This is a genomic window from Sporolactobacillus kofuensis, assembly GCF_024125425.1.
In the GTDB taxonomy this organism is placed as follows: Bacteria; Bacillota; Bacilli; order Bacillales; family Sporolactobacillaceae; genus Sporolactobacillus; species Sporolactobacillus kofuensis.
This window is the reverse complement of the sequence record NZ_JAMXWN010000009.1, coordinates 1-57671: the sequence shown is the minus strand read 5'-3', so window position 1 is coordinate 57671 and position 57671 is coordinate 1. Positions and strand designations below refer to the sequence as shown.

The window sequence follows — 57671 nt, the reverse complement described above, 5'->3', positions numbered from 1 at the left end:
TACAGGGTATCCTTAATTCAGAAAAGAAACTGATTTCAGTCATCAAAAAGGAATTAAATGAAGTTAGAAAGAAATACGCAGATGCAAGACGGACAACTATTGAAGCAGAAATTCAGGAGATCAAAATTGATCTAGAAGTTATGGTTGCTTCGGAAGAAGTCATGGTTTCCTTAACAAAACACGGTTATGTAAAACGATCAAGCTTACGCTCGTATGCTGCAAGCAGTAATGATTCAGTAGCAATGAAGGAAACCGATCATTCACTATTCCAAAAGCAGATGAATACAACTGATACGTTGCTTGTATTTACGAACATGGGACGATACCTCTATCTCCCTGTACATGAAATACAAGATCGGCGCTGGAAGGAGCTGGGGCAACACGTCGCAAGTCTCGTTCCCATTGAACCTGATGAGGAAGTCATTGCAGCAATCCCTGTAACAGACTTTGAAGCGAATCATCAATACATGACTTTCTTGACTAAACTCGGGATGGTTAAGCGAACCAAGTTAAGCGAATACCAAGCTCAACGCCGTTCAAAACCTTTAACCGCATTGAAGCTAAAAAATGGCGATGAATGTATTGCGGCTTTTCTAACTGATGGATTCAGTGATCTCATTCTTGGCACATACAATGGCTATGGCTTGCGATTTGCAGAAGAAGAAGCTGGCGAAGTTGGTGTACGAGCTGCGGGAGTTAAGGCCGTTCAATTAAAAGAAGGAGACTACCTAGCCGGCGCAGTAGCGTTCACTAAGGGATCAGATCGTGATTTGTTTATTGCCACAGATCGGGGTTCTGTAAAGAAAATGGCTATTGAAGGACAAATTGAACAGACCGGTCGTCCGAGACGAGGTGTACAAATCTTACGTGAACTGAAAACGCGTCCGCATCATATCGCTGGTTTTTCCCTTGTCGATCAACAGGATCAAATACTAATCAGTACAGACAAAGGAAAAGTTTTCACGGTCTCTTCTTCAGACATTCGAAAATCGGATCGTTACAATAACGGATCTTTTATTCTTGATCAGGACGAAGATGGTTCGGTAACAGAAATTTGGTTGGCAATTAACCAAGAGGAACGTCAGGACGGATAACCTATTCCTCTTGGTTATGGATGTAGCTATAATAATAGATCATCGTTACCGTAAGTACGAGAAGATAGATTGGTAATGAGAAGAACATTTGGTATCCATTCTGATAGCGGTAAACACCGGCATGCCATGCCAATGCCTCAGCGAATAGCGCAACAATCGCCCAGACCACTATATAAATAAAATACGTTGCTCGATTTTTCTTTAATATCGAGTAAATGTAGACAAACAAGTAAGCAAAGGGTCCGAACATGAGGTAGGACATTAGGTCCCAAAAGCCGGGGATTGATGTATTATTCACATAATAAAAATTGAACGGATGGACGCACAGAGTATTATCAAAAAGAGCACTTAAGTAGATGCTAATAAGAAGCATGATGATTGTTTGTTGTCTTGTAAATTGCTTGGGTAACCGTAACATCACTATATATGCAAGTGCTCCGGTGATGATAATAAACACTTCATTTGAGTGGAACAATAGATCGTTGTCTATCATAGTCATCGCCTCCAATTCATGGGTCCTCTAAAGGGTGTAACAGGCGGAACCCTCTTAACAAAAGGATTATGAACACATAATAACCGACAAAATAAAGGAGTAACTGTCCGGCCCCGATTGAAGATATCGTGGTATATTTTGGCTCAAGTAGGCAATAGATCAGAAAGATAAATAATGACGTACTTCCTGTAAGTACTTGTATCCAAAATTTTCGAAGAAGGATCAAGTTTACTGATACCAATGTGAGCACCGGAAATACAATTGTTCGATTGGTTAGAAATGCAAGTGTGGTCTGAATCGTGTCCTTGAAATCTGGGTCACCGATATACAAGTGTTTCGCAGGTAAAATGAGAGACAGTATAATGGTCAGGGAACTGACTAGGAAAAGAAACAAGTGCTCATCTTTTGTTAATGACTTAGGAATGATAATCAGAAGGTTTACTGAAATCCAAGCGAAACAGAGTGTTACGGCGAAAAACATTCATTAACCTCCTCATGAATTACAGCAATTGAATCTAGGAGTCATAAGTCCGATGTCTGTTTTAGCGAACGTTTTTACCATTCTTTTTGACTCAATGATTATCATGAGCGAATCACTAATAAATCATTCAAGATCTTCGAACATTTTATGAATATCATTTTTGTAACAGATAGAATCAAACGAATAGCTTTGAGAATGGAAAACATTTAGAATATAAAATGTGAAGTAGCTTGATCAGGGTTATTGGAGGGATTGTTTTGTCGAAGGATCAGGAAATTTTTGATATAACGATAATCGGTGGCGGTCCAACAGGATTATTCACTGCTTTTTATGCCGGGATGCGGCAAATGAAGGTGAAGATTATTGAAAGTCTTCCTCAATTAGGTGGTCAGCTGGGTACACTCTATCCGGAAAAAGAAATTTATGATGTGGCAGGATTCCCAAGAATTAAAGCAAAAGATTTGGTTAGAAATTTACAAGAACAAGCGGAACAATTTCATCCAAATATTTTTCTCGATGAAAAAATTGAAACGATGAACCGTCGTGAGGATGGAGTGATTGAACTGACCTCGGTCACAGGCGTTACACATTTCTCGCGTACAGTTGTGATTACTGCAGGAGTCGGTGCTTTTGCACCACGGCCGCTTAAAGTTGAACAAGCAGTTGATGGTTTCAAAAATATTCATTACTATGTCCAAGATATTACAGTATTCAAAGATAAACGTGTTGTGATTCTTGGTGGCGGTGACTCAGCTGTTGACTGGGCAAACACACTCGCACCGATTGCGAAGGAGGTCACTATTGTACATCGTCGTGATCAATTCCGTGCTCATGAGACAAGTGTTGAAGAGATGAAAAAAGCATCGGTACGTATAAAAACACCATTTACTGCAAAATCAGTTTCGGGTACAGATCATTCTGTTGACCAGCTCGTCATTCAACAAGTGAAAGGCGATGCCGAAGAAACATTGCTGCTCGATGATTTGATTGTAAACTATGGTTTTGTCTCGGCACTTGGTCCGATTAAAGATTGGGGACTTGAATTGGAGAAAAACTCAATCTTGGTTAATAGCAAAATGGAAACCAACATTCCCGGAGTATATGCTGCAGGCGATATTGCCGCATATCCTGGCAAAGTTAAACTGATCGCTACCGGACTGGGAGAAGCACCAACTGCGGTTAATAATGCTAAGCATTATATTGATCCTAATTCCAGGGCACAACCGGTACATAGCTCTAGTGCAGGAGAATTATTCACTAAGTAATGGACCTTTTTAATAGAGAAGCCTGATCTACTCAGGTTTCTTTGTGCGTCAATAGGGCATTAATATCGAAAGTGATTGGAGCAAAGCCATGATTATTAAAGCTGTGCATTCTTTGAATGCAGAGGTAAAACAGGAGATCCGAGCGCTTGAGAATGAGTGTGCTCAAGCAGATGGTTGCCTATATCTCACGGATTTGGACGATTCGATAAACAGACACAAAACCATGAATCATACGTTTCTCTGCTATGAAAAGCATCGATTAATTGCTTTTTTGCATTTGTTTGCACCAACTTCGTCTGAGGCAGAGCTTTCAGCGTTCACACTTCCAGAATATAGACGAAATGGCTATTTTAGTGCATTGCTTCTTAGAACTCTTGAAGAACTGAATGACTATCACATTCCTGATCTTCTCTTTGTGTCACAACCAAAGTATCCGGAAAATAGGATAATTCGTCATTACGGGGCAATACATGATTTTTCTGAGTATGTGATGTCTCTAGAGTTGAAAAACGATACAAAACAACATCAATCAAAATCAGGCTTGGAAATAAAAGAACAAAGAATCGACGATTTGCAACAGCTGATTGATGTCAATGTATCGGCATTTGAAGATGGCAGAGAAGAGGCTCAACACCTCATTGAGATGACTTTGCTTTCGTCAAACAGGCAAGGATATTCGGCAACCATGAACGGTGAGATTATCGGCGTTTGTAATGTACGTTTCGATGGCATTGAAGCTTTTTTGTTTGGGTTAGGAATCCATAAGGACTGGCAAGGTAAAGGTGTTGGTTTTTCATTCCTAGGCATGATCTTAGAACAATTGCTTTCAAGTCACGCAAAAATTGTTAAGTTAGAAGTGGAGTCACGAAATGAAGCAGCATTCCATCTCTACCAAAAATTCGGTTTTACACCGAACGAAACGATTAATTATGATCGCGTTCATGTAAAAGATCTGAAGGAGTTTATCAATGAATAAAGAATGTTTCGATGAAGAAACTTGGCAAAAAACGATTTTCGATGTATGGCATCTTCTGGAAAGAGAGCATATATCGGCAACACTGGAAGGTGAATCCGCTGTTCAGTTACAAGGGTGTTCAGTGGATCGAACCCCCTCGATCCGTTTTTCGATTCAATGGGACGCACTTGAATCGTTTCGAGCGAAGCTCATTGAAAATACCATCAGTGAAGTGAATACAACTCAACGAACGCATTCGTTCACGTTCACGATGAATGGATTTTTCATTGAAATTGTGGGCTACCTAGGTACTGTTGTTCGTACAGATCCTGATCGATTAATTATCTCGGTCGCTTCAGAGGAACTCGCAGTAAAGTCTTTAAATTATTACCTTCGTACTTTAGAAAAATCGAATCCGATTCGATTAGCAATAAAACGCTATTATTATAATTTGCAGGTGACTGACGCCGATCAAAATGGCCAAGCATGGAATGATGATGCATATCAAGCATGGATCAATCGTTTTGGTACACCAGATCAAGCAGCTCAAAAAATCAAGCAAGACCCAATCGGGAGACTTGGTTCGCTATCTTATTATTTAAAAGATGTGCGCGGGCAAAAAATTATGAATTTGCTTGGTTCACATGCAGGAAAAGCACTTGCGCTTGCACTAATGGGTGCGGAGGTGACTGTTGTTGATATCTCAGCTGAGAATGCGGCTTATGCAAAACATGTTGCAAACGCACTTGATGTGCCACTTAATTATGTTATTTCAGATGTATTGCAACTCCCAGTCGATCAATATAAGGAAAAGTATGATCAAGTTTTCATGGAACTTGGAATTCTACATTATTTTATTGACTTGGAACCAATCGCTGACCTTGTTTTCAATTTATTAAAACCAGGGGGTCAATTTGTCATTCAAGAATTTCATCCGATCTCAACAAAACTTGTGACAACGAAAGGGAAACGACAAATTGTCTTTGGCAATTATTTTGATCAGTCACTTCATACCCGATCCGTTGCGTTTGCAAAACATCTTGATTCTCATCATCAATCTGCAGAAGAAGGATCACGGAAAGTTTATCTGAGAGAATGGACGCTTGGCGAGATTGTAACAACATTTGCACAATCAGGTTTAACTGTGCGCCGATTAGACGAACAACCGAACATGAAGATTAATGATATCGGTCTGCCCAAGTTATTTACACTCGTCTGTGCGAAACCCAACTAACTTTTTTACATAAAATTATGTGAATGAAATGGAGAAGCAGATTTTAGTTTAAAACAAAAGAAAGCAGCAAAAGCTGCCCTCTTTTAAGAGACTGTTTATTTATTTACGGTTACATTTTGGTTTTCTGTGACAGTCTTGTGGCCCTTATTTCGAAAATACAGTTCTAATTCTTCTAGAGATTTGCCTCTTGTTTCGGGCAAAGCAAACTTGACGAAGGCAAATGCGGCAATACCACATAGAAAAAAAAGAAAGAACGTTACTGAAAAACCGACAAATTCCAAGATGATTGGAAATAGTAAACTGATTAAGAAGTTCGTCAGCCAGAGACAAAATACAGATATGCCCATACCCAGTCCGCGAACACGCTGTGGGAAAATTTCTGATAGCATTAACCAAGTGACTGGGGCAATTGCAGATTGTTGAAATGCTAGAAACATGACCGTCATACTAAGTACTAAATAGGGTAATAGTGCTGTTCCACTTAATGTCATGGAAAAAATACTGATCATAAGCAATGCGGACGAGGTTCCAGCAAAACCAATCATAAGCATAGGACGATGATTCACCTTATCAAGCAGCCAAATTCCTATAAAAACGGCAAGTACAGAAATGATCCCATTCGCAACATTTGCGATTAACGCTACATTTGTACTTAATCCAGCATTTTGAAGAATTTGCGTCCCGTAGTACATAATTGAATTGACACCAGTTACTTGCTGTATGATTGCTAAACCGATTCCCAGAAAAACAATTTTTCTGACCCAAGGGATCGTTAAGTCTCTGATCGAAACTTGGTTCATTTTTTGTTGTTCGTTTTGGACAGTAGTTTTAATGGACTTCAGTTCTCGTCTCGCACGTTTCGGGTGACGAATTCTGTTTAAAACGCGCCACGCACTTTTAAATTTTCCCTTAGAGGCATACCATCTGGGGCTTTCTGGAACAAAGAACATTCCAATCCAAAGGGTAATGGATGGCAAGGTTGCCAGAACAAGCATGTACCGCCATACATGAGATGCGCCACTTGAATAATTTGCGATCACTGCATTGAACGTGTAAGCAAGAAGTTGTCCAGTGACAATCATTAATTCGTTTTGGGTCACCATTCTTCCGCGGAACTCGACTGGAGATACTTCGGCAAGAAAAGTGGGTACGGCTACTGATGCTCCGCCAACTGCCAATCCGAGAAAGAAGCGAAAGAAGACCATCATTAGCGCATTTTGAGCGACTGAACAACCAAGAGTCGTAACCAGAAAAACAAGGGCAAGATACATAATAACCCTTTTTCTTCCTTTGCTGTCCGCCAATTTACCGGTAAAAACAGCACCAAACGCGGCACCAAGAATCAAAGAACTCGCAACAAGTCCTTCTGAGAATGCATTTAGATTTAACTGATCCGGTCTAGCCATGTAGGGAAGCGCACCATTGATCACTCCGGTATCGTATCCGAAGAGCAGCCCACCGAATGAAGCGATGAGGGCGATCACTTTTACATACCTTTTTGGATTTCTTAAATGGATACTCTGTTGGTAATCTTTTAACTCCAGGGTATCGTTGGACGATTCTAACGGTTTATTCATAGGAATAACAAATCTCCTCCTTGCAATAATGAAACAAAAAGTCTGCATTGCACAATTATGCATGCAGATCAATGGATGATAGGATCAATCCACAAGCTGAACGAAAATAAAAACAGTTGAAAAAGAAGTACCTTGCCTTTGACAAACAAAGAAAGTAAATCCAACTGTTTCGCTCGGTGTATTCTTGAATGTATCTTAAGTTTAGCATTAAACTGATATTAAGTCAAAAAAGGTGAAATAAATTGAAAATAAGGACAACAAATAATATGATGAAAAATCTTTCGGAAACCGCAATCCAGCTCTGGTTTCAGCTGTCTCGATCCTATCATGTACAGTTAAAATACTATGATCAATTTCTAAAAGAATGGAATTTTACGATATCTCAATTTGAACTGATTGTGAAAGTTGGTGAAAATGAGCACATTTCCCAAAAAGAACTTGCCGAGAAAATGTTTTTTACAAAAGGGAATATTACTCAACTGATCATCAAGATGGAAAAAGAAGGCTATATAAGTAGGGAGCAAAACTGGAAGACTAAATACATTAAGTTAACCGACAAGGGCGAAGCGATATTTGAACAAGTACTCCCGAAACAAAGACAATTCTTTTTGCAGCAATTCAAAGGACTATCCATAAAAGAACAGAAACAGCTCATCCGCTTATTAACCAAACTAAATAAATCTTAACAAAAACGAATAGGAGATGTGGTCGATCGATCGGAGAGATTAAATAAACGTTTGTTTAATTCATCTGTTCCTTAAAGGAGAAGGTGAAAATTCTTCCTCAGAAGTCCGTTTGCGACAAACTTAAATTTTTACCCTCAATCATCGAGTACTTTAAAGAACGACCGGTTGCGCCGGGGCTTTTCGTCTCCTCCGTAGGCATCTACGCCTCGGTGACGGAAACTGATTATTTTTAAAATCAGGGTTCAATTCGTGCTGGGTAAACCGATTTCTTTTACTACGTCCATCATCATTGTTCGCATTTTATTTATTTGGGACAAGTGACATGTTGCGCATTCCGCTGCAATTGATTAATAAGCAGACTGTTGAAAAGAAGTGGTTACATATTAGCACGAAATCGTTCTTAAAGCAGTTTGATCCGCAAAAATGGATGACACGTTTACTATACGTAAATTATACATAGACTGTACATCAAAATATATGTATAGAAAACGTATATATTGCTTTTCATATACGTATAAACAGTGTATATTTATATGTATAAAATGCGTAGAGATCATTTTTAAAAGGAGATCACCATGCCAAATAAAACCATTTATGTTCCTGATTCCGATTTGCAGGTCTTCGATCAAGCTCAAGACGTTTCTGGTAAAAATCTGTCCGCAACCATTGTCCAGGCGTTACGCTTTTTTATTAAAATTGGTGAAGGTAAGGGTTTTGAACATATTGAGGTTTCAGAAGGTGAAGATGGTTTTTACAAGCGGAAACGATTTATTGGTCGAGAATTAGCTTCAGCAAGCGTTCACGACGAAGATCGTGCACTGCATACGACGTTTGTGGTCTATGAGACGACACATGGACGATATGCCGTTCTTATTCGAGAACAGAAGAGGATTCCTTTGGAACAATCAATTGAAAATGAACTTAAGCGAAGAATAATGGAAAAAATCGTTGGAGAGGCAAACAATCAAATTCCGTATCCCAATGATACCGACGAGATACGCCCGGATCGTCGAAAGCTTGAGGTATATAATTCTATCGATGCACTCAATGGTCACATCCCCAGTGATTTGTTTCGTGCGTTGCATGAAATTAAGGATGGGGAATTCCTAGATATTTAATCATTTGAGCAATCAATAAAGGAGTTTTTCAACTCATGATACGTATTATTGCGAATCAAAATGAAAAAGAATTAGTGACCAAATCAGACATTCAAGCTTTGGAACAGCTTGGCTCAAAAAGTTACTGGATTGATTTAAGCGAACCTGATGCGCAGGAATTGAACCAGCTTAAGCATTTTTTCCCGTCGTTTCATCGTCAGCCAAAGGAAAGTGGACAACATGCTCATCGGCCGCAACTTAAATTGTTCAAAGACTTTTATTATGTCTCGTTGCACGTGATTAGTCCGAATACATTAAAGCCCCATGAAATGCAATTATATGTAGGAAAAACATCACTGATCACTTATCACGCGGACAATTTGAAGGCTGTGAATGATATTTGGCATGAATGCCGTTCCGACGATGCTTTCTCTGTCAAAGACATTCCTGATGAAATCTTGCGCAGGCTAATGAGCCGCATGATCGATCAATATATAATGGCTGCTAATGACCTCGAGGATAAAATCGATGACTTGGATTTAAATGCAAAAAGTGAACCGATTCATACCCTCAATCGACGTGTATTCCATTTACGTAGTGAATTGCTGAGCTTTCGACGTGTCATCACACCAATGATGGATATCATTAACAGAATGATTAGTTCGTCCTCAATTGAAACCAGTCAAGAACATGAACTTTTTTTGCGTAACCTCAATGAAAATCTCACACGTCTCACACATATGATTGAATCAAATCTCGAAATTACTTCAGACATCCGCGACAGCTACCTGTCGCTGACTACATACCGAACAAATAGAATTATGCAGGTGTTGACGGTCATTACGACCATTTTTATGCCCTTAACTTTTATTGTTGGCATTTATGGTATGAATTTCACCTTTATGCCCGAGCTCCAATGGCATTATGGTTATTTTATCTGTCTTGTTGTCATGCTGTTCATCGCATTAATTATGTACTACTGGTTCCGCAAAAAAGGTTGGTTTGATAAGTGACTATGAGATCAATTTTTATTCGTATAGAACGCCAATGCATTGTATACTTTTTAGTGAAAGGTTCATATTCGTGAAAAAGAAAGGAAGATTCAAAGCGTCATGAAGGAATTAAAAAAGCGAATTCTTGAGGATGGGGTTGTGCTCAACTCTACTATTCTAAAGGTTGATCGATTCTTAAATCATCAAATTGATCCCATGTTAATGCACCAAATTGGCGAGGCATTTGCGAAGGCATTTGCTAATGAAGGTATAACTAAAGTGTTGACACTTGAATCTTCCGGTATTGCCCCAGCTGTACTGACTGGTCTCGCGTTAGAGGTACCGGTTATTTTTGTGAGGAAAAAGAAACCCATTACGCTTAATACAAGTTTGTTAACGACAGAGATTTATTCTTATACCAAGAACGTACATAATACCGTGTACTTGGAAAAAGACATAATCCAAGAACAGGACAAGTGCTTAATCATTGATGATTTTCTAGCAAATGGTGAAGCAGCGCTTGGTTTAACACGACTTATCGAGCAGTCACGTGCGACTGTTTCAGGAATAGGTATTGTGATCGAGAAATCCTTTCAAGAAGGACGTGCAAAGTTGGATCGGGCAGGCTATTCAGTTTTCGCACTTGCACGTATTTCATCTTTAACAGACAATAAGGTGCATTTTCTTGATGAATAACTACTGGACTAGGGAGGGGTGCACAGATGAATCACTATAAATCGTTGTTTTTTGATGTTGATGATACGTTACTTGATTTTGGAGCAACTGAGGATTTGGCACTTCGTCTTCTCTTTCAAAATCAAGGACTAACCATGACGCCTGATATCATAAGCTATTATAAAAAGATGAATAAAGGGATGTGGAAAGACTTTGAAGTTGGAAAACTAACGCGTGACGAACTTGTGAACACACGTTTTTCAAAGTTATTTACAGCCTTCGGCAAAACCGTTGATGGCGTTGCACTGGAAAAAAGTTACCGCAATTTTCTTTCCGAAGGGCATCAACTTGTAGAAAATGCTTACCCGCTGATTGAAACATTGTCCGATCATTTTGATCTGTATATTGTGACCAATGGCGTTGCTGATACACAGAAGAAAAGACTCTCTGCTTCCGGTCTAGCTCCTTTTTTCAAAAAAATCTTCGTATCTGAGGATACCGGCTACCATAAACCGGATCGACAGTTCTTTGACTATGTCTTTGAACGAGTTCCTCATCTTGATGAAAAAGAAGGACTGATCATTGGTGATTCATTAATTTCAGACATTCATGGAGGAAACCAAGCAGGGCTTGACACATGCTGGTTCAATGCCAAGAACCAGACCAATGACCTCGGTGAGCAACCGACTTATGAAATCCATCAACTGAATGAGCTCTATTCAATTCTAAATGTTCCCATTCCTAAATAAACAACCTTGGATAAGGTTTGTCAGATACCGATTCCTACTTTTATAAAGCCCTCGAAACTTGCCTTGAGCAAGTTTCGAGGGCTTATTTATGAACACTAAATTATTTATGTAAACTCATCTTGTTCCTTTTCATCTCCTTTTTCAAAATGGTCATCCATATGATCGACAGCTACCTTTAGTTCATCATTGGAAAGATGAGTGTAGATCATTGTTGTCTGAATTGCTGAATGGCCGAGTTGGCGTCGCAGTTTGGGAATATCATTATTTTCTGCCTGATAACGGGTAGCGAAGGAGTGCCGCAATTTATGAACCGAGAGGGCAGGTTTCCCAAATGCTTTCGCATATTTTTTCACCAGGTTTTCGATCGCACGTGGGCTGAGCCGGCGTGTAGTACCTTTTGGTCCCATCGGTGCCGATACAAAAAGCGCCTGATTTGTAGCAGGAAGCTTGTATTTTTTGTTACGAACTGAGAGGTAATCTTCAAGATCAAGACCTGCTTGCTCACTGAAGAATACATATTGTTCTTTGTTTCCTTTACGAATAACCCGAACCATCCGTTTCTGAAAATCAACATCTTTGATATCCAATCCGACAACTTCAGAGAGACGCAAACCGGATCCAAGAATTAATGAAATAATTGCGGTGTCACGCTCCGTGTTTTGCGTGTGGAAATTGAGCAGCTTTTGGTTCTCTTTAACACTTTCTCGATAACCTTCAGCAACAAATTGTCGAAAAGCTTCATACTCATCATCCCATAGGATTTTACCTGCCATTTTCTGAGCAACGGTTTCCTGATCTTCTTTTATTTTATTAAAAGCAATCTTCGCCATTACGTTGCGTACGATATAAGGTTTCAAATCTTCGGTCTCAGCAACATTCTGCAAATAATTGAACAGAGATTTTAAGGAGGACAACTTACGATTGATCGTAAATTTGTCATTTTGCAGCCGGAATTGGAGATATGAGAGAAAATTTTCAACTGTCTGTGGTGTCAGTTTTTCCAAGCAACCAAGCGGTACGTCGGTTCGTTTGCCTTGATAATAGCCTTCAGCGAGTAGCCAATCAAAGAAAATAAGGTAATCATGGCAATAATTAAGTAGCGATCTTGGCGACATCACACGCATTTTCTTATTCACATATTCCGTAACATACCAAGGGAGCTGGGCCGTTTTCTCATCAATGCGATCATAGAGATGGGGGGTACGTTCATCAGCCATAAAATGACCTCCTGCTAATTAATGTAAATTTATGGTATTCCTATTAAATTTTAATACATAGAGGGGGTGCAGTCAATGTTTTACGCAGTAATCTAGGTTGAAGTTAAGCGTTCCAATAGAGGTCAGCTTTATTTGTTCATATTTCTAATAATAGTGAGAACCTTGGTTGGGTCGGTGCGTTCTTTATAATCTGAACTGACATGGGCGAAAATAATGGTTCCTTTTTGATCGAGCACAAAGGTCGCTGGTTTTGGCAATTCCCATTTTTGATTACCGTTACTTTTTTCGAGATCGAATCCTGCCTGTCTGTAAAGATCAATAAGATAGTCTTGCAGTTTGAAAATCAATTGATAGTGATTTGCTACTTCTCCATCTTTATCACTGAGTACAGGAAATTCAAGCGCGTCTTTTTCTTGCGTAGTTAGGGATGCATCAGGAGTCTGTGGACTAATCGCAATAATCTGTGCGCCGAGCTCATGTATTTCCGGAAGGGCGCGTTGATAAGCTCTGAGTTCCAGGTTGCAATAAGGACACCATCCGCCACGATAGAAATTGAGAATGACAGGTCCCTTGGTTAGTTCGTCTGAAAGGTTTACGATCTTTCCAGATGGATTAGGGAGGCTAAAATTAGGCGCTTTATCGCCAATCTTAAGCCCTTGAGCGACTCCAGATTCCTCAAGTTCTTTAATCGCTTGCGCGTATAGACGCTGTTTCTCTTGTGATGCTTTTTTCTTAAAAGAAGCTATAGTCGCATTGATTTCTTCATGTAGCGAAGTCATGATCGTCGAACCTCCAAATAGGTATTGTCTCTATAATACTATTGCGAGTCATGTTTTTCTAATTATTGACTTAGAAACAAAAAGCTGGATAATAATTACATACTAAACGTATCGTGCATGGGGGTTCGATTATGGCATCTGCAGAATATTCCATATCAATAAAGAAACCGGTTCATGAGATTTTTGATTTTATACGAAATGGTGATAATAATAAACTTTGGCGGCCATCAGTCATTAAAGTAAACAAAGAAACGAAAGGGGAGATAGGTGTTGGAACAAAGTATTCTCAAACAATGAAAGGACCTTTTGGAAAGAACATAAGTGGTGATTATGAGATCACCCATTATGACTTGGATCGCAAGCTTTCATTTAAAGTGATTTCCGGTCCTGCACGGCCGATAGGAGATTACGTTTTTGAAGACAAAGGAGGGGAGACAAAAGTTACCTTCAGTTTATCGTATACACCACATGGACTGGGCAAAATTATGGAGCCTATGATCAACAAACAGATGCAAAAGGAAACAGCTCTGCTCTTGAATATCAAAAAGTATCTTGAACGTTGATGTCAAGATGTGATGAATCAGGCAATATAATGAAATTGTTTTATTTAGTGCAGTAAAGGCATTAGTTTTACGCAGTAATCCTTTCACAATATGATGACAGTGCATAGATTCGTTAAAGTACCTATTGGCGTATCACATAACTATTTCGAGCAGCGAAATTACGGTTGCTCGATTAAATTTTTGCTCATAGAAAAGATTTGAATGTGTCTAAACCATCAGTTGTTGATGATTACATAATCATGATTTAAGTAACTTTGACTAAACCTAATAGCACGCATAATCAACAGCAGCAAATGTTGCACGGATAAATCGGAATGAAATGATGTGGATCGGAATTGACTATTGAATGAAAGGGTTTATTTATTTTACAAAAATTGCTGATTCATGAATTTAACTAAACAGGTAAAAAAACAGCTAATAAGAGACCGTTCCTGCAAAACTTTGACATTACTTCGTCAAAATTATATTTTACGTAGTAATTAATAAATGTGAATTTACCACTTTCCCTAAAATATTTTTAATAATTTACTGGCATTTACACTTTACACAATCCATTGCATTAATCATTTTGGCCTCTTATTTCCGATCCGCACTATTTTGCTATCCAAAATAATCACTCAACTAGATTCAACTGATAATTTAATGCATAGGCAACACCATTGTTATCATTGGTTTCCGTGATCAATGAACTTATTTCTTTAAGTTCAGACACAGCGTTTCCCATGGCTATTTTTGTTCCCGCTCTATGAAACATGGAAAAATCGTTATAGCTGTCACCAATGGTTACAATATCCTCAGGTTTAATCTGGTATTTTTCAGCGAGTTGTAGCACTCCGGTCCCTTTATTCGTATTTTTGTGAATAAATTCAATCATATTAGATGATGAAGCGGTATAATCTACCTTTGGATGATCTGCAAAATGAACTCTGAATTGCTTTAATTTCTCTTTATTAAACGAAAATGTAGAAATTTTATACACGGGTAAATCTGCAGTTAATACCTTATGAAAGTCATCAACCGGCGCCCAGCCAAATTGGGAAAATTGAGATTGCGACATTTTCCAAAGTTTTCGTTCGTCACACGACGGTACGTCTTCCTTGAGTCTCTTTAATTCTAAATCGAATAGGTTTCTGCCATTTCTAGTGGCGAGGATCTGATTTGTTGTAGCGATTTCGATGTACATATGCGCTTCCAACAAACACTCGATTATTTCACGTACAGTATCGAAATCAATAGGTGCTGCACTTAATAATCGATCCGATTCATCATAAATTGCTGCCCCGTTAGTCGAGATGATTGGGATTGAGATCCTGCCCTTTAATAAATGACGGACATCAAAGCACGTTCTCCCCGTTGCAATCGAGACAATATGATGATTCGCCACCACCTTTTTCATCGCTGTGATATTTTCCGAACTGATTTCTCCATTGCTGTTCAATAAAGTTCCATCCACATCAATCGCAACAAGTTTCATGAATACCCCTCCCTGTTCATACACATGTCTATCGTATATCATGTAAAAAATATTTGGCTAAATGATAACAATTATTAATGCAATGAATTAGATCGAACTTTTCTAGAACTCCATACTAAAAATGCTATGATTCATTACATCCCAACTTATTATAATCGCCCCTTATAGTCCTGCACTCGTTTCTTTATGGCGTCTAAAGACGATCAGAACTAGGAGACATCCAATGAACGCAAACAAAGCATTGATTAAAAATGCATTTTGTACGCCTTTTTCCGCGGCAAAACTTACAAGGAACGGAATGAGAAAATAGGCAATGGCTTCTGATATGTTATACAGACTGGTTAACGTCCCCTTCCCTTTTCTAGACACTGAAGCGAGCAAAATTAAGCCTAATTGGAGAAGACCGCCACATGAGAAGTAGCCAAGCAAGATGGAACCGATGATCGTTACTGTTGGCGAATGAAAAAGCCAGAGAATTAAAGAGAGCACAGTGGTTGCAAATGTGTAAGTGATCACAATCTTACTCGTACTTACCCTTCTTTTGCTTAAGTAAAAAGTAAACAGCACACAAATAATGGCACCAATACTAGCGTAACTGACCAGTTTGCGACCTAGATCACTGCTGAAATGAATCACTTCAGTTCCGTACACAGCGAGCCAGTTATTCAGATTATAGAGAAGAATTTGCGCTATAGCACCAAACAAGATCAACCAAACTTCATCTGATGTGAATGAGAATCGTGGACTCGATTTACTGTTGTTTGTGATTGGTTGATTGACCTGTATCGGTGGAAATGGACACGCTAAAATCAAAATCAAGTTAAGCACCAACAAGATGGCAACAGCTACGAAGCTATAACCGAACCAAAATTGATGTGCGATCAGAAAACCGATGAAAAACGGCAAGATGAACTGGCCAATTTGCATAAATGCTTTTACAAGAATATTCGCAGAAGCAGCTGATTTTGGAAAAGCCTCCATTAAGGCAGGATAAGTGCCGGTATCTAAATAAGAATTTGCTGCTCCACCAAGAAAGCCTAATACATAGGCAATTTGCGCATTAGGACTAAGTAAAATACCTATGAAAAAGCATAAATAAAGTACCATTCCGATACTAATGGATTGCTTTCTCCCCCATAGATCAGACATTTTTCCGGATACGGTTACTGCAATTAACTTGCCGATCCCTAAAGAGGAGACAACCATGGCTACAGCGAGCGTATTGGTATGCCACTGCTTGGCCAGAAACTCCATATTCTGCGCAAGAATAATGAGCCCGACGCCATGTATCAAATAATTTAAATAGAGACTGAATGCGGTGAGGGAATAACTGTTCTTCATGATTAACTTCTCCCATCTTGTTGTCATCGTTCATCTCTTTTACTGCAATTACCATTCACGTAATGGATCCATTTTACTCAATATCGTTTTACAAATCAGTTGCTTCTCTTCAAAGGAAGGTTATCGATAAAACGATTTGAATAGACATAAATAAAGGGTTCTCAAAAAATAATAAATGAATCGAAGAGAAGCTACTAAAGATTATAACGAACTCTCTCATTTTTGAATAGTTTGATCTGTTTCTTCAGGTACCTTTCATTGTTCTCTTTCGACGAACTGTTGAATTGGATGACTATGGTACAATGTGCAGTAGATATTTTAAGGAGGGATCGCAATTCTATGCGAATTTCAGAAATAAAACAGAATGCACGAACATTACTACAAGGGTATTCAAGGAAAAGTGGCGTGCTGGTCCTTGTGTTATTCCTCATTTCCACACTTCCCCCCTATTTGGTCGATGTAGCATTATCCGGTGGCTTTCAGAATTGGGCAAATCAAACGGACTCATCACCGCTCTCGTACTTCTTTCAAATGATCTATGCAATGCTCTTATTTCCAATGAATATAGCCTCAATGTGGTTCTTTCTGGAACTGATTCGTGAACAAGATCCGAAAATTTCCATTTTATTTACGATCTACAATAATGGAAAACGGGTACTTAAGCTGATCTGGGTTAATATTTTTATGGCTATTTTACTTTTTTTGTGGTTCCTTCTCTTGATCATTCCTGGAATCATCAAGGCGTTTTCTTATTCACAAGTTTTCTATATTCTTTACGACCATCCAGAGTATTCCGCAAGTAAAGCGATTAAGGAAAGTAAAAAATTGATGAACGGCCATAAGTGGAAACTGTTTCTGCTTGGGTTAAGTTTTATTGGTTGGTGTTTGTTAACAAGTGTTCCGGTAATTGCCGGAATCATCGTGTTTGCCATTTTTTATGCGATCGGAATTAAAATCCTAGCTTTTCTTTTTCTTGCTGTAGGTAGTGTGGGGAGCATTTGGATGTATTTATGGCTGATTCCCTATATCAGCACGTCAATGGCAACATTCTATGAATGGCTGATCAGGAACAATCAAACAGGAATCAACGATGCTGAATAAAGAAATAAACCCGCCATCAACTGGCGGGTTTATTTCTTACATGTTGAATAGTCTAAACATAATTTAAAGAGCAAGTTCAAATTGAATTCCAGACGGATCCTTTGTAAACCATTGAGTACCTCTGTTTTCAGCGCTCGAACCGAACTGTTCGATACGCTTAATCGCTTCGCTTCTTGCGTTGTCGCTAGGAAAGAGAAGTCTGTAATAGTTCAAGCCGACATGCTTCCCTTCTTGCACCGGAATTCCTCTACTGTTCCAGACATTTAGTCCGAAATGATGATGATAACCCCCAGTAGAAACGAAATCTGCGAGATCACCATATTTTGCAACCACATTAAAGCCAAGAGCTTCCACATAAAATTTCTCAGTTTCCTGCAAATTTGCTACTTGCAAATGTAAATGCCCCATTTTTGTTCCAGAAGGAAGTCCAGTCCACGGTTCACCATTTAATTCACTTAAAATGTGTTCATCCATCGCTTCCGTCGGCATAAATACTGTCCCATTTTGCCATTTCCATTGATCCGAAGGACGGTCACGATAAATTTCAATACCATTGCCATCAGGGTCTTCAAGGTAAAGTGCTTCACTCACAGCATGATCCGAAGCACCAACAAGTGGGTATTCCTCCTTCAATAAGTGTTGAATTACCGCTGCTAAGTCCTTCCGAGTCGGAACCAGCATTGCAAAATGGTACAAGCCTGCACTTCTCCTTAACTGTGGAAGTACATCTTCAGGACGCTCCACCGTAATCAATGGATCCGTTCCATTTGCTGAAAATGTGACCGTACGTTCTTCTTCCTTTAGAACGTGTAGACCGAGCATCCCTGAATAAAAATCCTTCGATCGATCGAGATTATTTACATACAAGAATACTTGATCCACATAGGTATTTGGTGCTTGATGAAAGTTCATGAAAATCCCTCCAGAGTCATTTATGGTCAATTAATTTTTTATAGTTGATAAACAAATCATTAATTACTTTATGTAAGTAAGTATATATAGATTAGTTTTTGCTGTCCACTTATTTTTCTCCGTAATCATAAAAAGCAATGGTTTACTAATCCAGGACTTTGGTTTGAAAATAGTTTCTTATGGTAAAATAATGGAAGTAATTATGAATCGAGGGATGAACATGGATCAACGTTTAACTAGAAATCAGGTTCCAATTGAAACGACTTGGAAATTGGAAGACATCTTCCCGTCACGTGAAGCATTTCTTATAGAATTGAATGCGCTAACCAAAAGTGCCAAAGAATTAGCATTACGTCAGGGAAAACTGTTCGTGAGTGCCTCTTCTCTTCTGAGTAATTTGGAAGACTATTTTGACTTCTCGGCCAGATTATGGCGTCTAACTGCATACGTGAGTTTGAAACAAGCAGCGGATAGCAGCGATCCTGAAAATCAGGCGGACGCTGCACGCGCAGATGCTGCAAATGCACAAATGGAAGCGACGCTCTCTTTCTTTGAAGATGAATTAATGGATCTCGATGATTCACACCTCCATGCTTTGATACAAGAAGTACCTGAACTCGAAGAATATCAACCTTATTTTCGGAAATTATTCAACAAAAAGCCTTTCAGACTCCATCCGGAAGCGGAAAAAACAATTAAAGCACTTGCTGAAGTTCTCGAAGCACCCTATACCATCTATTCTCGAAGCAAACTTGCTGATATGCAGTTCGAATCGGTGAAAGACAGCGATGGGAACACCGTACCAATGTCTTTCACACTTTATGAGAACAGTTATGCTTCAACTCGAGATACTGTACTGAGAAGAAATGCCTATGATTCATTCACAAAGACGCTCGATCAGTATAAAAATACATTTGCTTCCGTCTATGCTGCTGAAGTGAACAAAACAGTTGCTGTTGCAAAGTTGAGGGGTTATAAGACAGCGACTGACTACCTGCTCCAACAACAGCAAGTCAGTGAAACCATGTACGATAATCAACTTGATATTATTTATCAAGAACTTGCACCGCATATGCAGAAGTTTGCAGAACTAAAGCGCCTGGCACTTGGACTTGACACGATTACCTATGCGGATCTGCTCGCACCGATAGATACGACGAGTCCGCAAACAACATTTGAGGAAAGTAAGCAAGCCCTTCTCGATGCCCTGAAGATTATGGGACCCGAATATCATGCAATTATTGAAGAAGGATTAACTAACCGCTGGGTTGATTATAGTGATAATGTGGGCAAATCAACAGGTGGATTTTGCGAGTCTCCATACGGTGTTCATTCGTACATCTTGATGACATGGACCGGTGATATTTGAAACATATTAACCCTGGCTCATGAATTTGGCCACGCGGGTCATTTTATGCTCGCACAAAAAAAACAGAAACTTGCGAACTATGATCCTTCTCTATTCTTTGTCGAGGCACCATCAACAATGAATGAACTCATTCTTGCACACTATTTGAAGAAAAATGCAACGAATGATGCAATGAAACGTTCGGTTACTGAACGATTATTGAGTACGTATTATCACAATTTTGTTACACACTTACTTGAAGGGGTTTATCAGCGTAAAGTATTCCGTATTGCCGAATCTGGAGAAGCGCTGACCGCCTCTCGATTGACCGATCTCTTCAATGAAACCCTCAAAGGTTTCTGGGGTGATGCCATACAACTTGAAGCGAGTGATGGATTAACGTGGATGCGGCAACCGCATTATTATTCAGGATTGTATTCCTACACTTACTCTGCGGGCCTTACGGTAGCAACCGCTGTTGCTGAACAAATTGTTCACGAAGGACAACCCGCTATTGATCGCTGGCTGTCTGTGCTCAAAGAAGGCGGTCGCCTAACACCGCAGAAACTGATTGAAAAAGCTCATGTAGACATTCTTAACCCTGAAACCATCCGTCAAGCAGTTGCTTATGTAGGAACACTTGTCGATCAGATGAAGACTCCCTCTATTACAAATGACTAAATAACGAGAGTGTCATAAAAAGTCTGCGGAATATTAGAAGTTCCAGATATTTACATCTGCAATTGTTTGACTGTCAAATTCATGCTTTGAAAAAAAGACGTTCCGAAATAGGAACGTCTTTTTATCTTTAAGATAATCTTTAACATCGTACTTAGAGCTTAAATTGTTTGATTAACTGTTCAAATCGAATCGATGTATCGTCCAGAACTTGAGCTTCGTTAAGTAGCGTACTCATCGTTGTTCCAACCCGCTTCATCAGAACCGCCGGAACGAATTCACTTTGGAATAAATTAAAAGTTCGAGCATCATCCGTCATGATTTGATTAAACCATTTCTTTTGTGCTTCCGTCTTCATTGCAGGTTGAAGTTGCTTCTCGGCTTGCGTTAGCTGCTGTTGATCCTGAGAATAGAGTTTTACTGAGGCATCACCGGGATCTAAAAGATAATCGATGACGCGTGCATCTTTTGCGCGAAATAGAGAACCGACTTCAGTAATCTGTGCTGCATGTTCACCTGCCCGACTTGCCTCCTTTGCCCGCTCAAGTGTTTGGTAAAGCATAAAAGTCGATATGATGGCAGTAATAAGCATCATTCCCAACACGATTAATAAACTGATTGCGAATTTCATGCTTATCTTCAAATGGCGCCACCCTGTTATCTCTGTAATTAAGTTTCTCATACTCAACCCTCCGAATAAATAAATTTCCAAATGCACCGCCTTTTTAAGTATTAAGGGAACCGAATGAGAGAAAAAGACAATTTACGTAAAACTTTAGTAAAAGTTTAGTTACATAATGGTTTGTTTCTGAGAATCTGAAGAAATAGAAAAAATAAGTCTATCTTTCCCCTTCTCTCTCATAGATTAGTAGAGCAGCATTGCAACATAATGAGGAGGGACAATCTTGCGGAAAATCACTCCACCAAAATTCACACACAAATCAACGACTCCCCTTATCTTAAAATATCTCATTGTCCTGATTCTCATCTATGGACTGGCTATTCTGATTTCATTAAGTCAGGTTAAGATCAGTTCTATTCAGGATGTGCTTCAAAAAGCAAATTGGCCGGCGAAAACTCTCTTAATAGAAACATTTGGAAACGAAAATGTGCTCTTCAATTATGCGATTAAGAAGCAAGAGCGACCAAAGACGATGAACCATCTTATATTTGAAGCGATGACTGAGTTGCATTTTGATGATATTCGCAGTCTATTTGGATCTGAATTACCAGGCTTTACAATCTATAACACAAAAATTTTCATCGCTGGTAAGGGATTGAATTATACAAATTTACCACAAGACAATCCACCATCCCCAGAAATTCATATTGAAACGCCTAAAAAACAGACACCTGAAGAGAACACGAAAGACCAATCTTCGCAAAAATTGAAGAAACGTGTGTTAATCTACCATACGCACCCATGGGAAGCCTATAAACCTATGAATGACGGTAAGGACTCTACTTATACTGATCTTCAAAAAGGGGTCATTAAAGACGGAGAGATTGTCGGGCAAACACTTAACAAAGATGGAGTCGGTTATGTTCATCGAATTAAGCAAGGCTGGGGATACAATGAAGCCTATCAGAAATCGAGGCTTGTTGTGCTGGACGCGTTGAAGAAAAACCCAACACTCAGTTATTTAATCGATATTCACCGTGATTCTTCAGGAAGAAACAACACGACAATGGAGATTGGCACGTCGTCCTATGCGCGGATTAGCATCATTATCGGGGAAGCGAATCCAAATTATTCCGCAAACCTATTCTTCGCTAAAAAAGTGAAAAATCAACTCGATAAGAACTATCCGGACCTTGTTCGTGGCATTGTTGGTAAAACAAAACTTGAAGGAAATGGCATATATAATCAAGACATTTCAAAAAACGCAATTCTCGTTGAAATTGGAGGCGTTGATAATACTTTGGCTGAAATAACGCGAAGTTCTCAAGCATTTGGCGAAGCGCTTGCTCAAATCATCAAACAAACTAAATAAATAGTTGTAATATTTAGCACCAGGTATTAATATTAACTTATAGTCACTGTTGCTTACTTTAAAAATACTGATAATCTTTTGGGGAGTGGAACACAACCTATGGAACTTACAGAGCTTATTGCACCACAGAAGTACAATCTAACAAATGAAATTGATCGTTTTGATTCCGACCGAGTTGCATTATTCTGGGAGAATGAAAATGGTGATAAACGAAGCTTCACTTACCATGAACTGATTGAAAAAGGAAAACGTTTTGCTAATGTCCTGAACAATTTGGGGATTAAGAAAGGTGACGTTGTCATGACGATCGTGCCAAGAATCGTTGATGCCTACGTTATCTATCTTGGCGCACTTCGGGCAGGAATTGCTGTAATCCCGGGTTCTGAGATGCTGCGACCGGGTGACATTAGTTATCGAATTAATCAAGGAAAGGCGAAAGCGATCATTACTTTCCACGACTATACCGAACAAGTCGATCACATTGAGGAAAACATGCCCTCCCTGCAGCACAAGATTTCCGTTGCTGGTGAAACTGATGGTTGGCTATCCATGGATCAGATCATGAGTGAAGCTTCCAATTCTTATACCACCGTTGACACAGATAAAGATGATATGGCGTTTTTGACATACACATCAGGAACTTCAGGAGCGCCTAAAGGTGTGGTACATACGCATGCTTGGGCCTATGCGCACCTTCGTATCGCACCTCAACGTTGGCTTGATATACAAGAAGGAGACATTTTTTGGGCTACAGCTGCTCCTGGATGGCAAAAATGGATTTGGAGTCCATTCCTTTCTGTGCTTGGAAAAGGCGTGACCGGTTTGGCATACGACGGACGCTTCCGCCCTGAGAAGCAATTGCAGTTGCTTCAAGATTATAAAGTCAATGTGTTGTGCTGTACGCCAACGGAATATCGACTGATGTCTAAGGTGGATCACCTGGAAAAATTTGATCTCTCCAACCTTCGTAATGCATGTTCCGCGGGCGAAGCGCTAAACCGAGGTGTTATTGACATTTTTAAGCAAACATTCGATATCCAGCTTAAAGACGGTTATGGACAAACAGAAAGTACACTACTAGTTGGAACATTGGTGGGTCACGCTATTCGCATCGGTTCAATGGGGCAACCGATCCTTGATGAATTTATCACGATTATTGACGAAGATGGAAACGAAGTCCCGGATGGTGTGGTTGGAAATATCGCCGTACGCCGCGACTTTCCTGCATTATTCAAGACGTATTACGAGCAGCCGGATCGTTATCAAGCAGCTGTGATTGGTAACTATTTTTTGACAGGCGACCGTGCATCACATGATCAGGATAACTACTTCTGGTTCCAAGGTCGCCGGGATGATGTCATCATCAGTTCGGGTTATACCATTGGACCAGCAGAAGTTGAAGATGCACTACTTAAGCATGAATCAGTAAAGGATTGCGCTGTTGTTGCAAGCCCTGATCCGATTCGCGGCAATATTGTTAAAGCCTTTGTCATCTTAAAAGACGGTTATGCACCGGATGAATCACGAATTCCAGAGCTTCAAAAATTTGTGAAGAATCAAACAGCTCCGTACAAATACCCAAGAGCGATTGAATTTGTGTCGGATCTTCCGAAGACGGTCTCAGGAAAAATTATGCGTGCTAAGTTACGTGAATTAGAGAAGCGTCGCGCAAGTGAACGTCATTCATAAGCAAATAGAAAACAAGCCCGGAAATGATTTATCATTTCCGGGCTTGTTTATTGATCAATTGTCAACTTTTCTTCGTCACGAATCGAACCGCTTTTGCGCCCCAACTTCTTGGTAATAATTTGGCTGCAATTGCGCCGGCATGGTTCAGTGCACCGGAAATCACCACGCTCTTCCCTTTCATCATTGCCTGATAACCAATCTTTGCCACACGATTGGCGTCCATCGTCTTGCTGAACATTTTAATATCTTCCGCATGCGCGACTACCCCAAAATTGGTCGATGTCGGTCCGGGACATAGTGTGGTCACCGTCACACCGCTCCCCTTTAATTCTTCAGCAAGCGCTTCTGATAAGGATAGAACAAATGCTTTTGTTGCAAAATAGACAGCCATAAATGGACCCGGTTGGAACGCAGCGGTACTAGCAACATTGAGTATTCTTCCTTTGTTTCGCTTCAACTGTGGCATAAAATAGGCTGTTAGCTCCGTCAAAGCAAGAACATTTAGCTGAATCATCTGCGTTTGCTGCTCTATGGGCACAGTGTCAAAAGTGCCAATCAAGCCAAAACCGGCGTTGTTAATAAGGACATCAATAGATAAACCAGCTGATTCAACCGATTGAAAAACATCCTTTGCAGCACTTTGTTCACTTAAATCTTTCTTTATTACCATTACGGAGTGATCTGGCAATGCTGCTTTAATCTCAAGCATTTTCTCCTCATTTCGCGCAACCAAAATGAGATCATATCCATTTGCTGCAAGAAGTTCGGTCAGTTGATACCCTATACCGCTTGTTGCTCCAGTGATTAATGCAGTCTTCTTCGTCATTGTCCCCGCCTCCATTCATCTTTCTCTAAAGTACACTGCTTACGATGCTTGGTCAATGATCAAGCACATTTGTAAACGGAGTTAAGGGAAATGAGTTGGCGCAAAGGAAACTCATGGCAACAGTGCACACGATGATGAGTACAAAAACCAGATCATTCCTACTCCACCCAATCTGGTAATAAAAAGTACGTGATTCTTTCATTGAGAAACGTTTTGCTTCCATGGCAATGGCCGTTCTTTGAGCACGTCGAATTGATTGGGCAAGCATTGTGAGCAAATAATGGTTCAGGCGCGCGTAATAGGCTTTGATACCCTTTTGTTTCGTCATACCACGAACGATCATCGCCTGACGAATATGCGTGAGTTCCTCAGCCATCATCGGTATCATGCGGAATGCCGCCAGACACCCATAAGCAAAACGAACAGGAACCTTTAACTGCTGCATCAGTGAATAAAAAAAGGGCACGGGCAACGTTGTTGTCGCAAACAGCATACCAACTAAGCTAAACGTAAACGTGCGCAAGCCAAGCAAAATTCCTCTCGCCAGACTTTCTTGTGTAATCATAATGAGGTATTGATGATAAAGAACATGACTTCCTTTACCAAAAAGGATCATTGCCGAAGCACTGAATAAAGAAACGACTAATGTAAAGAGTACAAATCCAAATGACCATTTTCCTGAAAGCCCGGTCACACTGGAATAAAGAATGAGAAAGAATAGCGAAGCCCAGATCATCGTATTCAAATTATGGACAAATAGATAAACGAGAAATAAAGAAGAAATCATGACAAATTTAAGACTGGGATTTATTTTAAAAAATAATTTGTTCGTTCTGATCCAAGTGGTCTCCACTGCTCTTCACCCTCATTCCACTTGTAGCATCATTTTCGATGACCCGCCCATCTTTAATAGTAATGATTCGCGTTGCAAAGCGCCGTACGATTTCCATTTCATGCGTCACCATAATAAGCGTTGTTCCGTTCTGTCTTAATTGCTGAAATAGGTCAAGCAAAGCAAATGTATTTCGTGCATCCTGTCCAAATGTTGGTTCATCAAGGATCAGAACATCCGGATGTGAGATCAACGCAGAAGCGACACTGAGCCGTCTTTTTTGTCCGATCGATAATTGAAAGGGATGTTGATGCTGCTGATCGATCAATGCAAAGCGGCTTAATGCTTCATCCACACGTCTTTTGATTTCTTCATCATTTATTTTATTCAATTTTAGACTAAACCCGAGTTCATCTCGAACGGAATCCGTAACAAATTGATATTCGGGATTTTGAAAAACGAATTGAGTGTGCGCTTCCGAATGAGTAAAGGACCAGTTTATTTTGCCTTTTGTTTTCAACAATTGCATGATGCCTTCAATCAGTGTACTCTTCCCTGCTCCATTTTCACCGATGACAGCGACCCAATCGCCACGGTAAATGGTCATGCGCTCGGTTTGAAACTTAATTTTCTTTTGACGCATGACTTTAAAGTGATCAAGTATAAGTATCGGTTTTTCCGATACCAGTTGAACGCTTGTTTGCTGTTTTTCATAAGTTGCCCATATTCCAGGATGCCAGATCCCGTATTCATCAAGTTTGTCTTGAAATCGTTCGAGCGTTTCTTTCTTTGGTCCATCAGCAAAGATTTCACCTTTCTCATTGAATAGGACTACCCGATCAATAAAATCAAGAACATGATCAATCTTGTGTTCAACAATGACCAGTGTGCGTTCTTTGCCAATTTGGCGTACAGTTTGCCAAAGCTTTTCGGTGCCTTCCGGATCGAGTAATGCCGTTGGTTCATCAAGAAACAGAACTTCTGGTTCCAATGCGAGAATGCTGGCAATAGCGAGACGTTGCTTCATCCCTCCTGACAGCTTACGAATCAATTGGTGAGTATTCTGCAGTTGAAGTCCCACTTGGTCTAAATAATATTGGATCAATCGAGGCATTTCATCACGCTGAATCTTACGGTTCTCAAGTACAAAAGCAATTTCTTCATCGATATAGGGCATGCAAAACTGTGTATCCGGGTCCTGAAAAATAAAGCCACAGCTCTTCGGAATACTTTGATTCTCCGCACGCATCGGGTAGGTAATACTACTTGGGATCAGTCCTGAGAGTACTTGAAGAAGTGTTGATTTTCCACAACCGGACGGGCCAAGCATTAGAATTTTTTCGCCTTTTTCATAGCGAAAATTTAGGTCCTTAAAAAGCATCTTATCCTGCTTAGGAAAAGCAAGTCGAAGATTCGTGACTCCCCACTGTTTCTGATTATTTAAGCACATCGTAGTCTTCCTTAGTTACTGGCCGTAACGATTGGGTCACTCCTGTTTTTTCCAGGCTCTTCACCAGAACGAATGGGAGTAGACCGGATAAAAGAATTGCACCAAGTACCCGGAAGACAAGATAGAGTGTTAAATTCCAGCCGGCAAGTAACGGTAAATAGCTGTATACGGCGTCAATCGCAATTGAAGCGACCATTGCTGCAAAAGCAGATAAAGAAGCAACACCGAGTGAAAATCGTTTATAGCGCCATGCAGCGAATATCCCTTCGGATAATAAGCCTTGAGCAACACCATAATAAAGATTAATAACGCCGCCGCTGCCTGCAAAGAGCATTTCCGCAAGTGCTGCCGCTGTTTCAGCCAGAAATGCCACACCAGGTTTTTGGATCAAAAGTGCCGCAAATGGTGCCGCAATGAACCAAATACCATAGAGTAATGCGTCAAGATGTAGACCAAGCGGTTGGACCAAGTCGTATACCGGTCCCATGAGACGAAAAACTAAACCAAATACGAGTGCAATCACAATCGTGACCAAAATATCGGTCAGATTCAGTTTCAAACTTTTCTTGCGTTCATTCATTTCAATTCCCCCTATTCTTTTGTTGTGAACAATTATCCAAAATGATCGGATATAGCCAGTCGTGTAATTAAACAAAAAACCGCTTTCTTGTTTTGGCAAGAAAGCGGTGAATCTCGTTACATTAACCACTTTCCTACGCTGGTATTATCCAGATCAGGTCTAAGGGTCGGGATTATTCCCTCTCAGCTTGCGCACCCCTAGTGGACATTCCTTATTCAATTAACACATTAAACGATACTACATTCATAATTATTGAGCAAGTCAAATGACCATGAATCTAACCTTAAAACAACCTATTTATTAGGAATAAAAGTTTTTACATTGCGCTATCCTATGACAAAAAAAGTTGGCGAATTTATGATACACAAGACATTTCTTGGTATTTGGTTTTTTTTAATTTTCCTTATTTTGTATATGATTCTTCCTTACATACACGTTGATGCTCAGCCCATCATTCTAAACAAGATCATTATGTCTGAGCGCCCAGTTGATCGCACACAATTAATTAAGAATTCCGATCTCATCGTCTTTGCACATATCGGTGAGCATATTAACAAATGGGAGATCGGTCAGGAGCTTCCATCCGGTGCGAAACTCGTCAATGCCTCTCAGATACTCCAGATCCGCCGCGTGATTGTGGGCGAACCGCCTTCACCAAGTGTTTTGCTTACGACAGGCGTTGAGCCTTTACCCGATCCCAAGGATCCCCTTAATAATTTGTATACAGGGCCACTTGCCGATGGGGATTACCTATTATTTCTTAAACGACTCAATGCTACGCAGTATGTTCGTTTAAGTGGTGGTTTTAGCAGTGTTTATCCGGTAGTATCAGGAAAAACGATTGCGCTCGATGAACGTTTTCAAACATTTTCCGGGAAAAGTATCGATGAAATAATGCAAATGCTCCATAGACATTGAAAAATATCTCCTCCGGTCTCTCAAAATGATCATATTTCTATGAGACAAGCCATATAGTCTGATAGAAAGTAATCAAACGGGAGGAAATGAATATGGAAAAAGGAAACGCAACATTTCTATCGTCAAAAAAACAAATACGTCTCGAAGAAAAAGTGCGGCAAATGAGTGACAAAATTGAACACTTAACTGCGGAAGAATGCTTCGAATGGATCACAAAGATCATGTATCGCGCAATTCTATTCCTAGGCATTCCCTATTTCCTCTTTATTCTCTTTTCATTTATTCGAATGACAAGTTGAATTTATTTATTGTCTTTCTCACACTGTATTAATATGTTTTCGAGCACATAATCAATCGATTTTATTGTCTCAAGAAATCGTCTTCTTCTCGTATCTTTTTGGAATGCAGTGACACAAACAATCGCTAAATTATCATAGGTATCTTTAATTTGAATGGGAAATACGTATTTAGGTTTCCTAACGCTTACCCATTGGTCAGCAAGTGGCCGCCAAATATCAAGATAGTGCTGCATATTATCTGCAAATGGCTTTACTTCGCCATAGAAATCGGTTTGATAATCTGCAGCTTGTGATCGATCGGTGAATTGATCGTGTGCAATCTTATTTAATTTTCTTAATTCAAGCGTTACTTCTTTTAATTCTTTATCTTGTGCGGTACGCACATGCCTCACTCCATCAAACCTGTTTGCTATTAGTGTAACACGATTTCGGGGCGAAGATGCAGTACATGCCTTTCGGTCACGAGACTTTATCGATGATGATCGGCTTTCATTAGCCCAATTTTCGTGAGGGTTGTAATTCCCAGGATTGATCCTTGACTTGCTCTTCTTTATATTCTTTAAAAAATGCAAGTTCTAGCTGATGTGCAAAGAGCCCATCCGTACCCCGTGCCGCAGTTTTCATCAAATGGTTAATGACTTGAAGATGGTCTTCTGCACGTGCAAGTTTCGACTGGCAAATGAGCAGTTGCTCATTTATCTGATCTTCATTCGCTCTAACTATTTTATTGTCGATCTGTTCCAAGCGCATAGTAAGATAATCGAGGTTAAAATCGAGTTCAATTGCGGACATTGCTTCGTTTTTTGACATCTTCATTTCACGACCTTCTCTCGTTTTTTCAAGAGTTTCTCGATTTATTTGAGATCTCCTACATGATCGACAAAACTAGTGGTGTTCATCCAAAACTAGCGAAATATTGCAGTGAAATCGGTCCTAAACCATGAAAGAATGTGAAGTAGACTAACCTCTTTAATGCTGATTTTGGTATACTGTGGTAGTAATCTTGTAATTAGGGAGCAAACATCTCCTGCATACAAGAAAGGGGCGTTTTTTGATAATGACGGTTTTCTACCCAAATGGTCAACCCTTTAAAGCAACACCAAGATCCGTGAATAATAATTCTGACTCAGATGTCGTCTACGGGCATCGAGGCATGACATTAGAAGAAGATCTGAATGTGACGAACCGCTATTACTTAGAAGTGGATCAAGCGGTTATTTATAAAAAACCGACGCCGATTCAGATTGTGAAAGTCGATTATCCAAAACGTAGTGCGGCAAAAATAACGGAAGCCTACTTTCGTAAAGCATCAACGACGGATTATAACGGTGTCTATAGAGGAAAATACATAGATTTCGAGGCAAAGGAAACGACTCATGCCCAGTATATTCCCTTAAAGAACTTCCACGCCCATCAAGTTGAGCACATGAAGAAAATTAAGCATCATGGGGGGATCGGCTTCATTATTGTTAAGTTTTCACAAACGGGCGAAACATTTTTGCTTGATGCCGATTATTTAGCATACTACTGGAGTGAAGCCAAGCGCGGCGGCAGAAAATCAATACCAAAACAGTTGTTTCTGGAAAAAGGTCATGCCATTCCCCAGAATTATTTGCCTCGGATTGATTACCTTCGTGTCGTAAATAAGGTATACTTTTAAGCTGGACACAATCTTTGGGAACAATCGAATACTATGACACGTATTAGTAGAATGAGATTTATGCACTCAAAGAAATATTATGTATACATGTTTCAGAAGCAAAAATAGGCTTAAACGAACAGTGTTCATCGCTTAGGCGCAACATCGCATTGTATGATCGTTTTGTTTGTTTCATTGACTTGCTTATCGGCGAGTCTTCTCGAGAAAGGTAGGATTAGTCATGGTTGAATACCATACGCGAATGGAAAAACGGCGTGCAGCCGAACTTGAAAAACAAAAACAAAAAAATGCAAATAATCATGCTCCGAAAAAGGGGTCATCAACGCGTAAGAAAAAGCATTGGTTTAAGCGCGTAATGATTATTCTGACGCTTATTCTGTTGTTCTTGTTTTTAGCTGGAACCATTTTTGTACTTGCTGTTGTTAGGAGTGCACCGCCATTAAATGCAAATGCCCTGCATAACGAAGTTTCATCGGTCATCTATGATGAGAATAGCAAGAAAGCAACAACAGTCGATTCCGGTCAACACCGAATGTACACCACTATTAACGACATCCCCTTAAGTGTTCAAGACGCATTCATATCTACTGAGGATGTTCGTTTCTACAAACATTTTGGCATCGACCCGATTCGTATTTTAGGTGCCGGAGTTGCTCAGTTTACAAGAGGATATAAATCCGAAGGCGGTAGTACCATTGATCAGCAGGTTGTCCGAAATGCAATGCTGACGCAAAACAAGACTTTTACACGTAAAATACAGGAAATGTATCTAGCGATTCAGCTTGATAAGAAGTACACAAAAAAACAGATTCTCGAAATGTATTTAAACCAGATCTATTTAGGTGGAGGCCCAACTTATGGTGTTGCGGCAGCTTCTGAACGCTACTTTGGTAAGAACATTAAGAACGTAAATCTTGAACAAGCGGCGATGCTCGCTGCGATGACACGAAATCCAGGGTACTATGATCCGATCCATCATCCTGCAGAAGCAAAGGCCCGCAGAGATCTTGTTCTTGACCTTATGGTGAAAAATGGAGCCATTACAGCTGATGATGCCGCAAAGGCTAAAGCGGTATCCATGAAACAAATGACGAAAGGCCATCGCAATATTCCGGTGAGCAACCGAAAATACGGTGCTTTCTTGGATTATGTGAAGCATGAACTGGTTGACGTCAAAAAAGTGATTACCGATCAAGAATTTAATTCCGGTGGTTTAAAAATATACACAACTCTTGATCCATCCATTCAGAGCCAAACTCAAGAAGTACTGAATAACAAAAACAACTATCCCAATGTCCAAAAGAATTTTCAAGCGGCGGTTTCTGTCATTGATACACAAACGGGAGCGGTTCGAGCACTTGGTGGCGGACGAAACTATAAATACTTGGATTTGAATTATGCCTATACATCGAAGGGCCAAGTTGGTTCAACAGCGAAACCAATCATGGATTACGGTCCTGCAATTGAGTATTTAAAGTGGCCGACCGATTACCAAGTCGATGATTCCAAGGGTGCCGCCTACAGTAATGGTGGACCTGAAATTGGTGACTGGGATGGCAAATACCTTGGTAAAATGACCATGCGCAAGGCCTTGTATCTTTCACGTAATATTCCCGCATTGCGGACCATGCAGGAAGTAAAATCAGCACTTGGCGGTTCAAATGACATCCGCAATTTTGCGAAAAAGCTTGGATTTTCGCAAGCCATGCTGAAGAATTTCGATGAATCCTACTCCATCGGCAGTTTCACATCAAATCCACTACAAATGGCAGGTGCCTATGCAGCATTTGGCAACAATGGTATCTATAACCAACCTTATGCTGTCCGAAAAATTGTGAAACCGGATGGTGAAGTCATTCAGCTTGATCACACCCGTCGCGTCGCCATGCATGATTACACGGCATACATGATCTCTGATATGTTGAAAGATGTGATGACGAAAGGAACCGGTGTACAAGGTAATATTCCGGGTGCTAATCTCGCAGGAAAAACAGGAACGCAAAATATTCCACCTGACTATGCCGCTCAATTCAATATTCCAAAATATGCGATGGATCACGGCGCTCTGGATGCTTGGTTTGTGGGTTATAATACACGATTGACCACTGCGGTGTGGACAGGGTACAATGCTAATAAAAATCAAGCGGGAAATAAGAATTATGGTTCTTATCTTGGCCCGAATGAACAACATTTCGCATTGGCAATCTTTAAAAATATTATGGCACAGTACATGATTGGTGCATCTGACTTCACTCGCCCGAACTCAGTAACTGATCTCAGTAATGGTGAACTTGCAGTGAGAAACTCAAGCATTACCAACCATTTTCAAGCGAAGAAACCAAGTGATTCAAGCAGTGCAGATTCTAGTAGCTCAGAGAGCAGCAGTTCACAACCGGAGAGCAGTAGCAGTTCTTCAAGCATGCCACCAGCAAGCAGTTCTAGTTCTGCTCCGCCGGCTTCATCATCATCAACTGCTCCGCCTGCATCGTCTTCAGCAGCACCACCTGCAAGCAGTGGACAAGGAAATAATGGCCAGGGGAACCAAGGGAATAATGGTCAAGGGAACTCAGGATCAAATCAATAATTGAGTCAAAACTAAAAGCGCTCATCGTGTTTCATAACGATGAGCGCTTTTTAATATATCATTTGATTATCTTCCTGATTCATTTTCTATTTTTTGTTTTCTACGGTATATCGCTAATTTCTTTACCAACTCTTGTTCTAATTCATCCAATTGGATAAAAGACAGATAACGGTCCGGTTGTTTTAGCAAATAGTTTACGCGTTCTTTGCTATTTAATGGAGCAAATGGTAAAGTGCTGAGATCTGTCAGAATTACGTCATGAACTAATGAGCGTACCGGTTTCCCAGCCGACCAATACATTTGATCAATGAATGCGGCAATGGATTGCAACATCGGTTGCCGCACAGCCTTAAGATTCCGATCATGAAAACTGGTACGCAGCTCTTCTTTTTTCTGTTCCCAGAAAATGTGAAAATAATTCTCTCTAGTTTGCCATGGCCAAAGGGAATATGCATCTTTTTGCTGACAATAGAGCATGTCATAGAAAAAAGGATACTCAAACGAAAAATGGGATGGCATTGCTTTCACATCAAGCAATCGACAATTTTGATAAAAAGGCTTAACGTGAAAAGAATCCGTCAACTCAATGCTTATGCACGGTTGTTCCAAGCAACACTTCCCCCTTTCTCATGCGTTTTTGCCCCTCACGACAGACATCAAGTACTGGACATTCCGGGCAATTTGGGTGTTGCGCTTTACAATGATAGCGACCAAAAAAAATCAATCGATGATGAGTAACCGACCATTTCTCGCGTGGCAGGCGTTTCGTCAATGTTTTCTCAACTTCCAGAACACTGTCTTTCCAGCGACATATTCCGAGTCTTTTTGTCACACGCTCTACATGCGTGTCGACAGCAAGTGCTGGCTCCCCAAAAGCTACAGAAACAATCACATTTGCTGTTTTACGTCCAATTCCGGGGAGTTTTAACAGATCATCATGATTTTTCGGTAACACGCCGTCATAGCAGTCAATCAACATCTGACACATTTGGCGGATATGCTTTGCTTTATTACGGTAAAGACCAATCGATCGAATGTCCCGTTGGAGTTCTTCTAATGGTACTGCTAAATAGTCTTCAGGTACATGATATTTAGCAAAAAGTGCTGGCGTCACGCGATTGACTAGAGCATCGGTACATTGTGCAGACAGCATAACGGCGATCGAAAGCTCGAAAGGATTACTGTGATTCAATTCGCAATGTGCGTCAGGAAACATTGCCGCAATCTTGTCCATAATGAATTCGAATTGTTTCTGATTCAGTGCGACTCTCCTCCTCTATTATTTGTCCAGCCAGTTATATGAAGGCATTTCCGAAATATTCTGCTGCTTGTGGCTACTGGTGCTTGTACGTGGTTGATGATTTCTAATTTTGTCACCATGCTGCTTCGCCTGATCAAGTGTTTTAATGCCATTCTTCTTCCATTCAAACAAGATACGATCGATATAACGGAAATTCAGCTTTCCAGAAATCACCGCTTCCCGCAGCGCACCTTTAATCAATTTCGGTGAATGTCGATCTTGGTCTATCCACATGGCGAGTGTCTCGCACTCAATTGGCGACAGTGGCCGTCCAAATTCAGTCTCAAATAATGTATAGAGCGCCTCGTCATTCGATTTTGACGAGGATTCAACAACTTGACTATAGGAGGTTCTAAGTAACTTTTCCCAAAGCGGTTGCAGCGAATAGGCTTCAGAGTATATATTATTATCATTTTTTTGTATGATCGATAGATAACCACGTTGAATCAGGCGTCTCAAAAGCTCAGCACATTCAGTCTCATCCAAAGTCATTCGCGCAGCTAGATTATCGAATGTAGGAAAATCATCGCCTTTACTGAGAAAAGCATGCACGTGGATCAGCATCATGCATTCCTGTTCATTTAATCCAAGCTGATTATAGTAATCAAGCAGTATAGATGGAACACTAATACTACCACTTTCGATAAGATTGATTAAAAATTTCATTTCCATAGTTTTGACACCTCATCGTCCATTATAGCATGGATCCTTCCATCCTGATGAGAGGTTCGCTCATCCTATTAATACTCATAAAAAGACAAGACCCAGAGTTCTCTCTGGATCTTGTCTGAACTTTATTCTCCATAATCTGCCATTACGGGTAAATACGGTTCAATAATCTTGGGAATGGAATGGTTTCACGAATGTGGTCGAGTCCGCAAATCCAGGCAACCGCGCGTTCTAATCCGAGTCCGAATCCTGAATGAGGGACACTGCCATACTGACGAAGTTCAAGGTACCATTTATAGGACGGATCAGTGAGATGGAATTGTTCATAACGTTTTTTCATCAGTTCAAGATCATCAATACGCTGGCTACCACCAATAATTTCACCATAACCTTCGGGAGCTAAAAGGTCAGCGCAAAGCACTACGTCTTCGCGACCTGGAACTGGCTTCATATAGAAGGCCTTCACTTTCGTCGGATACTCAGTAACAAAAACCGGAACATCAAAATGTTCAGCAATCGCTGTTTCATGTGGCGATCCGAAATCATCGCCCCATTCAATATCGTCAAACCCTTCACTCTTCAAGAACTTGATCGCATCATCATAGGACATACGTGGGAATGGAGCCTTAATCTTCTCAAGTTTGCTCGTATCACGTCCGATTGTTTCCAGTTCAGTTTTGCAATTTTTCAATACTTCCTGAACAAGATAAGAAACATAATTTTCTTGAATCTTAAGGCTATCTTCATGATCGCAGAATGCCATTTCCGGTTCAATCATCCAAAATTCAATCAAATGGCGTCGCGTTTTCGACTTTTCTGCACGAAATGCTGGCCCGAATGAGAATACTTTTCCGAGAGCCATTGCTGCTGCTTCCATATAGAGTTGGCCACTCTGAGACAGATACGCATCGCGATCAAAATATTTGGTATGGAAAAGATCGGTTGTTCCTTCTGCTGAGCTTCCTGTCAAAATCGGCGGATCAACTTTAATAAAGTTATTATCGTGGAAAAAGTCATAGGTAGCTTTAATGACTTCATCGCGGATCCGTAATATAGCATGCTGTCTGCTTGAACGAAGCCATAAATGGCGGTGATCCATCAAGAATTCAACACCATGTTCTTTTGGTGTAATTGGATAATCGTGAGCAATTTGAATTGTCTTTAGGGATGTAACGGTTAACTCAAAGCCGCTTGGTGCACGTTTATCCTCGCGAACCGTACCGTTTACATAGAGTGAGCTTTCTTGAGTTAATTCTTTTGCTTGTTCCCAGCTTTCTTCGCTTACTTCATTTTTTAATACGACACCTTGAATAAAGCCGGTACCATCCCGTAATTCAAGAAATTGAATTTTACCGCTGGATCGTTTATTTGCCAGCCAGGCACCGATGGTAACTTCGGAACCGACATGATTTTTGACTTCGGAAATTGTTGCTTTCATTTTTATTCGTGACCCCCTGAATTGATGAACCTGTTCAATTATTGCATATGGTTGGTAATAAAATGCTCAATGCGATCGAGCGCATGGTTTAAGTTTTCTAATGATGTAGCATAGGATAAGCGAATGTATTCTGGCATGCCAAATCCTGCGCCGGGAACAACAGCCACTTTTTCTTCATCAAGTAATGCTGCTACCCAATCGGTGACTTGAGAAAAGCCGCATGCATCACTTGTTTTCTGGATGTTGGGAAACAAGTAGAACGCACCCTGAGGCTTCACGCAAGTGACACCAGGTAGCGCTGTGAGGCGTGGGTAGACTTCGTTTAACCGTTTCTCGAATGCCTGCCGCATCTTCTCAATGCTCTCTTGAGGGCCATTGTAAGCGGCAATCGTTGCATACTGAGAGACAGAGGCGGGATTTGATGTGCTATGACTAGCAACATTTGTCATTGCTTTCACGAGCTGAGCATCCGCTGCTGCATATCCAATCCGCCAACCGGTCATCGAATGCGATTTTGAGACACCATTTATCACAACGGTCTGAGCTTTAACGTTTTCAGAAAGTTGAGCTATGGAATAAAACTGATTGCCATTATAGACCAATTTCTCATAAATTTCATCTGAAATAATGAGAATGTCGTGTTTAAGGCAATAGTCAGCAATCGGTTCGAGCTCTTCTTTAGAATAAATCATTCCAGTCGGGTTGCTTGGTGAATTCAAAATTAATGCCTTCGTCCTAGATGTCGTCGCGCCCTCAAGATCTTCCACCGAAATTTTGAAATGATTCAATTCAGTTGTGGTGATTTCGACAGGAACCCCGCCGGCTAGTTTCACTTGTTCCGGATAACTCACCCAAAATGGTGCAGGAATGATCACTTCATCCCCAGGATTAAGCAGTGCTTGAAACAAGAGATAGAGAACATGTTTGGCGCCATTTCCAACAATAATTTGTGATTTGTCATAGGTAAAGCCCTGGTCACGTTTCAATTTCCCAATAATTGCTTCCTTTAGTTCCGGAAGTCCGGCAGTCGGCGTATATTTTGTGTGACCCGCCTTCACAGCTTCCATTGCGGCATCAATGATATAATCCGGTGTATTAAAATCAGGCTGACCAGCGCCAAGTCCGATGACGTCATAGCCTTGAGCTTTCAGTTCCCCAGCTTTGGCTGTAATCGCCAAGGTACTTGATGGGGTTATAGTTTCCACTCGCTTTGCAAGCTGCATCATTGTTCCTCCTCAAACTGCTTTTTCCATTTAGAATAGTGCTTTAAATTACACGTTTAAGATGCGTTGTGCTTCTTTGCCATTATCAAAAGAGATCGAAACATAATTATACTTGTGCTTTGAATTCAGAAAAGTAATTTCCCAAACCGGGTTACCCTGAATTGCACCAAGACGTACAGAGATAATTTTTTGTACGTCCAGCCCTTTGCCACTTAATTTTTGAAGTGCTTGTTCTTTAGTTAGCCCTTTATTCGCAGCTCGTTCAAAATAAGGCGCTTTTTTTAAACGATCAGGAATCCAGAAATACATGGTCTTCCTACCCTGCTTTGCTTTTATGACCTGGTAATCATCGCTACCATGATATGCAGTCACTGATAACACTTGATTAAAGGAATACCACTTCTTTGCTTTTTTTATAGCGCTTTGGGCAGATTGATTCTGGAAATTGGTGTTGTTTGTGTACAACGACCAGGAACCAATAACAATAAGGACTATGACGGTAATGAACACCGTAAAAAACCACGTTTTAACTGTTCTCAAAACATCACCTGAATCAATTTATGTATGCTGCAGAAACAGTATCGGTGCTGTTTCCTCTAACAAATACTGGAGGGAATGGATTCCGCTCTTCTGCTAAAACTAGGAGTATCCCAAAAGGGAAAAAGGCTCCTGACCCGACCTAATTATCGAAAAAACCCATTTTTCGGGTTTTTTCGTGTTGTACGAGCAAATTAATCGTATCGATTCTCTGAGCGAAATGCAAGAATAAAATCAAGGGTAGATTTATTTTGGAAAATCATGCTCAAAGCAGATGCCTAACGTTATACTTAATCATCTTTGTTCAGTACAGCTTTTGAAGAAATACAGCCTAAAGTAAGTATGGATCAATCGAGCATAACTATTAGAGCAAACTCTTTAGTATTGCCTTTACTTTCTTGTTAAGGTTCCCACTCAATATCTGCGGAATACACCCGAGTTATCGAACCATCGCCCTTTTCAAGCAACAATACCCCATCATCATTGATTCCTCGTGCAACGCCTTCAAGAATACGTCCTCCTGGCTGGCGCACTTTAATTTGCTTTCCGAGATTGATCGCACGTCGTTCCCACAGCGGCCGGATCGCGGAAAAGCCTCGCTCTAGATACTGTTCATAGAGTTTTTCAAAAAGAACTAAAAATGATTGTATGAAAGGTGCTAGCGCATAGTGCTCACCTGTGATCGCGTGCAAGGATGAAGCTACCTGATTAATTGTTTCCTGAATAGCCTCAGGTTCAGTATTCACGTTGATACCTATGCCGATGACCACAGCCTTAACATAGGTTGATTCTGCTTGAAGTTCCGTGAGGATTCCGACTAGTTTTTTCCCTTTATATAAAATATCATTTGGCCATTTAATGCCACAACTAAGTCCGGTGACCTTCTCAATAGTTTCTGTGGCTGCAACCGCAGTAAGTAAAGTTAACTGCGGTGTTTTATCAATCGGAAGATCCGGCCTTAGGATTAAACTCATGGCAATATTCGTACCGCGCTGTGATTGCCAAGTATGTCCAAGTCGGCCACGCCCCTGTGTCTGTTCATTTGTAAGGACCAGAGTTCCATCCGGTGCGCCTTCATCCGCAATCCGCAACGCCTCTTTTTGTGTGGAACCAATTTTATCGAAAAAATAAATCATTTGCCCTAATTTTTTTGTTCTTAGTCCCGCTTTTACAGCAGCTTCGTTCAACCCTTCAGGCGAAGAAAGCAATTTATAACCTTTTTTCTGAACGGACTGGATTTGAAACCCATCGTCAATAAGCGCTTTGATTTGTTTCCATACTGCTGTACGCGAGCATCCAAGTAATTCTGAAATACGTTGACCTGAAAGAAATTGATCTTGATGTTCGTAGAGCAGCATTAAGATTGCTTTTTTTGACTGATTTGCCATTTTCTGAACCATGCCTCAATTTCCCCCAAATCATTAGTGACGCGACCATTTACGATCTCTTTCTCAAGCGTATTGATCACTTTGGCTAGCCAAGGACCTGGTTTTGTTTCGGACCATTGGATGAAATGATGACCTGTGGCAGCAATGTCTGAGCGCGTATGGATCGTACTCGCTTGCCAAAGCAAATGAACCTGCTGATCATATTGCATTAGTAATTCATTAGTTAAAATTCCAAATGCTGCAAGGAGACGGTTTGCAGCAAATGCGTTTGACAGACCTGCAAAGTAGACGGACTCTGCTGTCCATGGGTTTCTCTTTAGTGCGTTATAAAGCGTTGTAAGCTCATAGACCTTCTTTTCAGATTCTCTTGACCATTTCCATGCCCGAGCAAACACGTGCACATCATGTAACCCAACAGCAATCAAGAAGGCCGACCAACGTTCTTCAGATGTTTGGAGGAAGGAGAAATCCACATCATACAATTTCTTGAGATCAACATTTTCTAGTAAAGGAAGCGCATGAACGCAACCCGTATTCTCGAGAATTCGAATCGCTTGATGAACTCCTTTACCCGCCAGCAGACGGTTCATTTCCTGATTAATCCGCTCGACCGAAATATGTTTAAGTAAGTCGGATTTCGCCCGAAATGCGGTCACTTCTTTCTGCCCTAAAGTAAAACAGAGTTCAGAAGCAAAACGAATCCCTCGCATGATACGGAGCGGATCTTCCGAAATACGCTCCTCCGCGAGACCAACCGTTCGGATTTTTTTTTGCATAATATCTGCTTTACCGCCAAACAAATCGATCACCTGTCCTGAGCGATCCATTGCAAACGCATTAATGGTAAAATCTCGACGCATCAGATCTTGATCTAATGAAACATCAAAGCTAACCTGATTCGGATGGCGAAAATCATCATAACCCGACTCTGCACGGTATGTGGTCACCTCGTACGCTTGCCCGCCGGATAGGACAGCTACTGTTCCATGCTCTATACCAATCGGTATCGTTCGTTTAAATAAGGACATAACATCAGCAGGATGAGCCGATGTAGCGACATCAATATCATGGATCGGCCGTCCAAGTAGATGATCACGTATGGCACCACCAACAATATAGGCATCAAAGCCATGGTTCATCAGTTTATCTAAAATAAAAGCTGCCTGTTGAAATGGAAAAGGCACAGGGTACACCCCATTTATCAATTACTTCTTTTAAATAGCGCTTGATTATGATTCTTTACTTTTGCGAGCATGAATTAATTCTCGCCAATGCATCTCGCCGCGATTTAAAGCATGCATCAGAAGTTCTGCTGAAGCGAGATTGGTTGCAAGTGGAATTCGGTATACATCGCTTAGACGGAGTAAGGCATTCACATCCGGTTCATGCGGCTGTGCGGTCAGAGGATCACGAAGGAAAATGACCATATCCATTTCATTGGATGCAATCATCGCACCGATTTGCTGATCACCGCCAAGTGGTCCAGATTGAAAACGGTGTACGGATAAACCGGTTGCTTCCATAACGTTCATTCCGGTTGTCCCTGTCGCGTACAACTTGTGGTTTTGTAAAACATTCTTATAAGCAATTGCGAAGTCAACCATCTCAGGTTTCTTCTTATCATGAGCAATCAATGCAATCTTCATCGTATCACTCCTTATGAACGACTGTAGTTTAGTCGAGAATATTCTCTAATCCATACACGAGCGTATCCAGATTCATAACCGTGTTCGTTGCATAATGAACGCCTGTCATAAACGACGTGCGATCCATTGAATCATGGCGAAGAGTCAGAAGTTCACCTTTACCGCCAAATAAAACTTCTTGATGAGCGATCAACCCAGGTAGACGAACACTGTGAATGCGCATGCCGTCAAAATCTGCACCACGAGCACCCGCTAAGGTTTCTTTTTCATCAGGAGCACCTTGCTTCTTCGATTGGCGTGTTTTCGTCATCAATTCTGCCGTTTTAATGGCTGTTCCTGAAGGTGCATCTTTCTTTTTATCATGGTGCAATTCAATAATTTCCGCATCGGGAAAATACTTCGCTGCCATTTGGCTGAATTTCATAACAAGTACAGCACCAATCGCAAAGTTGGGCGCGATAATCCCACCGAGTTTCTTTTCATCCATTTGATTGCGGTAGTTTTCCACTTCCTCATTTGAGAAACCTGAGGTACCGATCACCGGGCGGACACCATAATCAATTGCTTTTTGGAGGTTTCTTTTTCCTACTTCTGGGTGCGTAAAATCAATTAAGACATCCGGTTGTTCTTGCGAGAAGCAGGCATCTATATCCGCATAAATGCGCGCTGATAGTCCGTTAATGCCAAGCAAGTCCTCAATGCGTTCACCATCATGTCCGTGATCAACTGCAGCAACCAAAGTGAGATTCGATGATTGAGCAATCATACGAATTGTTTCCGATCCCATTCTCCCTCTTGGTCCTGCAACAACAACACGAATTGGTTCTTTTTCTGTCATCAGTCTTCAACCCTTTCACTTGTCTTTCTTGTCCACCGGTCCTTGTCCCGGGTTTGAAATTTGTCCAGAACAGTTGTTAGTCCCTGTCCCAAATCAATATGTAAGCTGTTCGCCATACAGATGACTACGAAAAGGAGATCCCCAAGTTCCTCTTCTACTGTTTTCTCGGCCTCGGTAGGCTTTTTCTGCTTTTCACCATAATAATGATTAATCTCTCGAGCAAGTTCACCAAGCTCCTCGGTTAATCGTGCGGTTAGGGCAAGCGGAGAAAAGTAGCCCTCCTTAAATTGCCCAATATATGCATCAACATCTTTCTGAAATTGATCCAATGTTCTTTGTTCCAAAACTATCACCTCTGCTTCTCTTCCCTATTTTAGCGAAAAAAAGACCGCTTGCCAAAGGGCAATGGGAAAAATGATCCTGTTTTTTTTACTCAATTTGTAACTTATGAAAAAAAGGGATAAAAGAAATAATGGGAAATTATGAGATCTTTTATTGAAGGATTGGACAGTTAACCGTATGATATAGATTGCGACTTGAATGGGAAAGGTTGTTGTACACCAATGAAATTAAATTTAAAAACAAAAAACATACTGTTTATTTTACTCGGAGCTGCTATTTATGCTTTTGGACTTGTCAACTTTAATATGAAAAATATGCTTGCAGAGGGTGGGGTTACGGGGATTACACTGATCCTTTACAATTTATTCTCAATTGATCCCGCAATCAGCAACATTGTGCTTAATATTCCCCTCTTTTTTGCTGGATGGCGGTTTTTCAGGCGCAATGAGTTTATCTATACTTTGATTGGCACCTTCTCTCTTTCCATATTTCTTTATATTTTCCAACATTGGATGACTTTTGATTTTTCACTGAAACATGATTTGTTTCTTGCTGCTTTGTTTGCCGGAGTTTTTATTGGCGGGGGACTGGGCATTATCTTTCGATACGGGGGAACAACCGGTGGATCGGATATCGTTGCCAGGATTACGCACAAAAAATATGGCTGGGCAATGAGCAAGACCATGCTGATTATTGATGCAGCCGTCATTGTATTATCAATTATTTACTTGGATTACCGTCAGATGATGTATACGCTGGTTGGCGTGTTTGTTGGCGCGAAAATGATTGATATTATTCAAAAAGGCGCCTATTCTGCAAAAGCGATCATGGTTTTTTCAAAAAAAAGTGATCAAATTGCCGAACAAGTGATCAAATTATTAGATCGAAGTGTGACACTTATGGATGGTCATGGAGGCTACACAGGAAGAAAAATGAATGTCCTGTATTGCGTGGTTAGCAGCAACGAAGTGTTTCGCCTGAAAAGCTTAATTCATGAAGTCGATCCGGATGCCTTTGTTACAGTCAATGATGTTCATGAAGTATTTGGAGAAGGCTTTGCAGCAAATGAAATTGAGACAACTGATCGGAAAACAAAACAGATCAGTCAGGAGAAGAACATTCATAAAGAATCATCTGAGGTCCTGCCCTCTAAACATTTATCTAGTCATTCAACCAAAAAACCTCTACAATAATGGTCAGATATGCAAAAAGATTATTCACATGATGAAAAATTCCGTTCATGGAAAGGAAGTGAAGGTTCGGCATTAGCTTCGGCTTCATGCTTAACACTACAATGATCAATCGAGAAACAAAGATTGGCGCGATCTATTCCCTATCCGCATATTTTATGTGGGGATTATTTCCGCTTTATTGGATGCTCATTCATCAGATTTCTGCATTAGAGATTCTTGCCCACCGAATTTTTTGGTCGTTAATTCTAATGCTTGGATTGCTTGCTGTAACGAGAACGTTTGGAAAATTTCTCAAACAGTTAAAAGAATTAATTGCCAAACCCAAGCTCCTATTCTGTGTTTTCATCGCATCAGTCTTAATTACCGTGAACTGGCTTATTTACATATGGGCAGTAAATAATGGACATGTGATTGAATCGAGCATGGGGTATTATATTAATCCGCTGATCAGCATTTTACTCGGAATTATTTTTTTAAAGGAGAAACTGACGATTTGGCAATTCGTTGCTTTTCTACTTGCCGCCATGGGTGTCTTAATTGAAACAGTAAATTACGGCCATTTCCCTTGGATTGCGTTAATGCTTGCACTGACGTTTGGCTTCTATGGTTTGGCAAAGAAATTGATCCATATTGAGCCTTCGCTTGAATTAACATTAGAAACCCTATTAATTGTGCCTGCTGCACTTTTTTACTTACTCTATTTACAACAAACAGGGGTTGCTGCATTTGGCCACAGTTCTTGGCTGATCAATTTACTACTTATTGGTACCGGTGTTGTCACAGCGGTACCGCTTCTCTTCTTCGCTGAAGGTGCACAGCGTATATCACTAACAATGATCGGATTTTTTCAATACGTCGCACCGACGTTACAGCTACTCATTGGTATTACGATTTATCGAGAACCATTCCATGTCGTACAACTGATTGCGTTCTCGTTCATTTGGGTTGCTTTGGTTATCTTCACTTTGTCAGCAACTCTGTTTAATAGAGATCATCCAGTCTTGTTACGGACAGCTGAATCAAAACACCATTAATGTAAATGAGAAGGCATGCATGGTTTTCCATGCATGCCTTTTTATTACAAGTGAAGAAAGTATATAATTTTGACGAAACAAAGTTATGTTACCGAATATGCAGTGCGAGACTCTTGCGGAAACCGTCAAACAAGTGGGCTCACGCAGATCACTGGTTGTTTGAGGAGGCTACGGATCGCCGCCGTAATACATCAGTGTTATTTGTATAAGGTGTAAAAATAGAGAAACCAAACAGAATGCTGCTGCTCATCTTGAGCTATTCGATAAAAACAGGTTTTGACGCGTTCTTCAGATGCTGTGTCTCCTGATTTCAAATAGAAATCTCCCGCCCCTTGCTGCTGCTCAATCTCGCGACGAAGTCCTTCTAGATAGCTGCTCGGACAAACGAACTTGACGTCAGGCGGACGTTCATTGTTCCCAGATAACTCCTGATAGAGGGCGAGAAAGTGTTGTTCATGCCTCACCTCATCTTCGCGGATTTCAGCAATCTTGTGACGTTCCCTTTCTGTTTTTGCCTGACTCATTAACACCTCAATGCAGCACAATGATTGGCGTTCGAGTAGAATCGCATACCGAAGCCGATCACACATTACCTCATTCGTGATCTGTGGAGTCTGTTCTTTGTCCATTTCTCTCATACGATCAGCCTCCTTAGTTCATTTCTCCTATATATGTATTCTCGAAATAAAAAAAAGTGCCCAATTTGTTAGAATCAGGCACAAAGGCTGGAGTACTTATTTTGACAGAGACTGCTTATAATAATTCGGGCTTTTTGCGATGTTGCGTCGCTTGTTCAAAGGAATAGGCGAGTGCAATTAAACGCGGTTCACTAAATGCTAAACCGACGAATGTAATTCCGATTGGTTCCCCATCACGCGTATAACCTGCAGGAATCGTAATTGATGGATATCCAGCTTTAGCAGCAATATCCGATCCTTGGTAATCTGCGAAGATCAGTGCATCAAGTTTTCGCGATTTCATGACGGCATCAATACCTTCTTTACGTGATAATCTCAAATCTTCTGCACGATCTGCCAAGTATTGACGGTTTCCCAAATCACCGGATAGTTTTTCCGCTTTTTCAAGTCGTGTTTGACCATATTTTAAAGCTTTGTCTGGATGTTCTTTATTAAAATCAATTAATTCAGAAATACTGTGAACTGGTACTTCGTTTGGCAATTTTTCAAGATATTGATTTAGATCGTACGAGAACTCTTGGATCATCACAGATGACTCACGTTCTTCAAGTGTATCCGTAGATGGTATGATTGCTGGATCAACAATCACAGCACCTTTATCACGCATTAGATCCAGCGCCTGATTAATAATTGTGGCTTTTTCATCACTTACTGAGTCCAAATAACGGCGATCGATCCCAAGTCGCGCATTTTTTAGTTCCCCACGTTTCAAGTAAATGGTATAGTCTTTCTCCACATCCCCCTGGCTCCAGATCGTCTCTTCATCATCCTCGTCCATTCCGGTCATTGCGTTAAGTAAAATCACCGCATCTTGTACAGTTCGTGCGATTGGCCCTGCAGTGTCCTGACTATGCGCAATGGGAACAATGCCACTACGGCTTGCAACTCCGACCGTCGGCTTAATACCAACGACTGAATTGTACGCAGCCGGACAAATTATTGAACCAGAAGTTTCGGTACCAATGCCTACAGTTGCCAAGTTGGCTGCAACAGCTGCAGCTGTACCGCTGCTCGATCCTCCAACATCAAAGCTTGCTCCATACGGATTGAGAACTTGACCTCCGAGCGAGCTGTAGCCATTTGGCATACCTTCCGTCATAAAGTTGGCAAATTCCGTGAGGTTAGCTTTTCCAATAATAATGGCACCTGCTTGTTTTAACTTCTTGACAACAAACGCATCTTCTACTGACTTGTGATTCGCAAGCGCGATAGATCCAGCAGTTGTATGCATGTTTCCAGATGTATTAATATTATCTTTGACGATGACAGGAATTCCGAATAATGGACCAACATCCGGTGTGACTGAACGTCGTACATCACATGATTCAGCTTCATGAAGTGCATCAGGATTCAATTCAAGCACGGCATTCAACTTAGGTCCATTCTTATCAAATTGCTCGATCCGATCTAGGTACATCTGAACAAGATCTTTCGAGGTAATTTGTCCAAGTTTCAGAGCTTTCTGGATTCCACTAATTGTCATTTCTTCAATTTCAAAAGGCTTGCGTTTCGCTGCTTCCTGACGAATATACATCCCTGCAGTCAGTGCAGCCGCAGCCGCTCCAGTAAGAGCAGCCGCAAACGCGAATTTTCTCTTTTTAGACATAGGGTTCACTCCATTGATTAAGATCAGAACGAATTAAATAGTGTCTTTAAATTTAATCTAATCTTACCGTTTCAATGAAAAACATGCAAATAGTCACGGTTTTGCTCTTCCCTGCACAATCCTTGTCGAATTAGTGAATCCACACAGGGTTGGAACCCCGATTGCATGTTTATGTACTGAAATTATTTTGATGAGATAGAACCATTTATGTATGAAATACTGTTTCTGCCTGGATTGGATCTATACCATTTACAAATAAACTAATTTTCTTAAAAATTGGACCAACCTTTCACTCTTTGAATACTATAAAAAAAAGAACTTAAGGAATGTCCTTAAGTTCATATCTCGTCATCGTGTTCAAAGTAAATCAACGATTATGCATCAGCAGTCGCAATCATCATGACGCTTATCATCATCGAAGCGTTCACCAAACGATTTAATCGCTACTACATCTTCAAGACAGATGTCAATTGTAGAAACGCTATGTTTCTCACAATTGAAGAGCGTCAGTATATTTCTCGAAACACCGGCAAAGAAACCGGTCACCGGTCTTGAGTTCTTAATAAATACTTTAATAAAGTCGTTCTTTGAGATCCCTTTCAACAAATCCCGACCGTCGCAACGATTTCCGTAATCACTCTGGTTGCCGTAATTGTTATTATTGTAGTTACCATTTCCATAATTACCGGTATTATTGTAACCACACCCACAGCCAGAGCCTCCGGATTGCGGACCATAAACAAAGTCATTCCAACCCATCTAAACTCCTCCTTGTTCTCTGTATTGGTCTTACATTAACAAGGTATGTGGATGCCGCCTTTTGGTTATGGACAAAATATCTGGTGCAAACATATATTTTTCAAGGCACTATAAACTTATTCGTTCAATCAATCAGAGCCTGTTAACAGGTTAATCCCCACTTTTAAAGGAATATCCGATATTATGGAGAAGTAAAGACAGGATGAAACAAACTTTAAAAAGTGAAAGAAGGGTTTTGATGGAACTGAAACAAGGAAACAATCGTTTCTATATTCTTGATGATCAAAAAAAAGAGATTGGCGAAGTAACTTTTTCAGAACAAGGACCCTCAGTGATTAGTATTGACCACACGTTCGTTGATCCAAACTATCGTGGTAAGCACATTGCCCAGCAATTAATTCAAGCAGTGGTTAATTTGGCTGAAAAAGAGAATTTATCAATTCTCCCAGTATGTTCCTACGCTAAAGTACTTTTTGAGCGAAAAAAAGAGTATCAGCATTATAAGTACAAACCTTTATAAATTGAAAAACCAGATGTAGATCATGATTCTACGTCTGGTTTTTCTACTGTTGCTCATTTAGCACCGAATAATCTGAAGACAATTCCTTTACGTCGTTTTTTTGCTTCGGTGACTTCTCTTAAATGAACCATCAACTGCTTATCGCGCAATTCGATGCGCCGTTCAAATTCTGTAGTGAATCTTTGCGCTACTTGGTCAGCAGCTTGCTGCGCAGCAGAAGCTGCAACTTGTTCGACCATAGATCGGAGTTGTTCAGTTGCTATGGACACTTCATTTCCAGAAATGACTACGCCATATTCGGTAGATGCCGGCAAGTGATCAAGATCCGTTTTCCTGCAAATTGTTTTTGAGGCTTCATCAATGGTAAAACCACTCTTTACCTTGTCGAGTAATTGGCTGATCGTCTCCATGTCTTCTTGAAAGAAAATCCGTTGATTGCTTTTATTTCTTGTGAAACGATACCCATTTTTCTCAAGCGCCATGGTTAAATGTCTTAGTCTACTTTTTGTAACATTGAGTTTCTCAGCAGCCAGTTTAGTAAAATAACCGATTGTTTCATTGTCTGCGCGCATGGTTTCACACTCCGAATCTTTATAAGTATATGCTACATATAAAGTTAGACAGCACACCGAGAAATTCCTATCTCAAAGTCACTTCACGATCAAAAAATTAATCGACGCCATTTCATTAAAGTACCCAATATTGGACAAGAATCGAGACAACTGCCAGCACAAACCAGCAAATCAATCCGAGCACGATTGGACGTATGCCGTTTCTCAAGAGTTTGATGAGATTTGTGTTCAATCCGATACAGACCATTGCCATTACAATCATGTATTTCCCAACATTCACCAAAAATGTGATGAGGACCTGGGGTAGAGGAACAAACGTACTAATGACCGAAGCCACGGCAAACCAGATCACAAACCAAGGGAATATCTTAGAGAAGTGATACGTATTTGCTTGTTCTTTCCCTTTACCCAAAAATAGAAAAGAAAGAGCAAGTGTGACCGGAATAATCATCAAAGTTCTTGTCAATTTGACAATCACTGCGAGGTTCCCCGCGTCATGGCTGAATGAGTATCCCGCTGCAACAACGGATGATGTATCATTAATTGCCGTACCGGCCCACAAACCAAATTGATGATCGCTCATGCCAAATACATGGCCAAGAAAAGGAAATAAGAATGCGGCAATCACATTAAATAGGAAAATGGTTGAAATTGCGTGCGCAACCTCTTCATCCTTTGCTTTAATGATGGGCGCAGTTGCTGCGATTGCTGACCCGCCACATATTGCAGTGCCCACGCCGATCAATGTTGTTGTACGGTTCTGTATCTTGAGCCATTTCCCAACGAGATAGGCTGTCACAAATGTTGCGGTTAAAGTAAAAATCATTAACAGCAACGTCTGGCTACCTGCACGAATGATGTTAAATAGATTCAGACCAAAGCCCATTAAAATAATCGAATACTGGAGAATCTTTTTTCCTGTGAAGACGATACCAGCGTTCAGTACGGCAGGTCGAGACCAAAATGAAAGAATTAAGCCAAATAATATTCCCAACACCGGGCTACCGATAATCGGAAAATAGAGACCAATCAGCCATGCGGGAAAAGCTAAAACTGCTGCGAGGATAATACCTGGAAATCTAGTTTTTAACGTTAACACAAATTCTCCTCCTGATCATTAAGTAACAATGAAGTCCTTTGTATGTATTTAGTAACGGAATGAATCAACTTATCTATAGAGTAAGCATAGATTTTTGTATAGTGTTTACATAATTTATATTCTGTATAGATAATGGTTCTCTCATCCTGTGATTGATTATACAGTTCAAGGTTCTTTGAGAAAAGGTGAATCTTGTTATGTTCACTGATTAGTAATACTTACGCTCGGTAGAGATCATTCAATTCAATGGAAAAATCCATGTAAAGATCCAAGTTAAGATCGACTCTCGCGTTAAAAACGCCTGTCACTTGCAAATAAAAAGAAAAGAATACCGATAACGTATAAAGATCCGACGAGAAACACTTTATCATATCCGAGCGATTGTTGCGCCTCATTAATCGTATTTTCGAAAATCGAAAATTTTTATGCATTCCTTCTTCTTTCACCTATCACAAAAAGGTCACCTCCTCATGACCTTTTTGTGTTTATTATGGAATAATGAACTCGTGTTTTATCAAAACATTGGCGCAATAATGAACAATACAATGATTAAAGTAATGATCAACCATGTCACTTGGTGCGAAAGTTTCTGCCGCTGCCAACCAGAATAAAATCTGCGAAATTGCCATTTATTTCGGTAAACCATATATATTGCAAGCTGCACGGCAATAAATAGCAATACAAATCCAATAACGCCAATAGATAGATGAATGAAATGATAGATCCAGGTGAGCAATGAAGAAAGAATTAAGCCAAAGATCACAATAAATCCGATCATTTGATACTGTTGCACCGATCCTTTACGCAAATGACTCACTTCTTTCAATGGTGTTTATTTGGAAATAATATTTCAATGAGTAGAACTAGAGAATCCTTTCCAAAGAGCATCAAAAATGAATTCATCATGTGGTTATTTCCGATCGATGAAAATTCTAGACTTTGATAATAAGTGCCTGTTCTCATTTTATGAGCCTTATTGAATCTGATACCTCATCATTCGTTTCCATTTTGATCGTCGCACGGTTTCCACAAAGCCCGCTTTTTCGAAGACCGATGGAATGCCTTTCCATAAAAAAGCACCAGGAACATCAGCATTGTACGGCAATTCCGGATAGGCTTCGATAACCGTCGCTTTGTGATATTTACAGAAAGAAATCGCTGCTTGAATCAGCTCCGAGGACATGCCTTGTCTTCGGTTCGGTTTGGCGATGAAGAAACAACTGATTGACCAGACCGGTTGATCATCAATTCGACTGAATACCCGAGATTTCTCCAATCGAAGGTACTCGTCTCGTGGAGCGACTGCACACCAACCAGCCGGTACATCATCAACATACATCAAGACACCAATCGGTTTTCCACTTTTCACAAGTTCATGCATTGCTTCCTTGTTCGTTTCTCCTTTCTGCGCGTCAAACTCAGCTTTCCTTAAGCGCCAGCTCATACACCAACACCCCCCGCATGCACCTCTTTCACCAAAAAGTTGGGTGAAATCATGCCAATGCTCCTCATCTAGACTGTAAGCTTTACTATTTTTTTCCTCATTTTCATAAACAAGCATTTGATTTCCTCCAGTTTACCCGAATCAAAACCGAAACTTTCCCTTTGATCCCATCACTTAAGAGCCACTTAGATCGCGTAGAGAACCTGCTCACTTCTGCTCAATAATTCAGCTTTTTCTCGATCCATTTTAAGAAAATAGATTTCTCCCAGCACTGTATTGGGTTCGATTGTGGTTTAATTCTGCCTGATCCTTTTCGCTAACGAAGCGAAGTCCGGTTAAATAGTTTCCGCGTTTTCGTGTTGACCAGACCACTTCAGCTTCTCGTCGATTCATTTTTGCTTGATTGGAACGTATGATCACGCGCGCCTTCTGATTCATTGGAAATGAACATATAATTTGGCATCCGGTAAGGCTGAGATCGACCAGATGTACCTGTTTTTCAAAGGGTTGGCTATTCCGAACATAGTCTTCCTCTTTCTCTGATAATGCAGCTGCCGCTTCCAATGCTGCTAAATGGATACGTTCATCAGGAAGTATCATGAGATAGGCCGGTTCATCGATATGATGCCGAGAATCTTGACGCTGTAAGGGCTCTCTTTTCTTAAACCCATGCCTCATAAACCGCGTAGAGGTTGCCAGGTAGTGTGAGCGTCTCGATTCAAAACTTGTTCGTTTCGATTCATTCTCATTAAAAAGATAATCAATTATTTCTGTATACTGCTGCGGTGAAACGTCATCAAACTGCAATCCGATCGTCAATTCCTCTTTTGTCTCAGCAATCCATACCCGGTGACCCTTAATCGGTTCCAGCTTTTCAATTTGCAATGTTAGCTGCTCAAAGGATATATTCCTCTCCATTCTGCTTTTATCAATCCTTAATCGAGCGCCCCTGTCGCTCATATCAACAATCTTAGTCGGTGCTGTGACCTCCCGACCCTGATTAATAAACTGTATGTGCTCGTCACGATTGATTGGAAAGCGTTCGGTACTCCGGTGTCTTGGTTGATTAAAAGCAACCACCAATGCCATAAGCAAACCAAGTAGATTATAGATTGCCCACAGTATATTCATGCCAAAGAGTGTCATATTATTGATATGAAAAACAAAGTTATCAACACCTACTTCAATAAAAGCCAATAATGTAAGACCAACGAGAACGATGTGAGGCAGGACACTTGCTAGATGGAATTCTCGCTTACCTGAAGTAGCCCCTTTTGGTGTTACTTTAAAATTTAATTGTTTGAGGCCAAATAGCTCCGTGAGCGCAGATATCGTCAGACGTGGCGCCATCGAAGTATCATATATATGACTCCAAATTAAGCTACGTTTGCCTTTCGATACGATTTTGAAGGAAAGAAAACTTCCGAGAAACGACGGCAGCCAGAATTCAAGAATGCTGATGAGATCAGTATTCAACGAGTAAATTCCGAGAAGAACAAAGGCTAGCGGCGCGAGAATATAAATCATTTTAAACAAACCAAAAAACCAATAAATTAAACCATCCAAATACAAAATACGCTGCATAATAGATAATCCAGGCATTGTAAGAGGATTCCACTTTTTAGCACATTGAATGTTTCCACGGCACCAGCGGTCCCTTTGTTTCAGCATGTCCCCCCAAGATTCAGGTGCAAGCCCCATTGCTAGTACATCACTGACAGAAAGCGTCTTGTAACCCTTTGATTGGATGATCATTCCCGTAGCCATATCCTCTGTGATCACACCCGTTGCGAATCCGCCAATTTCATCGAGAACAGTTCTTCTAAATATAGCATTACTCCCGACAAACATCACCGCATTGAATCTCGCCTTTCCCGCCTGCAGTGTTCTCATGAAAAAGTCCTGTTCATTCGGTATCGCTTCCGCAGAAAATGTATTGTATTGATAAGGATCATCATTGTAAAAAGCCTGTGGTGTTTGTACAAAAGCGACCTTTGGATCCTTGAAAAGTCCAATTGTCCGAGTGAGAAAAGCCTTCAGTGGTACCATATCTGCATCAAAAATAGCAATAAATTCACCAGTTGAATGCTTCAAAGCATGATTTAGGTTACCTGCCTTAGCATGCATATGATCCTCTCTTGTACAATGTAGCGCACCAAATTGTTCCGCGAGTTTTTTGACCTCAACGCGATCTCCGTCATCACATAAATAAATCTGAGTCCGATCTTTCGGATAATCAATATTTTTACACCCAGCCAGTGTCTTTTTCAAGATAGACACGGGTTCATTATAAGTTGCGATAAATAAATCCACTGTAGGAATGTGATCAAGCTGTTCCAAAGGTACTTTAGACTCTCGCACTGGGTTCCAGACTAGTGTATAAAAGATAACCATTTGCAAAAACCCGATACACTCGGTGAGCAAGAGCATAAATCCGGCGATCCAATTGACCCAACCGTGTTCCGGAAAAGTAAAAAAGATACGCCAAATAATATAGACAACATTAGATATACAGCAAAGAATAATGAGCGGTTTGGTAAAAATATTTTCTTTGATATAACTAAGTGTAAAGACAATAATGATTAGGCTAATGATGAGTTCTGCATAGATGATTTGCATGCTGTTCACCTTTCTTCAAAGCATTGCTTAAGAAAACATTATAGCACCGATTGATATTGATTCAGCCACTTTAGTTACTATTGTGACTATGGAACTAATATAAGAAATAACTATTATTAGGACTTAAGTTAGGGTAAGTATCCGTGATAAAATCCATCAGTTGACGCATTCTAAATAGAGCTGAACCATAAGCTTGCCTCTGCTCCCACTGCTTTATTTGCTTCAAATTAATAAACCAACAATTAAAAGGAGAAAAATCATGATTCAGACAACTGTTGAAGATCCAACTAAGGAATACACATCCGGTTCGTACCCTAATCAAGAGCAACCGTACCCTGGTTTACAATCCCGCATGACACCCATTCCAAATTGCGGCGAGGACACATACAAAGGTTCTGGAAAGTTGTTGGGTAGAAAAGCACTTATAACCGGAGGTGATTCGGGAATTGCCCGTGCCGCCGCCATTGCTTATGCTCGTGAAGGTGCTGATGTTGCAATCAACTACCTCCCCTATGAGCAATCCGATGCTGAGGAAGTAAAGAAATTAATTGAAGATGCTGGACGAAAAGCATTACTCATCCCCGGTGATTTAAGTGACGAGGCTTTTTGCGAACAAATGGTCGACCAAGCAAATCAAGAACTTGGCGGTTTGGACATTCTAGCACTCGTTGCCGGTGTGCAACATGCCTACAAGAGCATCACAGATATTCCAACTACTTTCTTGCACAAAATCTTCGCGGTTAACGTCTTCTCACTTTATTGGACGGTCAAAGCAGCGTTACCCTATTTGCCAAAAGGTGCCTCAATCATCACAACCAGTTCCGTTCAAGCCTATAGTCCGAGTCCTGATCTACTCGCGTATTCCCCAACTAAAAGCGCCATTGTTGCATTTACGAAAGGGTTAGCCAAACAACTGATATCGCAAGGGATTCGCGTCAATTCTGTTGCTCCTGGACCGATTTGGACACCTCTTCAAGTTTGTGGAGGTCAGCTTCCGGGACAAATTCCAAATTTTGGGCAATCCGTACCTTTTAAGCGTGCCGGTCAACCAGCTGAATTAGCTGGTGTTTATGTTCTACTCGCTTCAAACGAGTCCAGCTACATCACCGGCCAAATTTATGGCATCACCGGTGGACTTCCCATTGCATGATGAATCACAATAAGATTAGATTTATGATTAATGGTGCACCTACCTGTAATGGGTGAACTACCCCCTAAAGTTGGACGACAAAATTCAACTTTAGGGGGTTTTATATAGATTATTATTTCGTATTAGATAAATTTCTTTGTCTCCAAAATTATTGTCATTCTTGATCATATAATTTGAACATATCGTGTACCTATGTTAATTTTTAGAATGTAAGCTCTTACAATTATTTCTTATGTTTTTTAAAGCAAAAGGAGGTCTCGATGAAGCTATGGTTAAAGACTTATCATTATTTATTAACGGTACTTTTGTAACGAGCAGCAGCGACAAATGGATTGACGTAGTGAATCCGGCAACAGAAGAAGTGGTCTCACGTATTCCGGATAGCAATGAAGCGGACACTGAAAGCGCGATTGAAGCAGCTTATGCTGCGCAAAAGAATTGGGAGCAAACCCCCGCTGTTGAACGTGGCGTTTATCTGCACAAGATTGCCGATGGTATTCGTGAACGCGAATTAGAATTAACCGATATCATTATTAAGGAAGGCGGCAAGACACGAGCACTCGCCAAAACAGAAGTCCTTTTTACCGCTGATTATCTTGACTATACAGCTGAATGGGCACGGCGCTACGAAGGCGAAATCATTCAGAGTGATCGTCCGAATGAAAATATCCTTCTCTTTAAGAAACCAATCGGTGTGACAGCCGGTATCCTACCTTGGAATTTTCCTTTCTTCCTTATTGCGCGAAAAGCCGGTCCTGCATTGATTACGGGCAATACGATTGTTATTAAGCCAAGTCAACAAACACCTGAAAATGCTTATGTTTTCGCACAAATCGTTCAAGAAGTCGGACTACCCAAAGGAGTCTTTAACGTAGTGACAGGTCGAGGTTCAGTAGTCGGTCAAGCACTCGCCGCCAGTAGTAAAGTTGGCCTTGTCAGTCTAACGGGAAGTGTGCCCGCTGGTCAAAAGATTATGGAAACAGCAGCTAAGAATATCACAAAAGTCTCACTTGAACTCGGCGGTAAAGCACCAGCCATTGTAATGAATGATGCCGACATCGATCTTGCTGTTAAAGCCATTGTTGATTCTCGGGTTATTAATACTGGCCAAGTATGCAATTGTGCCGAGCGTGTCTATGTCCAGAGCGAAATCAAAGAAGCATTTACGAGCAAACTTATCGCTACGATGAAGGCCGTAAAGTATGGAAATACAGGAGAAGTAGAGGAGCTCGACATGGGGCCGCTGATCGAAGAAAGCGCCCTAAACAGTGTTACCAAAAAAGTAGAAAAAGCAGTTGCTCAAGGTGCTACCCTTGCCTACGGCGGTCACAGAGCATACGACAAAGGTTACTTCTTTGAGCCAACAGTTCTTACGAACGTTACGAATGATTGTGACATCATGCATGAAGAAACCTTTGGTCCCGTAATCCCAATTGCTGAATTCGAAACTTTAGACGAAGCAATTGCACTCGCCAATGATTCTGAATTCGGGTTAACCTCATCTATTTTCACAACTAATCTTGAAAACGCCTTCTACGCGATTCGTCGCTTGGAATTCGGTGAAACTTATATTAACCGTGAACACTTCGAAGCAATGCAAGGATTTCATGCTGGGGCCAAGAAATCCGGAATTGGCGGTGCTGATGGAAAACACGGGCTCGAAGAATACCTGCAGACCCATGTTGTATACCTTGAAACTTCTAAATAAAAATACTTATTCATGTACTGTGATCTTAAATAACAAAAGCTAGCTATTTTTTCAAAAATACTAATCTTCTGTTTTAAGCCGCTCATCTTCTAATAAATAGATAAGCGGTTTTTATATTGTTGAAAATATCATTCATCAGGTTAAATTCAACTCGTTGAGTAGTCTGTTTTTACTCTAGCTTTATTAATTGAGCGTTTTATCTGAGATCAACTAAGAAATTCACAAAATGCGAAATGAGGCATATGTGACTTCACAGTTTTATCAGTTGTTCTCTGGATTTTCAGATCCGTAAGCATAAAAAAAAACAAGCGTCTCTCGATGTTATTCGAGAAACGCTTGTTTCTG

58 protein-coding genes and 1 riboswitch (1 of these 59 running past the window's edge) are annotated in these 57671 nt (G+C 40.5%); of the genes, 24 read left to right on the top strand and 34 right to left on the bottom strand.

Annotated elements, in window-relative coordinates:
* Window positions 1-1094, top strand: the 3' end of a protein-coding gene (gene parC / locus NIE32_RS08790; protein ID WP_290443540.1) for a DNA topoisomerase IV subunit A. Its footprint begins 1354 nt before the window's first position; only the last 1094 of its 2448 coding nucleotides appear in the window; the start codon falls outside the window, past its left edge; its stop codon occupies window positions 1092-1094.
* 1 nt (window position 1095) lies between these two features.
* Here the strand turns inward: parC and NIE32_RS08785 are convergent, their stop codons facing one another.
* Window positions 1096-1587, bottom strand: a complete 492-nt coding sequence (locus tag NIE32_RS08785; RefSeq protein ID WP_253054919.1) for a hypothetical protein — start codon at window positions 1585-1587, stop codon at window positions 1096-1098.
* Between the two features lie 16 nt (window positions 1588-1603).
* Entirely contained in the window at window positions 1604-2068 is a 465-nt protein-coding gene (locus NIE32_RS08780; protein ID WP_253054917.1) for a hypothetical protein, read from the bottom strand.
* A 257-nt stretch (window positions 2069-2325) separates the two neighbouring features.
* Between NIE32_RS08780 and NIE32_RS08775 the strand changes: the two genes are divergently transcribed.
* From NIE32_RS08775 to NIE32_RS08765, 3 genes are all read left to right on the top strand, one after another.
* Window positions 2326-3333 (top strand): NAD(P)/FAD-dependent oxidoreductase, encoded by a 1008-nt coding sequence (locus NIE32_RS08775; RefSeq protein ID WP_253054915.1) that lies wholly within the window; start codon window positions 2326-2328, stop codon window positions 3331-3333.
* Between the two features lie 88 nt (window positions 3334-3421).
* Window positions 3422-4309: a GNAT family N-acetyltransferase gene (locus NIE32_RS08770; RefSeq protein WP_253054913.1), complete on the top strand. Its 888-nt coding sequence runs from the start codon at window positions 3422-3424 to the stop codon at window positions 4307-4309.
* The gene (locus NIE32_RS08765) at window positions 4302-5522 is read left to right on the top strand and encodes a class I SAM-dependent methyltransferase (protein ID WP_253054911.1); all 1221 of its coding nucleotides are present in this window, start codon (window positions 4302-4304) and stop codon (window positions 5520-5522) included. The genes NIE32_RS08770 and NIE32_RS08765 overlap by 8 nt, the downstream gene beginning before the upstream one ends.
* 95 nt (window positions 5523-5617) lie before the next feature.
* On the opposite strand, the gene NIE32_RS08760 is transcribed toward NIE32_RS08765, so the two are convergent.
* Window positions 5618-7099, bottom strand: a complete 1482-nt coding sequence (locus tag NIE32_RS08760; RefSeq protein ID WP_253054909.1) for a sugar porter family MFS transporter — start codon at window positions 7097-7099, stop codon at window positions 5618-5620.
* 266 nt (window positions 7100-7365) lie between these two features.
* Here NIE32_RS08760 and NIE32_RS08755 point away from each other — a divergent pair, with 266 nt between their 5' ends.
* From NIE32_RS08755 to NIE32_RS08735, 5 genes are all read left to right on the top strand, one after another.
* Window positions 7366-7785, top strand: coding sequence for a MarR family winged helix-turn-helix transcriptional regulator (locus NIE32_RS08755; RefSeq protein WP_253054907.1), 420 nt, complete (start codon window positions 7366-7368; stop codon window positions 7783-7785).
* A 575-nt stretch (window positions 7786-8360) separates the two neighbouring features.
* Window positions 8361-8903, top strand: coding sequence for an EXLDI protein (locus NIE32_RS08750; protein WP_253054905.1), 543 nt, complete (start codon window positions 8361-8363; stop codon window positions 8901-8903).
* A gap of 35 nt (window positions 8904-8938) precedes the next feature.
* Window positions 8939-9895, top strand: a complete 957-nt coding sequence (gene corA / locus NIE32_RS08745) for a magnesium/cobalt transporter CorA (protein ID WP_253054903.1) — start codon at window positions 8939-8941, stop codon at window positions 9893-9895.
* Between the two features lie 99 nt (window positions 9896-9994).
* Complete coding sequence (locus NIE32_RS08740) at window positions 9995-10570, top strand: xanthine phosphoribosyltransferase (RefSeq protein WP_253054901.1); 576 nt, start codon at window positions 9995-9997, stop codon at window positions 10568-10570.
* A 26-nt stretch (window positions 10571-10596) separates the two neighbouring features.
* A complete protein-coding gene (locus NIE32_RS08735) occupies window positions 10597-11298 on the top strand; it encodes a YjjG family noncanonical pyrimidine nucleotidase (RefSeq protein WP_253054899.1) in 702 nt (233 codons plus the stop codon).
* 104 nt (window positions 11299-11402) lie between these two features.
* Here NIE32_RS08735 and xerS read toward each other — a convergent pair whose 3' ends face one another.
* The gene (xerS, locus tag NIE32_RS08730; RefSeq protein WP_253054897.1) at window positions 11403-12515 is read right to left on the bottom strand and encodes a tyrosine recombinase XerS; all 1113 of its coding nucleotides are present in this window, start codon (window positions 12513-12515) and stop codon (window positions 11403-11405) included.
* Between the two features lie 128 nt (window positions 12516-12643).
* On the bottom strand, window positions 12644-13294 hold the full coding sequence (locus tag NIE32_RS08725) for a peroxiredoxin-like family protein (protein WP_253054894.1): 651 nt from the start codon (window positions 13292-13294) through the stop codon (window positions 12644-12646).
* A 131-nt stretch (window positions 13295-13425) separates the two neighbouring features.
* Between NIE32_RS08725 and NIE32_RS08720 the strand changes: the two genes are divergently transcribed.
* Window positions 13426-13857 (top strand): SRPBCC family protein, encoded by a 432-nt coding sequence (locus NIE32_RS08720; RefSeq protein ID WP_253054892.1) that lies wholly within the window; start codon window positions 13426-13428, stop codon window positions 13855-13857.
* A gap of 613 nt (window positions 13858-14470) precedes the next feature.
* Here NIE32_RS08720 and NIE32_RS08715 read toward each other — a convergent pair.
* A complete protein-coding gene (locus tag NIE32_RS08715; protein ID WP_253054890.1) occupies window positions 14471-15331 on the bottom strand; it encodes a Cof-type HAD-IIB family hydrolase in 861 nt (286 codons plus the stop codon).
* 162 nt (window positions 15332-15493) lie between these two features.
* Window positions 15494-16672 carry an MFS transporter gene (locus tag NIE32_RS08710; RefSeq protein ID WP_253076590.1) on the bottom strand — a complete coding sequence of 393 codons (1179 nt, stop codon included), beginning with the start codon at window positions 16670-16672 and terminating at the stop codon, window positions 15494-15496.
* 339 nt (window positions 16673-17011) lie between these two features.
* Here NIE32_RS08710 and NIE32_RS08705 point away from each other — a divergent pair, with 339 nt between their 5' ends.
* Window positions 17012-17773 carry a DUF975 family protein gene (locus NIE32_RS08705; RefSeq protein ID WP_253054888.1) on the top strand — a complete coding sequence of 254 codons (762 nt, stop codon included), beginning with the start codon at window positions 17012-17014 and terminating at the stop codon, window positions 17771-17773.
* 63 nt (window positions 17774-17836) lie between these two features.
* On the opposite strand, the gene NIE32_RS08700 is transcribed toward NIE32_RS08705, so the two are convergent.
* Window positions 17837-18685, bottom strand: a complete 849-nt coding sequence (locus tag NIE32_RS08700) for a VOC family protein (protein WP_253054886.1) — start codon at window positions 18683-18685, stop codon at window positions 17837-17839.
* Window positions 18686-18905: 220 nt separating this feature from the next.
* Here NIE32_RS08700 and NIE32_RS14370 point away from each other — a divergent pair, with 220 nt between their 5' ends.
* Together NIE32_RS14370 and NIE32_RS14365 are read left to right on the top strand one after the other, a co-directional pair.
* The gene (locus tag NIE32_RS14370; RefSeq protein ID WP_354327263.1) at window positions 18906-20054 is read left to right on the top strand and encodes a gluzincin family metallopeptidase; all 1149 of its coding nucleotides are present in this window, start codon (window positions 18906-18908) and stop codon (window positions 20052-20054) included.
* A 3-nt stretch (window positions 20055-20057) separates the two neighbouring features.
* Complete coding sequence (locus NIE32_RS14365) at window positions 20058-20714, top strand: M3 family metallopeptidase (protein ID WP_354327285.1); 657 nt, start codon at window positions 20058-20060, stop codon at window positions 20712-20714.
* Window positions 20715-20865: 151 nt separating this feature from the next.
* Here the strand turns inward: NIE32_RS14365 and NIE32_RS08690 are convergent, their stop codons facing one another.
* Window positions 20866-21393 carry a hypothetical protein gene (locus tag NIE32_RS08690; protein WP_253054884.1) on the bottom strand — a complete coding sequence of 176 codons (528 nt, stop codon included), beginning with the start codon at window positions 21391-21393 and terminating at the stop codon, window positions 20866-20868.
* A 223-nt stretch (window positions 21394-21616) separates the two neighbouring features.
* On the opposite strand from NIE32_RS08690, the gene spoIIP reads away from it, so the two are divergent.
* Together spoIIP and mbcS are read left to right on the top strand one after the other, a co-directional pair.
* Window positions 21617-22705 (top strand): stage II sporulation protein P, encoded by a 1089-nt coding sequence (gene spoIIP / locus NIE32_RS08685; protein ID WP_253054882.1) that lies wholly within the window; start codon window positions 21617-21619, stop codon window positions 22703-22705.
* Window positions 22706-22804: 99 nt separating this feature from the next.
* Window positions 22805-24394: an acyl-CoA synthetase MbcS gene (gene mbcS / locus NIE32_RS08680; protein ID WP_253054880.1), complete on the top strand. Its 1590-nt coding sequence runs from the start codon at window positions 22805-22807 to the stop codon at window positions 24392-24394.
* A gap of 61 nt (window positions 24395-24455) precedes the next feature.
* Here mbcS and NIE32_RS08675 read toward each other — a convergent pair whose 3' ends face one another.
* Genes NIE32_RS08675 through NIE32_RS08660 form a run of 4 tightly spaced genes read right to left on the bottom strand, consistent with a single transcriptional unit; the run spans window position 24456 to window position 28082 of the window.
* Entirely contained in the window at window positions 24456-25220 is a 765-nt protein-coding gene (locus NIE32_RS08675; RefSeq protein ID WP_253054878.1) for an SDR family NAD(P)-dependent oxidoreductase, read from the bottom strand.
* A gap of 52 nt (window positions 25221-25272) precedes the next feature.
* Window positions 25273-26073 carry an energy-coupling factor transporter transmembrane component T family protein gene (locus tag NIE32_RS08670; RefSeq protein WP_253054876.1) on the bottom strand — a complete coding sequence of 267 codons (801 nt, stop codon included), beginning with the start codon at window positions 26071-26073 and terminating at the stop codon, window positions 25273-25275.
* A complete protein-coding gene (locus NIE32_RS08665; protein WP_253054874.1) occupies window positions 26033-27502 on the bottom strand; it encodes an ABC transporter ATP-binding protein in 1470 nt (489 codons plus the stop codon). Before NIE32_RS08665 ends, NIE32_RS08670 begins: the two co-directional genes overlap by 41 nt.
* Window positions 27489-28082 carry an ECF transporter S component gene (locus NIE32_RS08660; RefSeq protein ID WP_253054872.1) on the bottom strand — a complete coding sequence of 198 codons (594 nt, stop codon included), beginning with the start codon at window positions 28080-28082 and terminating at the stop codon, window positions 27489-27491. Before NIE32_RS08660 ends, NIE32_RS08665 begins: the two co-directional genes overlap by 14 nt.
* 113 nt (window positions 28083-28195) lie before the next feature.
* A riboswitch (TPP riboswitch) is annotated at window positions 28196-28291 on the bottom strand.
* A gap of 148 nt (window positions 28292-28439) precedes the next feature.
* Here NIE32_RS08660 and NIE32_RS08655 point away from each other — a divergent pair.
* Window positions 28440-29000: a hypothetical protein gene (locus tag NIE32_RS08655; RefSeq protein ID WP_253054870.1), complete on the top strand. Its 561-nt coding sequence runs from the start codon at window positions 28440-28442 to the stop codon at window positions 28998-29000.
* A 92-nt stretch (window positions 29001-29092) separates the two neighbouring features.
* The gene (locus NIE32_RS08650; RefSeq protein ID WP_253054868.1) at window positions 29093-29299 is read left to right on the top strand and encodes a hypothetical protein; all 207 of its coding nucleotides are present in this window, start codon (window positions 29093-29095) and stop codon (window positions 29297-29299) included.
* A 2-nt stretch (window positions 29300-29301) separates the two neighbouring features.
* On the opposite strand, the gene NIE32_RS08645 is transcribed toward NIE32_RS08650, so the two are convergent.
* Complete coding sequence (locus NIE32_RS08645; protein ID WP_253054866.1) at window positions 29302-29682, bottom strand: YppE family protein; 381 nt, start codon at window positions 29680-29682, stop codon at window positions 29302-29304.
* A 109-nt stretch (window positions 29683-29791) separates the two neighbouring features.
* Window positions 29792-30115 carry a hypothetical protein gene (locus tag NIE32_RS08640; RefSeq protein ID WP_253054864.1) on the bottom strand — a complete coding sequence of 108 codons (324 nt, stop codon included), beginning with the start codon at window positions 30113-30115 and terminating at the stop codon, window positions 29792-29794.
* 241 nt (window positions 30116-30356) lie between these two features.
* On the opposite strand from NIE32_RS08640, the gene recU reads away from it, so the two are divergent.
* The gene (gene recU / locus NIE32_RS08635; RefSeq protein WP_253054862.1) at window positions 30357-30959 is read left to right on the top strand and encodes a Holliday junction resolvase RecU; all 603 of its coding nucleotides are present in this window, start codon (window positions 30357-30359) and stop codon (window positions 30957-30959) included.
* A 220-nt stretch (window positions 30960-31179) separates the two neighbouring features.
* Complete coding sequence (locus NIE32_RS08630) at window positions 31180-33543, top strand: transglycosylase domain-containing protein (RefSeq protein WP_253054860.1); 2364 nt, start codon at window positions 31180-31182, stop codon at window positions 33541-33543.
* A gap of 66 nt (window positions 33544-33609) precedes the next feature.
* On the opposite strand, the gene NIE32_RS08625 is transcribed toward NIE32_RS08630, so the two are convergent.
* From NIE32_RS08625 to NIE32_RS08575, 11 genes are all read right to left on the bottom strand, one after another.
* A complete protein-coding gene (locus tag NIE32_RS08625; protein ID WP_253054858.1) occupies window positions 33610-34152 on the bottom strand; it encodes a YpoC family protein in 543 nt (180 codons plus the stop codon).
* The gene (gene nth / locus NIE32_RS08620; protein WP_290443546.1) at window positions 34127-34804 is read right to left on the bottom strand and encodes an endonuclease III; all 678 of its coding nucleotides are present in this window, start codon (window positions 34802-34804) and stop codon (window positions 34127-34129) included. Before nth ends, NIE32_RS08625 begins: the two co-directional genes overlap by 26 nt.
* An 18-nt stretch (window positions 34805-34822) precedes the next feature.
* Entirely contained in the window at window positions 34823-35515 is a 693-nt protein-coding gene (locus NIE32_RS08615; protein WP_253054854.1) for a DnaD domain-containing protein, read from the bottom strand.
* 142 nt (window positions 35516-35657) lie between these two features.
* Complete coding sequence (gene asnS, locus NIE32_RS08610; RefSeq protein WP_253054852.1) at window positions 35658-36950, bottom strand: asparagine--tRNA ligase; 1293 nt, start codon at window positions 36948-36950, stop codon at window positions 35658-35660.
* Window positions 36951-36988: 38 nt separating this feature from the next.
* Window positions 36989-38173, bottom strand: a complete 1185-nt coding sequence (locus NIE32_RS08605; RefSeq protein WP_253076589.1) for a pyridoxal phosphate-dependent aminotransferase — start codon at window positions 38171-38173, stop codon at window positions 36989-36991.
* 48 nt (window positions 38174-38221) lie between these two features.
* Window positions 38222-38713: a peptidase M4 gene (locus NIE32_RS08600; protein WP_253054850.1), complete on the bottom strand. Its 492-nt coding sequence runs from the start codon at window positions 38711-38713 to the stop codon at window positions 38222-38224.
* Between the two features lie 398 nt (window positions 38714-39111).
* Entirely contained in the window at window positions 39112-40110 is a 999-nt protein-coding gene (locus NIE32_RS08595; protein WP_253054848.1) for a biotin--[acetyl-CoA-carboxylase] ligase, read from the bottom strand.
* Window positions 40068-41282, bottom strand: a complete 1215-nt coding sequence (locus NIE32_RS08590; protein WP_253054846.1) for a CCA tRNA nucleotidyltransferase — start codon at window positions 41280-41282, stop codon at window positions 40068-40070. Before NIE32_RS08590 ends, NIE32_RS08595 begins: the two co-directional genes overlap by 43 nt.
* A gap of 45 nt (window positions 41283-41327) precedes the next feature.
* Entirely contained in the window at window positions 41328-41744 is a 417-nt protein-coding gene (locus NIE32_RS08585; RefSeq protein WP_253054844.1) for a methylglyoxal synthase, read from the bottom strand.
* Window positions 41745-41772: 28 nt separating this feature from the next.
* Window positions 41773-42582, bottom strand: coding sequence for a 4-hydroxy-tetrahydrodipicolinate reductase (dapB, locus tag NIE32_RS08580; protein ID WP_253054842.1), 810 nt, complete (start codon window positions 42580-42582; stop codon window positions 41773-41775).
* A complete protein-coding gene (locus NIE32_RS08575; protein WP_290443537.1) occupies window positions 42582-42926 on the bottom strand; it encodes a nucleotide pyrophosphohydrolase in 345 nt (114 codons plus the stop codon). Before NIE32_RS08575 ends, dapB begins: the two co-directional genes overlap by 1 nt.
* Window positions 42927-43145: 219 nt before the next feature.
* Between NIE32_RS08575 and NIE32_RS08570 the strand changes: the two genes are divergently transcribed.
* Together NIE32_RS08570 and rarD are read left to right on the top strand one after the other, a co-directional pair.
* Entirely contained in the window at window positions 43146-44117 is a 972-nt protein-coding gene (locus NIE32_RS08570) for a YitT family protein (protein WP_253054838.1), read from the top strand.
* Window positions 44118-44203: 86 nt separating this feature from the next.
* Complete coding sequence (gene rarD, locus NIE32_RS08565; RefSeq protein ID WP_253054836.1) at window positions 44204-45151, top strand: EamA family transporter RarD; 948 nt, start codon at window positions 44204-44206, stop codon at window positions 45149-45151.
* Between the two features lie 197 nt (window positions 45152-45348).
* On the opposite strand, the gene NIE32_RS08560 is transcribed toward rarD, so the two are convergent.
* The 3 genes from NIE32_RS08560 to NIE32_RS08550 all read right to left on the bottom strand — a co-directional run bounded on the left by NIE32_RS08560 (window position 45349) and on the right by NIE32_RS08550 (window position 48214).
* Window positions 45349-45789, bottom strand: coding sequence for a ferritin family protein (locus tag NIE32_RS08560; RefSeq protein WP_253054834.1), 441 nt, complete (start codon window positions 45787-45789; stop codon window positions 45349-45351).
* 115 nt (window positions 45790-45904) lie between these two features.
* A complete protein-coding gene (locus tag NIE32_RS08555) occupies window positions 45905-47455 on the bottom strand; it encodes an amidase family protein (RefSeq protein ID WP_253054832.1) in 1551 nt (516 codons plus the stop codon).
* 381 nt (window positions 47456-47836) lie between these two features.
* Window positions 47837-48214, bottom strand: a complete 378-nt coding sequence (locus NIE32_RS08550) for a hypothetical protein (RefSeq protein WP_253054830.1) — start codon at window positions 48212-48214, stop codon at window positions 47837-47839.
* 202 nt (window positions 48215-48416) lie between these two features.
* Between NIE32_RS08550 and NIE32_RS08545 the strand changes: the two genes are divergently transcribed.
* Complete coding sequence (locus NIE32_RS08545) at window positions 48417-48734, top strand: GNAT family N-acetyltransferase (RefSeq protein WP_354327254.1); 318 nt, start codon at window positions 48417-48419, stop codon at window positions 48732-48734.
* 53 nt (window positions 48735-48787) lie between these two features.
* Here NIE32_RS08545 and NIE32_RS08540 read toward each other — a convergent pair whose 3' ends face one another.
* The 5 genes from NIE32_RS08540 to NIE32_RS08520 form a co-directional block, all read right to left on the bottom strand.
* Window positions 48788-49306, bottom strand: coding sequence for a hypothetical protein (locus NIE32_RS08540; protein ID WP_253054826.1), 519 nt, complete (start codon window positions 49304-49306; stop codon window positions 48788-48790).
* 115 nt (window positions 49307-49421) lie between these two features.
* Window positions 49422-50405: a YeiH family protein gene (locus NIE32_RS08535; protein WP_253054824.1), complete on the bottom strand. Its 984-nt coding sequence runs from the start codon at window positions 50403-50405 to the stop codon at window positions 49422-49424.
* 514 nt (window positions 50406-50919) lie between these two features.
* Entirely contained in the window at window positions 50920-51213 is a 294-nt protein-coding gene (locus NIE32_RS08530; RefSeq protein ID WP_253054822.1) for a cytochrome c oxidase subunit II, read from the bottom strand.
* Between the two features lie 165 nt (window positions 51214-51378).
* A complete protein-coding gene (locus NIE32_RS08525) occupies window positions 51379-51966 on the bottom strand; it encodes a GNAT family N-acetyltransferase (protein ID WP_253054820.1) in 588 nt (195 codons plus the stop codon).
* Window positions 51967-52095: 129 nt separating this feature from the next.
* On the bottom strand, window positions 52096-54468 hold the full coding sequence (locus tag NIE32_RS08520; protein ID WP_253054818.1) for a glycosyltransferase: 2373 nt from the start codon (window positions 54466-54468) through the stop codon (window positions 52096-52098).
* 259 nt (window positions 54469-54727) lie between these two features.
* Between NIE32_RS08520 and NIE32_RS08515 the strand changes: the two genes are divergently transcribed.
* Both NIE32_RS08515 and aldA read left to right on the top strand, forming a co-directional pair.
* Window positions 54728-55618, top strand: a complete 891-nt coding sequence (locus NIE32_RS08515) for an SDR family oxidoreductase (RefSeq protein WP_253054816.1) — start codon at window positions 54728-54730, stop codon at window positions 55616-55618.
* Window positions 55619-55886: 268 nt separating this feature from the next.
* A complete protein-coding gene (gene aldA, locus NIE32_RS08510; protein WP_253054814.1) occupies window positions 55887-57326 on the top strand; it encodes an aldehyde dehydrogenase in 1440 nt (479 codons plus the stop codon).
* Window positions 57327-57671 lie beyond the last annotated feature (345 nt).

Coding starts and splice junctions, on each gene's coding strand:
- NIE32_RS08785 (WP_253054919.1), bottom strand. CDS start 1,587: ATGATAGACAACGATCTATTGTTCCACTCAAATGAAGTGTTTATTATC.
- NIE32_RS08780 (WP_253054917.1), bottom strand. CDS start 2,068: ATGTTTTTCGCCGTAACACTCTGTTTCGCTTGGATTTCAGTAAACCTT.
- NIE32_RS08770 (WP_253054913.1), top strand. CDS start 3,422: ATGATTATTAAAGCTGTGCATTCTTTGAATGCAGAGGTAAAACAGGAG.
- NIE32_RS08765 (WP_253054911.1), top strand. CDS start 4,302: ATGAATAAAGAATGTTTCGATGAAGAAACTTGGCAAAAAACGATTTTC.
- NIE32_RS08760 (WP_253054909.1), bottom strand. CDS start 7,099: ATGAATAAACCGTTAGAATCGTCCAACGATACCCTGGAGTTAAAAGAT.
- NIE32_RS08755 (WP_253054907.1), top strand. CDS start 7,366: ATGATGAAAAATCTTTCGGAAACCGCAATCCAGCTCTGGTTTCAGCTG.
- NIE32_RS08750 (WP_253054905.1), top strand. CDS start 8,361: ATGCCAAATAAAACCATTTATGTTCCTGATTCCGATTTGCAGGTCTTC.
- corA (WP_253054903.1), top strand. CDS start 8,939: ATGATACGTATTATTGCGAATCAAAATGAAAAAGAATTAGTGACCAAA.
- NIE32_RS08740 (WP_253054901.1), top strand. CDS start 9,995: ATGAAGGAATTAAAAAAGCGAATTCTTGAGGATGGGGTTGTGCTCAAC.
- NIE32_RS08735 (WP_253054899.1), top strand. CDS start 10,597: ATGAATCACTATAAATCGTTGTTTTTTGATGTTGATGATACGTTACTT.
- xerS (WP_253054897.1), bottom strand. CDS start 12,515: ATGGCTGATGAACGTACCCCCCATCTCTATGATCGCATTGATGAGAAA.
- NIE32_RS08725 (WP_253054894.1), bottom strand. CDS start 13,294: ATGACTTCGCTACATGAAGAAATCAATGCGACTATAGCTTCTTTTAAG.
- NIE32_RS08720 (WP_253054892.1), top strand. CDS start 13,426: ATGGCATCTGCAGAATATTCCATATCAATAAAGAAACCGGTTCATGAG.
- NIE32_RS08715 (WP_253054890.1), bottom strand. CDS start 15,331: ATGAAACTTGTTGCGATTGATGTGGATGGAACTTTATTGAACAGCAAT.
- NIE32_RS08710 (WP_253076590.1), bottom strand. CDS start 16,672: ATGAAGAACAGTTATTCCCTCACCGCATTCAGTCTCTATTTAAATTAT.
- NIE32_RS08705 (WP_253054888.1), top strand. CDS start 17,012: ATGCGAATTTCAGAAATAAAACAGAATGCACGAACATTACTACAAGGG.
- NIE32_RS08700 (WP_253054886.1), bottom strand. CDS start 18,685: ATGAACTTTCATCAAGCACCAAATACCTATGTGGATCAAGTATTCTTG.
- NIE32_RS14370 (WP_354327263.1), top strand. CDS start 18,906: ATGGATCAACGTTTAACTAGAAATCAGGTTCCAATTGAAACGACTTGG.
- NIE32_RS08690 (WP_253054884.1), bottom strand. CDS start 21,393: ATGAGAAACTTAATTACAGAGATAACAGGGTGGCGCCATTTGAAGATA.
- mbcS (WP_253054880.1), top strand. CDS start 22,805: ATGGAACTTACAGAGCTTATTGCACCACAGAAGTACAATCTAACAAAT.
- NIE32_RS08675 (WP_253054878.1), bottom strand. CDS start 25,220: ATGACGAAGAAGACTGCATTAATCACTGGAGCAACAAGCGGTATAGGG.
- NIE32_RS08665 (WP_253054874.1), bottom strand. CDS start 27,502: ATGTGCTTAAATAATCAGAAACAGTGGGGAGTCACGAATCTTCGACTT.
- NIE32_RS08660 (WP_253054872.1), bottom strand. CDS start 28,082: ATGAATGAACGCAAGAAAAGTTTGAAACTGAATCTGACCGATATTTTG.
- NIE32_RS08655 (WP_253054870.1), top strand. CDS start 28,440: ATGATACACAAGACATTTCTTGGTATTTGGTTTTTTTTAATTTTCCTT.
- NIE32_RS08650 (WP_253054868.1), top strand. CDS start 29,093: ATGGAAAAAGGAAACGCAACATTTCTATCGTCAAAAAAACAAATACGT.
- NIE32_RS08640 (WP_253054864.1), bottom strand. CDS start 30,115: ATGAAGATGTCAAAAAACGAAGCAATGTCCGCAATTGAACTCGATTTT.
- recU (WP_253054862.1), top strand. CDS start 30,357: ATGACGGTTTTCTACCCAAATGGTCAACCCTTTAAAGCAACACCAAGA.
- NIE32_RS08630 (WP_253054860.1), top strand. CDS start 31,180: ATGGTTGAATACCATACGCGAATGGAAAAACGGCGTGCAGCCGAACTT.
- NIE32_RS08615 (WP_253054854.1), bottom strand. CDS start 35,515: ATGGAAATGAAATTTTTAATCAATCTTATCGAAAGTGGTAGTATTAGT.
- asnS (WP_253054852.1), bottom strand. CDS start 36,950: ATGAAAGCAACAATTTCCGAAGTCAAAAATCATGTCGGTTCCGAAGTT.
- NIE32_RS08605 (WP_253076589.1), bottom strand. CDS start 38,173: ATGCAGCTTGCAAAGCGAGTGGAAACTATAACCCCATCAAGTACCTTG.
- NIE32_RS08595 (WP_253054848.1), bottom strand. CDS start 40,110: ATGGTTCAGAAAATGGCAAATCAGTCAAAAAAAGCAATCTTAATGCTG.
- NIE32_RS08585 (WP_253054844.1), bottom strand. CDS start 41,744: ATGAAGATTGCATTGATTGCTCATGATAAGAAGAAACCTGAGATGGTT.
- dapB (WP_253054842.1), bottom strand. CDS start 42,582: ATGACAGAAAAAGAACCAATTCGTGTTGTTGTTGCAGGACCAAGAGGG.
- NIE32_RS08570 (WP_253054838.1), top strand. CDS start 43,146: ATGAAATTAAATTTAAAAACAAAAAACATACTGTTTATTTTACTCGGA.
- rarD (WP_253054836.1), top strand. CDS start 44,204: ATGCTTAACACTACAATGATCAATCGAGAAACAAAGATTGGCGCGATC.
- NIE32_RS08560 (WP_253054834.1), bottom strand. CDS start 45,789: ATGAGAGAAATGGACAAAGAACAGACTCCACAGATCACGAATGAGGTA.
- NIE32_RS08555 (WP_253054832.1), bottom strand. CDS start 47,455: ATGTCTAAAAAGAGAAAATTCGCGTTTGCGGCTGCTCTTACTGGAGCG.
- NIE32_RS08550 (WP_253054830.1), bottom strand. CDS start 48,214: ATGGGTTGGAATGACTTTGTTTATGGTCCGCAATCCGGAGGCTCTGGC.
- NIE32_RS08545 (WP_354327254.1), top strand. CDS start 48,417: ATGAAACAAACTTTAAAAAGTGAAAGAAGGGTTTTGATGGAACTGAAA.
- NIE32_RS08540 (WP_253054826.1), bottom strand. CDS start 49,306: ATGCGCGCAGACAATGAAACAATCGGTTATTTTACTAAACTGGCTGCT.
- NIE32_RS08525 (WP_253054820.1), bottom strand. CDS start 51,966: ATGCTTGTTTATGAAAATGAGGAAAAAAATAGTAAAGCTTACAGTCTA.
- NIE32_RS08520 (WP_253054818.1), bottom strand. CDS start 54,468: ATGCAAATCATCTATGCAGAACTCATCATTAGCCTAATCATTATTGTC.
- NIE32_RS08515 (WP_253054816.1), top strand. CDS start 54,728: ATGATTCAGACAACTGTTGAAGATCCAACTAAGGAATACACATCCGGT.
- aldA (WP_253054814.1), top strand. CDS start 55,887: ATGGTTAAAGACTTATCATTATTTATTAACGGTACTTTTGTAACGAGC.